Annotated in this window: 50 protein-coding genes and 1 riboswitch (2 of these 51 running past the window's edge); of the genes, 24 read left to right on the plus strand and 26 right to left on the minus strand. The window is 47.9% G+C overall.

Going from position 1 to position 52,329, the window contains the following annotated elements; all coding sequences use genetic code 11:
• The 9 genes from uca to OCU60_RS00295 all read right to left on the minus strand — a co-directional run.
• Positions 1-289, minus strand: the start of a protein-coding gene (gene uca / locus OCU60_RS00255; protein WP_074374031.1) for an urea carboxylase. The gene continues 3,365 nt to the left of window position 1, outside the view; the window shows 289 of its 3,654 coding nt (coding positions 1-289); it begins with the start codon at positions 287-289; its stop codon lies off the left edge, out of view.
• Between the two features lie 88 nt (positions 290-377).
• Positions 378-1,019: an urea amidolyase associated protein UAAP2 gene (locus tag OCU60_RS00260; RefSeq protein ID WP_074374032.1), complete on the minus strand. Its 642-nt coding sequence runs from the start codon at positions 1,017-1,019 to the stop codon at positions 378-380.
• Entirely contained in the window at positions 1,019-1,816 is a 798-nt protein-coding gene (locus tag OCU60_RS00265; protein WP_235862206.1) for an urea amidolyase associated protein UAAP1, read from the minus strand. Before OCU60_RS00265 ends, OCU60_RS00260 begins: the two co-directional genes overlap by 1 nt.
• Positions 1,817-1,824: 8 nt before the next feature.
• On the minus strand, positions 1,825-2,643 hold the full coding sequence (locus OCU60_RS00270) for an ABC transporter ATP-binding protein (protein ID WP_205410515.1): 819 nt from the start codon (positions 2,641-2,643) through the stop codon (positions 1,825-1,827).
• Positions 2,644-2,647: 4 nt separating this feature from the next.
• A complete protein-coding gene (locus OCU60_RS00275) occupies positions 2,648-3,469 on the minus strand; it encodes an ABC transporter permease (protein WP_074374033.1) in 822 nt (273 codons plus the stop codon).
• Between the two features lie 50 nt (positions 3,470-3,519).
• On the minus strand, positions 3,520-4,596 hold the full coding sequence (locus OCU60_RS00280; RefSeq protein ID WP_074374034.1) for a putative urea ABC transporter substrate-binding protein: 1,077 nt from the start codon (positions 4,594-4,596) through the stop codon (positions 3,520-3,522).
• A 71-nt stretch (positions 4,597-4,667) separates the two neighbouring features.
• A riboswitch (guanidine-I (ykkC/yxkD leader) is annotated at positions 4,668-4,765 on the minus strand.
• 363 nt (positions 4,766-5,128) lie between these two features.
• Complete coding sequence (glyS, locus tag OCU60_RS00285; protein ID WP_074374035.1) at positions 5,129-7,195, minus strand: glycine--tRNA ligase subunit beta; 2,067 nt, start codon at positions 7,193-7,195, stop codon at positions 5,129-5,131.
• Between the two features lie 14 nt (positions 7,196-7,209).
• Positions 7,210-8,133, minus strand: a complete 924-nt coding sequence (gene glyQ, locus OCU60_RS00290; protein ID WP_074374036.1) for a glycine--tRNA ligase subunit alpha — start codon at positions 8,131-8,133, stop codon at positions 7,210-7,212.
• Between the two features lie 110 nt (positions 8,134-8,243).
• Positions 8,244-8,387 carry a hypothetical protein gene (locus OCU60_RS00295; protein WP_159439483.1) on the minus strand — a complete coding sequence of 48 codons (144 nt, stop codon included), beginning with the start codon at positions 8,385-8,387 and terminating at the stop codon, positions 8,244-8,246.
• A gap of 125 nt (positions 8,388-8,512) precedes the next feature.
• Here OCU60_RS00295 and OCU60_RS00300 point away from each other — a divergent pair, with 125 nt between their 5' ends.
• The 12 genes from OCU60_RS00300 (at position 8,513) to OCU60_RS00355 (ending at position 22,544) form a co-directional block, all read left to right on the plus strand.
• A complete protein-coding gene (locus OCU60_RS00300) occupies positions 8,513-9,067 on the plus strand; it encodes a TMEM165/GDT1 family protein (RefSeq protein ID WP_074374037.1) in 555 nt (184 codons plus the stop codon).
• A 108-nt stretch (positions 9,068-9,175) separates the two neighbouring features.
• Entirely contained in the window at positions 9,176-9,433 is a 258-nt protein-coding gene (locus OCU60_RS00305) for a hypothetical protein (RefSeq protein ID WP_074374038.1), read from the plus strand.
• Positions 9,434-10,051: 618 nt separating this feature from the next.
• Positions 10,052-13,066: a type VI secretion system tip protein TssI/VgrG gene (gene tssI / locus OCU60_RS00310; protein ID WP_074374039.1), complete on the plus strand. Its 3,015-nt coding sequence runs from the start codon at positions 10,052-10,054 to the stop codon at positions 13,064-13,066.
• A gap of 2 nt (positions 13,067-13,068) precedes the next feature.
• Complete coding sequence (locus tag OCU60_RS00315) at positions 13,069-13,503, plus strand: hypothetical protein (protein WP_074374040.1); 435 nt, start codon at positions 13,069-13,071, stop codon at positions 13,501-13,503.
• A 6-nt stretch (positions 13,504-13,509) separates the two neighbouring features.
• The gene (locus OCU60_RS00320) at positions 13,510-14,391 is read left to right on the plus strand and encodes a DUF4123 domain-containing protein (RefSeq protein WP_074374041.1); all 882 of its coding nucleotides are present in this window, start codon (positions 13,510-13,512) and stop codon (positions 14,389-14,391) included.
• Complete coding sequence (locus OCU60_RS00325) at positions 14,388-17,690, plus strand: T6SS effector BTH_I2691 family protein (RefSeq protein WP_074374042.1); 3,303 nt, start codon at positions 14,388-14,390, stop codon at positions 17,688-17,690. The genes OCU60_RS00320 and OCU60_RS00325 overlap by 4 nt, the downstream gene beginning before the upstream one ends.
• Positions 17,691-17,702: 12 nt before the next feature.
• Positions 17,703-18,449, plus strand: a complete 747-nt coding sequence (locus OCU60_RS00330) for a hypothetical protein (protein WP_074374043.1) — start codon at positions 17,703-17,705, stop codon at positions 18,447-18,449.
• Positions 18,450-18,750: 301 nt separating this feature from the next.
• A complete protein-coding gene (locus tag OCU60_RS00335; protein WP_074374044.1) occupies positions 18,751-18,996 on the plus strand; it encodes a hypothetical protein in 246 nt (81 codons plus the stop codon).
• A gap of 17 nt (positions 18,997-19,013) precedes the next feature.
• Positions 19,014-19,781 (plus strand): hypothetical protein, encoded by a 768-nt coding sequence (locus tag OCU60_RS00340; protein ID WP_074374045.1) that lies wholly within the window; start codon positions 19,014-19,016, stop codon positions 19,779-19,781.
• A gap of 517 nt (positions 19,782-20,298) precedes the next feature.
• A complete protein-coding gene (locus OCU60_RS00345) occupies positions 20,299-20,817 on the plus strand; it encodes an Hcp family type VI secretion system effector (protein WP_074374046.1) in 519 nt (172 codons plus the stop codon).
• 362 nt (positions 20,818-21,179) lie between these two features.
• The gene (locus tag OCU60_RS00350; protein WP_139302134.1) at positions 21,180-21,371 is read left to right on the plus strand and encodes a hypothetical protein; all 192 of its coding nucleotides are present in this window, start codon (positions 21,180-21,182) and stop codon (positions 21,369-21,371) included.
• A gap of 165 nt (positions 21,372-21,536) precedes the next feature.
• A complete protein-coding gene (locus OCU60_RS00355; RefSeq protein ID WP_074374047.1) occupies positions 21,537-22,544 on the plus strand; it encodes a tetratricopeptide repeat protein in 1,008 nt (335 codons plus the stop codon).
• Positions 22,545-22,573: 29 nt separating this feature from the next.
• Here the strand turns inward: OCU60_RS00355 and tusA are convergent, their stop codons facing one another.
• The gene (tusA, locus tag OCU60_RS00360; protein ID WP_074374048.1) at positions 22,574-22,819 is read right to left on the minus strand and encodes a sulfurtransferase TusA; all 246 of its coding nucleotides are present in this window, start codon (positions 22,817-22,819) and stop codon (positions 22,574-22,576) included.
• A 135-nt stretch (positions 22,820-22,954) separates the two neighbouring features.
• On the opposite strand from tusA, the gene OCU60_RS00365 reads away from it, so the two are divergent.
• Positions 22,955-23,134: a hypothetical protein gene (locus OCU60_RS00365; protein WP_074374049.1), complete on the plus strand. Its 180-nt coding sequence runs from the start codon at positions 22,955-22,957 to the stop codon at positions 23,132-23,134.
• A 298-nt stretch (positions 23,135-23,432) separates the two neighbouring features.
• Here OCU60_RS00365 and ilvA read toward each other — a convergent pair whose 3' ends face one another.
• The 5 genes from ilvA to ilvG are packed head-to-tail and all read right to left on the minus strand — an operon-like array spanning position 23,433 to position 29,742.
• Positions 23,433-24,968: a threonine ammonia-lyase, biosynthetic gene (gene ilvA, locus OCU60_RS00370; protein ID WP_074374051.1), complete on the minus strand. Its 1,536-nt coding sequence runs from the start codon at positions 24,966-24,968 to the stop codon at positions 23,433-23,435.
• Between the two features lie 3 nt (positions 24,969-24,971).
• A complete protein-coding gene (gene ilvD / locus OCU60_RS00375; RefSeq protein ID WP_074374052.1) occupies positions 24,972-26,813 on the minus strand; it encodes a dihydroxy-acid dehydratase in 1,842 nt (613 codons plus the stop codon).
• 30 nt (positions 26,814-26,843) lie between these two features.
• On the minus strand, positions 26,844-27,785 hold the full coding sequence (locus OCU60_RS00380) for a branched-chain amino acid transaminase (protein WP_074374053.1): 942 nt from the start codon (positions 27,783-27,785) through the stop codon (positions 26,844-26,846).
• Between the two features lie 13 nt (positions 27,786-27,798).
• Positions 27,799-28,083 (minus strand): acetolactate synthase 2 small subunit, encoded by a 285-nt coding sequence (ilvM, locus tag OCU60_RS00385; RefSeq protein WP_074374054.1) that lies wholly within the window; start codon positions 28,081-28,083, stop codon positions 27,799-27,801.
• 12 nt (positions 28,084-28,095) lie between these two features.
• Entirely contained in the window at positions 28,096-29,742 is a 1,647-nt protein-coding gene (gene ilvG / locus OCU60_RS00390) for an acetolactate synthase 2 catalytic subunit (protein WP_074374055.1), read from the minus strand.
• Between the two features lie 481 nt (positions 29,743-30,223).
• Between ilvG and OCU60_RS00395 the strand changes: the two genes are divergently transcribed.
• Complete coding sequence (locus OCU60_RS00395; RefSeq protein ID WP_074374056.1) at positions 30,224-31,747, plus strand: YifB family Mg chelatase-like AAA ATPase; 1,524 nt, start codon at positions 30,224-30,226, stop codon at positions 31,745-31,747.
• A 185-nt stretch (positions 31,748-31,932) separates the two neighbouring features.
• Positions 31,933-32,811, plus strand: a complete 879-nt coding sequence (locus OCU60_RS00400; protein ID WP_074374057.1) for an acyltransferase — start codon at positions 31,933-31,935, stop codon at positions 32,809-32,811.
• A gap of 99 nt (positions 32,812-32,910) precedes the next feature.
• On the opposite strand, the gene OCU60_RS00405 is transcribed toward OCU60_RS00400, so the two are convergent.
• From OCU60_RS00405 to OCU60_RS00420, 4 genes are all read right to left on the minus strand, one after another.
• Entirely contained in the window at positions 32,911-33,510 is a 600-nt protein-coding gene (locus OCU60_RS00405; RefSeq protein ID WP_074374058.1) for a thiol:disulfide interchange protein DsbA/DsbL, read from the minus strand.
• A 150-nt stretch (positions 33,511-33,660) separates the two neighbouring features.
• Positions 33,661-34,647: a serine/threonine protein kinase gene (locus OCU60_RS00410; protein WP_074374059.1), complete on the minus strand. Its 987-nt coding sequence runs from the start codon at positions 34,645-34,647 to the stop codon at positions 33,661-33,663.
• Positions 34,648-34,813: 166 nt separating this feature from the next.
• Positions 34,814-36,703 carry a methyl-accepting chemotaxis protein gene (locus OCU60_RS00415; protein WP_074374060.1) on the minus strand — a complete coding sequence of 630 codons (1,890 nt, stop codon included), beginning with the start codon at positions 36,701-36,703 and terminating at the stop codon, positions 34,814-34,816.
• A 382-nt stretch (positions 36,704-37,085) separates the two neighbouring features.
• Positions 37,086-37,352, minus strand: a complete 267-nt coding sequence (locus OCU60_RS00420; protein WP_074374061.1) for a YihD family protein — start codon at positions 37,350-37,352, stop codon at positions 37,086-37,088.
• Between the two features lie 628 nt (positions 37,353-37,980).
• Here OCU60_RS00420 and OCU60_RS00425 point away from each other — a divergent pair.
• Together OCU60_RS00425 and trhA are read left to right on the plus strand one after the other, a co-directional pair.
• Positions 37,981-38,772: a sporulation protein gene (locus OCU60_RS00425; RefSeq protein ID WP_074374062.1), complete on the plus strand. Its 792-nt coding sequence runs from the start codon at positions 37,981-37,983 to the stop codon at positions 38,770-38,772.
• 69 nt (positions 38,773-38,841) lie between these two features.
• Positions 38,842-39,489 (plus strand): PAQR family membrane homeostasis protein TrhA, encoded by a 648-nt coding sequence (trhA, locus tag OCU60_RS00430; protein ID WP_074374063.1) that lies wholly within the window; start codon positions 38,842-38,844, stop codon positions 39,487-39,489.
• Positions 39,490-39,574: 85 nt separating this feature from the next.
• On the opposite strand, the gene OCU60_RS00435 is transcribed toward trhA, so the two are convergent.
• From OCU60_RS00435 to def, 5 genes are all read right to left on the minus strand, one after another.
• Entirely contained in the window at positions 39,575-41,020 is a 1,446-nt protein-coding gene (locus OCU60_RS00435) for a TrkH family potassium uptake protein (RefSeq protein ID WP_074374079.1), read from the minus strand.
• Positions 41,021-41,032: 12 nt separating this feature from the next.
• Positions 41,033-42,409 carry a Trk system potassium transporter TrkA gene (gene trkA / locus OCU60_RS00440; protein ID WP_074374064.1) on the minus strand — a complete coding sequence of 459 codons (1,377 nt, stop codon included), beginning with the start codon at positions 42,407-42,409 and terminating at the stop codon, positions 41,033-41,035.
• Positions 42,410-42,474: 65 nt separating this feature from the next.
• Positions 42,475-43,761: a 16S rRNA (cytosine(967)-C(5))-methyltransferase RsmB gene (rsmB, locus tag OCU60_RS00445; RefSeq protein ID WP_074374080.1), complete on the minus strand. Its 1,287-nt coding sequence runs from the start codon at positions 43,759-43,761 to the stop codon at positions 42,475-42,477.
• A 51-nt stretch (positions 43,762-43,812) separates the two neighbouring features.
• Positions 43,813-44,778 carry a methionyl-tRNA formyltransferase gene (fmt, locus tag OCU60_RS00450; protein WP_074374081.1) on the minus strand — a complete coding sequence of 322 codons (966 nt, stop codon included), beginning with the start codon at positions 44,776-44,778 and terminating at the stop codon, positions 43,813-43,815.
• 12 nt (positions 44,779-44,790) lie between these two features.
• On the minus strand, positions 44,791-45,312 hold the full coding sequence (def, locus tag OCU60_RS00455; RefSeq protein WP_074374065.1) for a peptide deformylase: 522 nt from the start codon (positions 45,310-45,312) through the stop codon (positions 44,791-44,793).
• 176 nt (positions 45,313-45,488) lie between these two features.
• Between def and dprA the strand changes: the two genes are divergently transcribed.
• The 3 genes from dprA to OCU60_RS00470 are packed head-to-tail and all read left to right on the plus strand — an operon-like array spanning position 45,489 to position 47,708.
• On the plus strand, positions 45,489-46,649 hold the full coding sequence (gene dprA / locus OCU60_RS00460) for a DNA-processing protein DprA (protein WP_370738687.1): 1,161 nt from the start codon (positions 45,489-45,491) through the stop codon (positions 46,647-46,649).
• Positions 46,650-46,654: 5 nt separating this feature from the next.
• Positions 46,655-47,128 (plus strand): DUF494 family protein, encoded by a 474-nt coding sequence (locus tag OCU60_RS00465; RefSeq protein WP_182288582.1) that lies wholly within the window; start codon positions 46,655-46,657, stop codon positions 47,126-47,128.
• 10 nt (positions 47,129-47,138) lie between these two features.
• A complete protein-coding gene (locus tag OCU60_RS00470; protein WP_074374067.1) occupies positions 47,139-47,708 on the plus strand; it encodes a DNA topoisomerase family protein in 570 nt (189 codons plus the stop codon).
• 118 nt (positions 47,709-47,826) lie between these two features.
• Here OCU60_RS00470 and OCU60_RS00475 read toward each other — a convergent pair whose 3' ends face one another.
• Both OCU60_RS00475 and purE read right to left on the minus strand, forming a co-directional pair.
• The gene (locus OCU60_RS00475; RefSeq protein ID WP_074374068.1) at positions 47,827-48,957 is read right to left on the minus strand and encodes a 5-(carboxyamino)imidazole ribonucleotide synthase; all 1,131 of its coding nucleotides are present in this window, start codon (positions 48,955-48,957) and stop codon (positions 47,827-47,829) included.
• A 5-nt stretch (positions 48,958-48,962) separates the two neighbouring features.
• Entirely contained in the window at positions 48,963-49,448 is a 486-nt protein-coding gene (purE, locus tag OCU60_RS00480) for a 5-(carboxyamino)imidazole ribonucleotide mutase (RefSeq protein ID WP_074374069.1), read from the minus strand.
• 203 nt (positions 49,449-49,651) lie between these two features.
• On the opposite strand from purE, the gene OCU60_RS00485 reads away from it, so the two are divergent.
• The 4 genes from OCU60_RS00485 to OCU60_RS00500 form a co-directional block, all read left to right on the plus strand.
• On the plus strand, positions 49,652-50,221 hold the full coding sequence (locus OCU60_RS00485; protein ID WP_370738688.1) for an L-threonylcarbamoyladenylate synthase: 570 nt from the start codon (positions 49,652-49,654) through the stop codon (positions 50,219-50,221).
• Positions 50,222-50,243: 22 nt separating this feature from the next.
• The gene (gene hemF, locus OCU60_RS00490; protein ID WP_074374072.1) at positions 50,244-51,158 is read left to right on the plus strand and encodes an oxygen-dependent coproporphyrinogen oxidase; all 915 of its coding nucleotides are present in this window, start codon (positions 50,244-50,246) and stop codon (positions 51,156-51,158) included.
• Positions 51,159-51,224: 66 nt separating this feature from the next.
• A complete protein-coding gene (gene aroE, locus OCU60_RS00495) occupies positions 51,225-52,088 on the plus strand; it encodes a shikimate dehydrogenase (RefSeq protein ID WP_074374073.1) in 864 nt (287 codons plus the stop codon).
• A protein-coding gene (locus OCU60_RS00500; RefSeq protein WP_074374074.1) for a DUF1488 family protein crosses the window boundary here: on the plus strand, positions 52,085-52,329 show its 5' portion. 28 nt of this gene lie beyond the right edge of the window; only the first 245 of its 273 coding nucleotides appear in the window; it begins with the start codon at positions 52,085-52,087; the stop codon falls past the right edge of the window. Before aroE ends, OCU60_RS00500 begins: the two co-directional genes overlap by 4 nt.

Consider the following 52,329-nt stretch of genomic DNA (forward strand, 5'->3'; position numbering starts at 1 on the left):
GTTCACATAAGGTGACAAATGCCGGGTTTTCACTCAGAAAACCGTAACCGGGATGAATGGCATCCGCTTTGCAGGATTTCGCCAGCGCAATGATTTTTTGCTGATCGAGATAAGTCGCGGCCGCAGCGCCTTCTCCGAGAGAGTAGGCTTCGTTAGCCTGAAGGACATGCAGACTTTCAGCATCTGCTTCACTGTATACCGCGACACTGGTGATATTCATCTGCTTGAGCGTTCTGATTATCCGGCAGGCAATCGCACCGCGGTTAGCAATCAATACCTTATTCAACATAAGTGATTCCGTTATTGTCGGGTCGTCCCGGTGGTATTGTGAGCTGCATCGGGGTCGTCCCCGGCTCAGATCTTCAGACAGGCAGGGATCAGGCGTCCCAGACCAATACGTCTATCGGGGTTGGATTGTAGGCATTACAAGGATTGTTCAATTGCGGACAGTTAGAAATTAGCACAATGACATCCATCGCTGCTTTCAGTTCGACATATTTACCCGGCGCACTGATACCGTCTTCAAAAGTCAGACCGCCGGACTCGGTGATCGGCACATTCATAAAGAAATTGATATTGTGGGTAATATCGCGTTTGGTCATCGCGAATTCTTCATGTTCGCTGACCGCCAGCAACCAACTGTCACGGCAAGCATGCATACATTTTTTGTCTGTGGCATAGCGCACCGTGTTGCTCTCGGTCGCACAGGCACCACCCAATGTATCGTGGCGGCCACACGTATCGGCGACAATTTCCAGCATCAAATTGCCCTGATCGGAGAGAATCCGGCTTCCGGCTGTCAGGTAGACATTGCCTTGTTCGCGAATCGTATCGATAGCGCTGTAGCGCTCCGCGGGGTTGTTGGCATTGTAAAACAGTGTATCCGCAGCCTGATTGCCTTCCAGATCGAGGATGCGGACCGTCTGTCCCTGATGGACGACTTTCATGTAGTAATCACCGGCCGGAACGGTATCCCGGCGGCATGCATCTTCAGCGCGTCGTGGACTTTCAGTTATCATCAGAGTGCCTCCTGAGGGGATATGCAGTGGTAGCGGCGGTTATTTTCAAGACCGCGTTGATTTTCATCTTTTCCGTGTTCGGGGTCAGCCAGCGTGGCGGTTTCACCGGATGGGGTCAGTGTCAGTTGTACCGGCTTAAACGGATATTCTGAAGCCGGGTTGAGCGGATGCGGGCAAGTCGTCAGGATGACCAATGTTTCCATCTCGAAATTTAGGGCTATCGAGTCTCCGGGTCGGCTGTGATTTTCCTCATAGATGAGGTGACCGGCGGTATCGGTGCGCACCTGACTGAACAGATTCAGATTGGCAGCCAGATCCCGTTTGCCGAGACCATATTTGGCGACTTCAACCAACAGAGCATCATAGCCGTTCTGTTTCCATTGGTTGCGGTCAGTTTGATAGGTGCGCTCTCCCCATTTTTGAGTCACTTTGGCTTTATTGGCGACCCCACAGACGGTATCGATCCAACCGGTATCATCATGCACGATGCGACAAAAAATCCGCCCCATATCAGAGTAAAGACAGTGACCCGCAGTGAGTTTAAAGGTGTGCTGGCATTTGAGCGTATCTGGTGCATTATAGCGTTCGAGCAGGTTTTCCGGGTTGTAAAACAGCACACTCAGATTCGCACCACCTTCGATATCGGTCGCGGTCAGCGTATAGCCGCGTGGTATTTTCATCGACCAGTGCGATGCACCGGGAATGGTCTCGGTAAAAATAACCTCTGGTGCTGAAGGTTGAGTCGGTTCTGTATCAGACAGCATGGGTTCATTCGGTCTCTTTTCATTAGGCATCATAGCGTTCCTCAGATTGCATCAGGAATCGGTTGGACCATCGTACTGACATGTTCAGTCAGCAGATGAGGTGTCTGGGCGGATTGGATCGCGGTTTTATGTAAAGGAATATCAAAGGTGACTTGTGCGCCATAGCGTTCCGGTGACTGCGGATCGAGGCGCGGGTGGTCGAAAACCCAGACCCGGCTGCCGAGGTGGAAACCTTCGCTCAAATCGTGGGTAATCATGAATACCGTCAGATGTTGCTCCTGCCATAGTTTCCGTACCAGTTCATGCATGTCTTTACGAATGCCGGGATCCAGTGCCCCGAATGGTTCATCCAGTAACAGAATGCGTGGCTGTTTGACCAGTGACTGAGCAATGGACAGCCGTTGACGCATCCCCCCGGAAAGCTGGTGGGGATACTGATGTTCAGCATGGCTCAGCCCGACTTGTGCCAGCATACTGCGCGCCTGCTGCTGAGCCTGTTGTCGCTGGGGGCCAAACATCCGTCCCAACCAATGGCCGCTTAACTGAGTGCTGCCAAATTCCAGCCCGATCAGGACATTTTCCAGTACCGTCAGATGAGGAAAGACCGAGTATTTCTGAAAAACAATGCCTCGCTCGACGCTGGGCTCTTGCCGGAGCGGTTGACCATCGAGCCGAATTTCTCCGCGGCTGACACACTCAGTGCCCAGTAACAGATTGAGAAAGGTCGTTTTACCGCAGCCGGAGGCACCGACAATACTGATAAATTCTCCTTCATTGACGTTGAGGTTGAGCCGTTCAAGGACGATGTTATCGTCATATTCTTTCCACAGATTACGGATTTGCAGCATCGGTTCTTTCATCGGTTTAGCCTCCCTGAGTCTGGTGATGCCAAGGGCTGAGCCGTCGGGAGAGTTGTCTGAGCAGCCAGTCCATGACAAAAGCCAGCAGAGTAATCCACACGACATAAGGCAGAATGATGTCCATAGACAGATAACGCCGGACCAGAAAAATCCGATATCCCAGCCCTTCGGTGGCAACAATCGCTTCGGCAGCAATCAGAAATAGCCAGGCACTGCCGAGTGTCAGCCGGACGGCATCGATCAGATGCGGCAGGATTTGCGGGACAATCACGCGGACAATAATTTGCCAGCTATTTCCTCCCAGTGTCTGTGCCTTGATCAGTTGTTCTTCTGGGAGTGACTGGGTTTTTAACTGAATATCACGAATGATGATGGGGCAGATACCAATCACAATGAGGGTTACTTTGGAAAGCTCTCCCAGCCCGAGCATGATGAATAGGATAGGGAGGATCGCCATCGGTGGAATCAGGGAAATCGTCGTCACGAAAGGTGATAACGAAGACCTGAATAAGGGGAGAATACCATTGGCGACCCCAAAACAGAGACCGATGAACGCACTCAATCCGACACCGATTCCAAGCCGTTGCAGGCTGGCGAGCGTATCGTTGAGCATCAGATACTCGCCGGTCCGTTTGCTCGGTGTGAATGCCATCCGTTCAACCGCGGTGGCAAAACGACTGAAAGAGGGCAATAGTTTATCTGCCGGATTGACGCTCAGGCGTGCATCTGAAGCGACAAAGTAGATGATAAGGACGATTATAAAGGGTAAAGCCCCTAATATCAGACGCAGTAATGGTGATGCTTTCCGGTTAATGAGTCGAGTCATAACTACTCCAGATCCACAGTTGGTTCGGTGCGACAGTCGGTGTTACATGATTACAGCTTGTGTTCGGCAGCCATTTGCATGTAGGTCGAATTGAAGCGGAGCTTGATATTGTCAGCATTACCGAACACACCGGCAGGTGTTTCGATGCCGATAAAGGAGGCATCCGGCGCGCCGTCGCCCAGCAGACCGTGATCAAAAGAGAACTGCGCGACTTTCTGCATGGTTTCCATCAATGAATCACTGTCGGTAAATTGCACCGCATCAGCAGGAGAGAAGAACATTTGGGTCGCTTGCAATTGGGTGTTATAACCCGCCAGATTGGTGCCGGATGCTTTAGCCATCATGGTTTTGGCTGCATCGGCTTGCGGCGATTTCATCACTGACATCACTTCATACCACGCACCTGTCAGGGCTTTGGCAAACTTAGGGTTGTCTCGCAAGGTTTGGGTATTGGCGACCAGCAGGTCGATAATTTCACCGGGGATTTTCGTTGAGTCAAAGACCAGTGATGTGTGGGGCTGTGCAGTAATCTCGCTCAGCAACGGGTTCCAAGTTACGACCGATGTGACATCCTGTGTTTGATAGGCAGCGACAATATCAGCATCAGAGGTATTGACGACATGGACATCTTGTTCTGATAAACCCACGACTTCGAGTGCCCGGGCCATCAGATAGTGCGACACGCTGAGTTCGACTAAATTGATATTCTGACCTTTGATGTCGGCCAGTGTTTTATGATCACCTTTTAAGACAATGCCATCATTGCCCGCGGAAAAGTCACCGACGATTAACGCGGTCGAATCAACGCCACTGGCAGCCGGAATTGTCAGGGCGTCCATATTGGTCATGACGGTTGCATCGAACTGTCCTGCGGTGTATTGATTGATCGATTCAACATAGTCATTGACCTGAACGACATTGATTTGAATGCCATATTTATCGGCCCACTTTTTCAGAATGCCGGATGAATCAGCGTAATCCCATGGCATCCAGCCAACATAAATCGACCATGCTAACGTAAATTGTGATTTTTCTTCGGCAGATACCGAACGAGAAAGGGTAAGAGAAGAAACGAGTGTGACAGATAAAACGAGGGCCGTGAGATACGGTTTCAGGAACAATTTCATAGACCACCTCCACTGTGGGTCATCGGGTGAACAAGCGCATCAGAGACATAACCAATAATATTTATTGGTTGGCCTCCCGGGCTTTTGTCCCGCCGTGTGACCTCCGTTGAGGTTGATATCTCTCGGACCAGTCGCTGCCGTGGCAGCCGGAACCCTAGATATCTATTTGACTAATTGTATGTTCGAAATACTACTGCATTATGCTCTTCGCAACTAACGAAAGAAAAAAGCAAAGGCTATGCCAACAGATTAATTGATATGAATAACAAATGGTTATAGTTGGTGTGTTGGGTTGACTTTGGTCGGGGGGCACCGCATTGGTGCGTTTTTGCACTCTTTTTGTTAAATGAATTTTTGTTAAATAAATTTTTGTTAAATGAATTCTTGTGAAATGCATTTTTTGTTAGATTCATTTTCGGTTAGAACCATTTCTTTGTCAGAGTTATTTTCTATTCGAACCACTTTGGGGGATGGTCAACAAAAAAGCCCTGAATGAACAGGGCTTTGCGGACATTATCTTTGTCTGAACTGATTATTTCTGCAATACCGAAATATCAGCAATTTCTAAGAATAGATTGCGTAAGTCGTTGAGCAGTGTCAGACGATTGATTTTCAGCGCTTCATCATCCGCCATGACCATGACATCTTCAAAGAACGCGTCAACCGGCTCTTTCAGAGCTGCCAACTGGTTTAATGCTGACTGATAATCACCGTTAGCAAATGCGGGTTCCAGTGCTTCACTCAGCACCGCGACATTTTCTGCCAGTGCCACTTCAGCGCCTTCTTGAAGTAAAGCGAGGTCGACACTTTCTGCCAGTTGACCGTCAAACTTAGCCAAAATATTACCGACGCGCTTATTCGCCGCAGCCAGTGAATCCGCTGCATCGAGAGTGCGGAAATGAGAGACGGCTTTCACACGTTGATCGAAATCAGTCGGTTTGGTTGGATGACGAGCCAACACCGCCTGAATGACATCAACACTGAAGCCTTCATCTTGATACCAAGCGCGGAAACGACCGAGCATAAATTCGATGACATCGTGCCCGACATTGGCATTGGTCAGCTTATCTCCGAATTGTGCCGTGGCTTCGGCAACTAAATCAGCCAAATCTAACTGATAGCCGTTTTCGACGATAATCCGCAAAATCCCCAATGATGCCCGACGTAATGCGTATGGGTCGGATCCTTTCGGTGCCTGACCAATCCCAAAAATACCGACAATGGTATCCAGCTTATCGGCAATCGCGACTGCGGAAGAGATCGCATTACTTGGCAGACGATCACCGGCAAAGCGTGGCATGTACTGTTCATTCAGTGCCAGTGCCACTTCTTCGGCTTCACCGTCATGACGCGCATAGTGCATCCCCATGATGCCTTGCGTCTCGGTGAATTCGAATACCATTGATGTCATCAGGTCGCATTTTGCCAGCAGTGCTGCACGGGTTGCTTTCTCGACATCGGCACCGATGCTTTTGGCAACGTAAGCCGCCAATACGGCAATCCGGTCCGTTTTATCTTTGATGCTGCCCAGTTGTTTCTGGAAGATTGCCGTTTCAAGTTCTGGCAGACGATCAATGAGCGGACGTTTGCGGTCATTGTTAAAGAAAAACTCTGCGTCAGCCAGACGTGGACGCACAACTTTCTCATTGCCTTCGATGACGTGACGTGGTTCTTTCGACTCAATATTGGAGACGAAAATAAACTTCGGTAACAGGTTTTTATTGACGTCGTAAACCGGGAAATACTTCTGGTCACCTTTCATGGTGTAAACCAGCGCTTCTGAAGGGACTTTGAGGAATTCTTCCTCGAAAGACGCGGTCAGAACGACTGGCCATTCGACCAGTGACGCAACTTCTTCAACCAAGTCTTCTTCTAAATCAGCAATTCCACCCACGTCTGCTGCGGCTTTTTGTGCACCAGCGATGATCGTTGCTTTGCGAGCTTCATAGTCTGCAATCACTTTGCCGCGTTGTTGCAGAATGTCTGGATACTGGCTGGCTGATTCGAGGGTCAGTTCGGGTTCACCCATAAACCGGTGGCCGCGAATGACGCGGTCAGATTGAACGCCGAGGATTTCACCTTCGATCAATGCTTCATCCAGCAAAATCGTCAGGGTTTTGACCGGACGGATAAACTGGGTGTCTTGGTCGCCCCAACGCATGGGTTTGGCAATCGGTAAGTTTGATAGTGCTTTGGCAGCGAGTTCAACAATCAGTGTTTTTGCCGACTGACCTTTGACCGCTTGCTTGAACAGCAGCCATTCGCCTTTATCGGTTGTCAGCCGCTCTGCTTGTGCAACCGTAATCCCGTTACCCCGCGCCCAGCCTTCAGCCGCTTTGGTTGGATGACCGTCAGCATCAAATGCGACCGCCACTGCCGGACCGCGTTTTTCGACGACTTTATCCGGTTGCTGTTCTGCTAAGCCAGCCACTTTCAGTGCCAGACGACGCGGTGTCGCGTACCACTGCATCGCTTCGAAAGGTAAGTCAGCGGTTTTCAGTTCGGCTTGAAAGTTGTGATAAAACGCTTCAGCCAGTGTGCGAAGCTGTGTCGGTGGGAGTTCTTCCGTTCCCAGTTCAATTAAAAGTTCTTTAGCCATGCTTTTCTCTCCCCTTATGCCTGTTGGTCTTGCTTTTTGCACATTGGGAAGCCCAACGCTTCACGAGATGCGTAATAAGCTTCTGCGACTGCTTTGGTCAAATTACGGATGCGTAAAATGTAGCGTTGACGTTCTGTCACAGAAATCGCTTTGCGTGCATCGAGCAGGTTAAATGCATGTCCTGCTTTTAAAATGCGTTCATAAGCCGGTAACGGGAGTGGCGTTTCTAGTTCCAGCAGATGCTGACACTCTTTTTCACACTGATCGAAGAAGGTGAACAGGAAGTCCACATCAGCATGTTCAAAGTTATAGGTAGACTGTTCGACTTCATTTTGATGATAAATGTCGCCGTAGGTGACTTTACCCAGCGGACCGTCCGTCCAGACGAGATCATAAACGGAATCAACGCCCTGAATGTACATTGCCAGCCGTTCTATACCGTAAGTGATTTCACCGGTGACGGGTTTGCACTCCAGACCACCGACTTGTTGGAAATAAGTAAACTGGGTCACTTCCATACCGTTCAGCCATACTTCCCAGCCGAGTCCCCAGGCACCTAAGGTCGGGTTTTCCCAGTTATCTTCGACGAAGCGAATGTCGTGAACTTGCGGATCAACCCCCAGTGCTTTCAGCGATCCGAGGTAAAGCTCTTGAATATTATCCGGTGACGGTTTGATCATCACCTGAAACTGGTAATAGTGTTGCAGACGGTTCGGGTTTTCACCGTAGCGACCGTCGGTCGGACGGCGGGAAGGCTGCACATAGGCGGTCGCAATTGGCTCAGGACCAATGGCGCGCAGGCAAGTCATCGGGTGAGATGTGCCTGCACCGACTTCCATATCTAAAGGTTGAACAATTGTACATCCTTGACGGGCCCAATAATCCTGCAGCGCGAGGATCATCCCCTGAAAGGTTTTGATATCATAGTTTGTTTGCATAGTCGGGTTCGCGCGAGTTGTTTGAATCATGAAAAATAACGTTGAATTATACCGATATATTGACCTATCGAGTAGGGGCAATCTTGTTTAATTGTTGTGCATTGTTCTTTTCACGACATAAAACCGATACGATGCTTGTTTTCCGTACATAAGCCCGTTAAAATCGCTGCGTCTTTGGGGAGTAGCTTACCACGCCATTGGCCCGGAATCGGATAGTTCTGCGGCAATGTCACCGGTTCGTTCGTCAACATCATTGGTGCCCATCACCGTGGCGTTCGAGGCTCATACGAGTTTAGCAAGACCTTAGACAAAGATCGCAGTACTAGGGGTAGGGTGCGATGTTTGTCTATGGTTCATTGTCCTGCCCCGAGAGCATGTCGTGAATATTTTAGCCATATCAATCACAACGGTAACGCTGGCAGAGATCGGCGATAAAACACAACTTCTTTCATTGATGTTGGCAAGCTGCTATCGCAAGCCGTTGCCGATTATTAGTGCCATCTTCCTTGCAACACTGGTTAATCACGCCCTCGCGGCCTGGTTGGGCGTCGTCGTTGCCGAATACCTTTCTCCGGATATTTTGAAATGGGTGATATTTGCCAGCTTTTTAGCCATGGCGGGCTGGGTCTTGATCCCCGATAAAATGGATGATGATGGTGCCTGTTCGAGCCGGGGCCCGTTTGTTGCCAGTTTTATTGCGTTTTTCGTTGCGGAAATCGGGGATAAAACGCAGATTGCAACGTCGGTGTTAGGCGCTCAATTTGCCGATGGTTTGCTCTGGGTCGTTTTGGGAACGACCATTGGGATGATGATTGCCAATGTGCCGGTTGTATTGATCGGCAAACTCTCAGCAGATCGATTACCGCTGGATCTGATTCGGAAAATAACGGCAGTTTTGTTTGTTGGTTTGGCTGGCGTTGCGATTTTATATTGAGTCGGGTCATCGGCGAACAATATCGGTGACAAGCGTGATATCTGACATACATGCTTCATGATTCTCATGCTACTGTGATGTTAGGATCGTCAACAAAGGGAGTGGCGTATGTTAGTTCGTTACACTGGCATGAGCTTGAAAAGCCAATTCTACTTGTATTCATTTGGCTTTATTTTGACTGTATTGGGGATGATATTAACCGATATGTGGCTACCGATGGTTGTCGGCGCGCTCATCCTGATGGGGTTGATCGTTGAATCTTGGATTCATATTTTTCATCTTGTGCCGCTGCATCAGGAAATTCGTTCCCTGAAAAAGCAGATGGAAAAACTGCAACATCATTATCAGGATGAGAAGGAGCTGTGATGCTTCGTTGTATTCAACATGAAAGTGGTATTCAACATAAAACGCTTCGGTGATAGCTGTTCCACTTCTTTCGGGCAAGTTTTGCTCACTGGGCAAGATCTTGCTTGTATCCGTTAACGCGGGTACTTCAGGTGCTGACAACTGGCGTAAACCAATCGAAGCTTAATTGTCTGATGCCTGTCAGGCAATGCTTTGATGGTCTTGTCGCTCACTGGCTGGTGGGCGACAATGTTATACATTGCCCTTTTATATTTCATACTGTCTGATGATGTTCATACTGTCGCAAAAGTAAGGCTGCTCAGGGGGATGAATTGTGAAGGTAAATGATGCCCCCCAGAACTGAGATGTTCCTCCAGAAAAATACTTTCCCTCTTCATCCGACCGGATTAATTTTCAAATTCATCAAGATTCATATGGCGGTTTCGTTATAATAGCCTCCGGCTCTGTTTTCGTTTGCAAAAATAAACAGATAAATATCCCCAGGTAACCTCAAGATGCACTCCCGAAGGGCGAGTTCACTTTGAGGTCATTTGGGTATAAACGCATCCACACTCAGACAGAGCATTCATATTCATCAATCTTAATCATTCGTTTATTTAACAATGCTAGGTAAAAACTATGGGGACTTTGAACTTCCGTCTTGTCAGTGGTGTCGGTGAAGCGTTGGTGGTTCGTGACTATCAGGGACATGAATCTGTTTCTGATTCATTGGATGCACAGGGCAACCCGGTCTACGGCTTTCGCTACCAAATCGAGCTCGCCAGCCGCAATTCAAGCATCAGTGCCGAGCAACTGGTCGATACGACCGCCGTCTTAGAAGTCATCCGCGATGGTGAAGTCGTGCAACAAGTCCACGGCATTGTGCGCAGCTTCAGCCGCGGTGATACCGGCCACCATCACACCTATTACTCCCTGACACTGGTGCCTGCCCTTGAGCGGCTCTCTTTGCGCCACAACAGCCGGATTTTCCAACACAAAACCGTCCCTGAGATTCTGGCGATTCTTCTTGAGGAAATGAACATCACCGACTACGCCTTCTCCGTCAAACGGGAATGCGCGCCGCGCGAGTTCTGTGTTCAGTATCGGGAGACGGATTTAGCATTCTTCCACCGATTGGCGGCAGAAGAAGGGTTGATGTATACCTTCAGCCATCAGGCCGAAAAACACACGTTGGTGGTCACCGACAATACGGCCGGATTTACCCAGCTTGATGGCACGGTCCCCTATAACGTGCTGTCCGGTGGCGTCGCGGATACCCCCTATGTTTCCGCCATCAGCGAGACCAAACAATCCGCGGTGACGGAAGTCGCCATGCAGGATTACAGCTTTAAAAAACCAGCCTACAACTTTAAACAGTCGGCCCTTGGCAGTGAGATGGCCTACCAGTTGCCGGACTACGAGTACTACGACGCACCGGGACGGTATAAAGATGATGCCAGCGGCAAAGCCTTCAGCCAGATTCGGTTGGAACATCTGCGCCGGAACAGTCACACCGCATCGGGCAAAAGTAACCAAGCCAAGCTTCAGGCCGGGGTGGTATTCACCCTGGCCGACCATCTGGACAGCGCAATGAACCGCCCTTGGCTGATTGTCGGGATTGACCATCAGGGCAGTCAGCCACAAGCACTGGAAGAGTCCGGTGGCAGCGGTGCCACTACCTACAGCAACCAGTTTACCGTGATTCCGAATGAAACGCTGTGGCGCATGCAGCCACACCCTAAACCACAAGTGGACGGCCCGATGGTCGCCACCGTAGTCGGGCCGCAAGGTGAAGAAATCTACTGTGATGAACACGGCCGGGTGAAGCTTTCCTTCCCGTGGGACCGTTACAGCAATGAAGATGAGCACAGCTCTTGTTGGGTGCGCGTCGCGCAAGGCTGGGCAGGCGCACAGTATGGCATGGTCGCGATCCCCCGTATCGGCCACGAAGTGATTGTCACCTTCCTCAACGGGGACCCGGACCAGCCGCTGGTGTCCGGACGCACCTATCATGCGACCAACACGCCCCCCTATGCCCTGCCGGATAACAAAACCAAAACCGTGATTCGCACCCAGACCCATCAGGGCACCGGCTTCAATGAATTCAGTTTTGAAGACCAGTCCGGCAGCGAGAAGATTTACCTCCACGCGCAGAAAGACTACGAAGCGCTGGTTGAAAACGACAGCACCACTCAGATGAAGCATGACCGCCACCTCACGGTTGAAAATGACCGTTACAGCCATGTGCAGGTCAACGACCACCTGAGCATCGACGGTGAGCAGCGCACTGCCATCAAACAAAACCTCACCCTTGCAACCGATGCCTCGCTGCATCAGAAAGTCGGCCAGAAAACCATTGTTGATTCCGGCAGCGAAGTACATCTCAAGGCCGGTAATGCCGTGGTGCTCGATGCCGGTAATGAAATCACCGTCAAAGTCGGGGGCAGCTTTATCAAAGTCGATGCGGGCGGTGTGCATGTGGTCAGCGGCGCCATCAACCTCAACTCCGGCGGCAGTGCGGGCAGTGGCTCCGGTTACGGCGGTCAGCCGTCCACCATGCCGAATCTCCTCAAAGCACTGACACCACCGACGCAGGCGCAGGCACCGTCATTTACAGCGAGTGAAACGGCCATGTCACCGCTGTTGAAAGCAGCAGAAGCCAAAACCATCGCCAATCCGGTGTTACAGGAAGCGCAGATTAAAGCACTGACCGGCAATGAGCCGGTGTGTGAAGTATGTGAAGCCGCAGAGCAGCTTCGGGCGGCGACGGCTTTATCTGCAAAAAATACCGGAGGCAATGATGGGAAAAGTCGAACTCTGAACCAAACCACAGTGGAAAATGACGAAGATCGTGAATTTAAAGTGACAGATATTCCGGCAGTCATGAAAGATAAACTGAATTGGCCCAAATCTGCTGCGGTGATGAAGTTGTGGTTTGGTTTACCAGCAAGAGAGATGGCGCAAGATGAAAAAACCGGAGTGATAAAGCCGATTAATTTTCCTGAAAAATATATTAACAAGACACTCTTCCCCTGGGAATGGTTAGCCATGTTCCCTCGTGTGCAAGATGCGTTGAAAACAATTTCGGAAAGGTTGGATACTCCCAATGCACAAAGGATCCAACGCGATAAAATAAAAAAACTTATCAGTCGTCAGCCGGAACTGAAATTTCCTCATGAGTTAGATAACGATCCTGATCCCCTATCTTTGCATCCTGATTGGCAATTTCAACTGGCATCCATAGGATATGATTTTGGTGAGGTCGATGATTTATATGGATCACTGGGTAATTTTGCTATTTATGCAGCAATAACGAAAGCGTGTATAGAGCAGATTACAGAAAAGCGTTATCAGGTGACGGTTAAAGAAGTTGGCCTCTATATGCGAGATACGTTTGATTTTATCGGTAACCAGTACCTGGGTCATTGGGACTTTGAAGGAATGGGGTTAAATCCCGTTGGTGGTATGTTAAATAGTGTCAATATGGAATGGCACCTTCCGGGATGGAACCTTCAGTTGGGTATAGCGAAAGCATTCGGGAATCAGGATTTTAATCGCTATCGGAAACAATCTGGCAAAGGTGGAGACTTACTCCTTTTTTCAGATATTAAGTGTTTGCCTGTATCTATCAAATTGACGATGGAGATGATGTAGTCATGAGTCGGTCAAAAAAATGGGGAATTCGTTTTGTTATCTTCTGCGTGATTTTCTTAACCATGAAGATGGCGTTTGAGGTATGGCTTGTTCCTGATTATCGTGACGGGAAAGCCTACGTTAATTATTCTCCGAATAGGGAATATAAAGCGATGTATGTTTTTCCTAAAGAGCCTTCAAACCATATTCCTTTATTGATAGTGAAGATGGTCGATCAGTCTGTTTCTGCGATTATTTTACTCCCCAAAGACTGGGTATCGACCGGGCTGGATTTTATCTGGGAATGTGATGATACAAAGCTCCCTTCCTGTACATCTTACAGGGATGCTCCGAAAGTCTCTCTTCCGCCTTCACTCTGGCAACGTCTTCATGCATGGCTGACCGTAAAACTGAAACACCTTGAACAACCTCATCTGAAAGAAGTTCATAGGGATTAGTGGATCATGCCTCAGACAATAAAATTTCCGTTGGATGCTCCCTTTCCGACCATGAATACCGAACCCGGTCAGAAGCTGTATCTGTTGGTCGATGGTGGGCAAATTGAGCAGTTAGCGCAGTCTTTATATCAGGTGCCGGATTTGAAAACGCCGGAGCCCATCTATATGCGTCCACCATTTGATGGATTAAAAGCCGTATCACCTTATCTGGTCGAAGCCACGGAGCCGGTCAGACAATGGTTTATGGCACAGAACAAACCCACCGCCGGATTCTTCTTCACCTCAGCATGGCCACAGTTATCACTGAGTGACTACCTGCGTCATCTGATTCAGATAATCTCACCGTATGGCAGTGAGATTTACCTGAAAATGGCGCACAGCGAAGTCGCGTGGGTGTTACTGAGCAGTGCCAGTCAGTTGTTCTGGCATCCGCTTGAGCAGGCATGGCTGCCCACCCGAATGGGCTGGCAACATCTGACCCGCCCGGAATTTCAGTCTGCGCTCCCTGAGTTTCCCCTCAAGCTGGATGATAAACAGTGGACCGGGTTGGGCGAGATTTCAGAGCGCAATGCCCGTGAGCGGCTTTACCATCATATGGAAACTTATTTCCCTCGGAGCCTTCAGGAGCAGCCAGAGCCGACAATCTGGCTGAACAGTCTGATTGAGCAGGGGAAAACGCTAGGCTTTGAATCCGAGCAGGAGCAACTTCTTTATCTGAATATTATCGGGTATCTGGGCGAGTCAGCCATCAACGATGAGCAGCAATATCCGGATATCCGCCAGCTTATCCACCAACCATCCCAGCAAACCCCGGAGCAGCGTCTTGAACGTGCTGCCGGGCTTGCTCAGCAATATTCCCATTCATTACAGGAGCAGACCCAATCATGAGCAATCCGAATGATGTACAGGGCTCAAGAAAACCAATGAACAACCCTGTCGGTGAATGCCCGGTCAAATCTTCTGTGATGTCGATAGTCCCGGTACGCTATGCGCTGGATGATTTAGAGCCGGTTGAATATCACGCTTTTCTCAAACGCCAGCTCAACCCATTACCGAAAGAGGAACACTGGCAAGGGCCACTCAAGCTCAAAGAGGCCCAATATACCCTGCGCCAGCTTCGGGACGGCTGGTTGTATGTCTACGATGAAACGGACAAGACGTTTCATGAATATCAGGTCAGCGGCAGTGAACTGATTAAAATCGACTGGGGCAGCAATGAGGCTGAGAGCGATACCGACAAACGTGGCAGCGCTGGGAAATCCCAGCCGTTTCTTGAATATCCGTCGCAGAATAAACTGTACATGGCTTTCAGTTATCACCGCTGGTCATGGCGGGTGTGTGAACATATGCGTTCTGATAGTTCCAGCCGTCACAAATGGATGCGGCAGGTGAATCTGAAACAGTTCTGTCAGACGATGAAAGTCCCTCATTGCAGTTTTATTGATACTTTGTCTGAGCAGGTAGCAGATATCTATGACGGGGAAGCGCCATCTGACGATTTGTTCGGTGAGACCTGCACACCACTGAAAAAGCCGAAACAACAACCGGACAATGATTTCCCGTATGCACTAGTTGCAGAGAAACCGGCAACGGACAAAGGCTCGTTACTAAAAGGAATGAAATCTCCGTCTACGGCAATGTATGTGGCACTGGATGATGTGCTGGCCGATATTACCGATTTGGTGATGGGCCTGTCTTATGCGAAGGTGGAAAAAGAAGCCACGCTGGGGGATAAAGAGAATATTCACAAAATGCGGATGGCCGAGATTGTGCGCCAACTGGGCCGAGTATCGGTGCCTAAAGACAAAATGGATAAACAGATTCGCGATGATATCACTCATGTCCTTGCTTGTGAGGAGTTACTGAACCAGTACCTGTTGATGTCGTCACTGGCAGAAGAAGATAAGCGCCGTCTGGAAAGTCCGGGATATGACCCGCAAGAAGGCGATATGCCAGCTTCCGGTGCTGCGGAAGCCGCGGAGAAAATGAAAGCGACCCTGAAAGACAGTTACGGCCTGACGGTCACACCAGAGATGCACGAACAATGGTCCCGGGCGAAAACTTATCAGAAGGATGTTGACTGGGATGGCATGACCACTTACCTGACAGAACAGTACCATGCCCTGAAAGGACTGGATGAGGTGATTGCAGCCCGGTACGATGAAGTGTTACTCGGCATCAATGCACTGGAAGATAATGCGCTGAGTGTCGGTATCGATACGCAGGCTGCAACGGATGTCAGCTACCTGTTGGATTTAACCGGTCAGAGTCTGGTGGTGCTGAAAAACTCGGTGACGGATGAAAAGCGCCACCGGCAACTGGAAAAGACTTTTTCAGTAGTCTCACCGAAAAACCTGTTTGCACTGGCCGGTTATGGTTTTAGTCAGGAAACTAGGCAGACCATTGATGAACAGATTCAAACGCTGCACAAGCAACTGCTGTCAGTCGGCAGTGCCGGGGATAATCTGGCTCTGGCGGCGGCTCTGGCGAACTGGGATGCATTAATCGGTGACGGACGGATACAGGACAAATCGTGGTATTTGACGCTGGTGCAACCGGTCAAAGATAGCTTTTCAGCGCTGGCAAAAGCGGTACAGACAACCGCCACCCATAGCTGGCGCTCAATCTTGGATTTAACCCGCCCGTCCTACAGCAATCCGGAGAGCCTGATTGACCATCTGAGAATGCTTTTAATGGGAGCGATTGTCGATGAAAAGGCTGTCTTGCAGGTCAACCGCAATTACGTCAAGGAAATGGAAGCGCTCGGGAAGCAGCTCAAACCGTTGCTGAAAGGGATGAGCAATCTGACCCACCCGGAAACCGGCGCTATTGTTCAGGTCAACAAATATAAAAAGATACAGGCAGAAATTGACCGAATCATTGTTAAGAAACAGCCGCAGCTTCTGCGGGTGAAGGGGGATGCGCTGAATGAGAAGCTGCAACAGACGCTGACGGAATATGTGGAGAAACTACGCGGTGGTGGAAGCCGTGTGGGGCAGGCACTCAAATCCAGCGTTGAGGAAGTCGGCGGTCTTGGCGGCCTGCTGGTTGGCCTCGGCGTGTGGAACACTTTCGTTGTACTGATGAATTTACCTGAGAAACTCAAGGATGCAGAAACCGACGAAGAAAGGTACAAAACCCTGTTAGAACCACTCTACAGCGCTCTGTATACCTGCCAGTTTGCCTATGCGGTCTCGTTGTCACCGGTGTGGAAGAAAATTTCGGCGAATCAGAGTTTAATGAGAACTTCTGTAAATCGAGTACTTGCAAAGAAAGCTTTTAGTGTCGAATCTCAGGTATTGGTCAGCCGCTTCTCTAATTTAATGCTGACTACAGCTTCACTGGGCGCCTTGGCTTCGGGGCTGGAAGCCTGGGACAGTTATAATAAAACCTCCGGTAAAGATAACACTCTACTGGAAACAGCCGGTTACTGGCTGAAGTTTGGTGCAACACTGGGTAATACGGGTATCTTTGGTTACCAATTGATTGTACACATTGCTAGTCGTATGGGGAGTTCTGTCGCAATTGGGGCCACTTTAGCACCGTGGATGCTGACCGGGCTGTTCTGGATGGGGATGATTTATCTGGTCGGGGTGGTGCTGATTAACCTGTTCCACCGGGACGATGTTTCGCTGTTTTTATATCATTCTGTCTGGGGTAAAAACAGGGCAGGATGGAGTTTGCAAGAAGAGCTGACTCAGTTTGAGCAACTGATGTATCGCCCGGTGGTTCGGCTGGTGAAAATCGATGCACCGGATCAGCGCTACGCCTCAATTTATGCGCCGAAACACCAATGGCAGGTAGAAATCGATTTACCGCCGCTGGTGAATAAAGGAGATACACTTGGGCTACAAATGACCCGAACCCCAATGAGTAGCGGAGTCACCAATATGGCGGGCTCTCCAGTACTTATCAATGAACAGAATGGTCAGTGGCAACGGATAGAAAAGGATCAGAGAAGCTTGCTTCGCTATAGTGCTGCTGCCGGAGGCTCGGATAATGATATGATTGCTCTGCTGCTGCAAATGCCGCTGTATCTCTGGCCAGCAACCCAGAAAGAAGCCCCGGAGGCTAGCTGCCATTTGTTATACAGCACCTATGGTTACAATGAAGGTGTAATGAATTTGCAGGTTGTAGATGCAGAAACTAATACCAAATCAACCCGAAGTGTCGTAGTTACAGTATAAAAGGTAGAGAGCATGACTCAGCATGTTGGATTAGATAGAGAACAAGCCGAATGGGAGCTCCACGAACAGGAGATAAAAGAGGCGCTGGAAATTTATCAATGGCAGATCCGAGTCGGTGCTTGGGGAGCAGAAAAAAGTGGGCGATATCTACTTAACGGTACATCTATCTTTGTTGTTCTCATGGGACTGCTGGTTGGGTGGTTGACCATTCGTGGCGATGACTGGACCGGATTCTGGGTTTCAAATAGTGTTTGTTTGTTTGTTGCATTGTTTGCTCGTTTTTTATGGTTTGCAGATTATCATTATCATTATCATCTGACGGAAAAAGGGATTTATTATACCCAGCAACAGGTGATTTCGGAGAACGCTTATACGGTAGTGCGTACTACGGCTTGGATAGGTGTTGCTGTTTGTGTACTCGCCGCTGCTTTAATTGGTCCACTGGCTTTTGTGGGTGCAGGTGCTTTTGCGTTGATGTCATTTAGTATGACAAATTTTAGTGCAAAGGTATCAATATATGGGATCTATTTCGGCGGCAGTTATAACATTGTCCATCTAAAAAATCAGGAAGTTATAGAGTTAGATAGTAGTGATGTTAGCAGAAGTTATTATTCTGGGAGACTATATTGTGCACCGGATGAAAAATCTTGTCTCTTTGAGCAATTACAGAGTGTTCTGTCTGAAGCTAAAGTGATTGAAGTTAAACGTCCCAAGGAGCTTTTAACTTACGACAATGAGTCATCGTTCCATAGCAAATAGCAATTAAGGAGAGAAGATATTCTCTCCTTTGGCCTGACTTTATATTTCTTCTGTTTCTTCCTTCTGCAAATTCATTTCATCAAACGTAATCAGATTATTAAGAAACAGCAGGATCTCGCGTAGTTCATCCGGAAGCTTGGGATAGTTTCAATAGTGGCAGATTGAGATTGATTTGCCGCCGCTGGTCAATAAAGGAGATACACTCGGGCTACAAATGACCCGACCCCCAATGAGTAGTGGAGCCACGAACATGGCTGGCTCTCCGGTACTTATCAATGAACAGAATGGTTAGTGGCAACGAATGGAAAAGGATCAGCGTCATCTGTTGCGCTACAGTATTGCAGCCGGAGGCACGGATAATAATATGATTGCTCTGCTGCTGCAAATGCCGCTGTATTTATGGCCGGCAACTCAGAAAGAAGCACCGGAGGCTACCTGTCATCTGTTATACACCACCTACGGCAACACCGAAGGGATGATGAACTTGCAGGTCGTGGATGCAGAAAGCAATACCAAATCAACTCGTACCGTTACGGTAACCGCATAAATAAGGGCCGCGATAATATGACTCAGCATGAGGATAGGAAAGACAGAGAAGCAAGGATCGCAAATCAGCAAGCTGAATATGAGCTTCTCAAACAAGAAGTGAAAGAAGCGGCAGAGATTTACCAGTGGCAGATCCAAGTTGGGGCTTGGGAGGGAAAAAGTGGCCGATACATGCTGAATGGCATGGCAATTTTTATTGTTCTTATGGGCTTGTTAGTTGGCTGGGGGCTGACTGATAAGAATGGTTGGACCGGGTTTTGGATTGTGGGAATATGGGGGGGAATAATGGCCTCCTTTATCCGCTTTTTATGGTTTGCAGATTACCATTACCATTACCATCTGACGGAAAAAGGAATTTATTACACCTGTCAACAGGTGATTTCGGAGAACGCTTATACAGTGGTGCGTATTACTGCTTGGGTGGGTATCGCAGTTTGTGTACTCGCTGCCGCCCTGATTGGTCCACTGGCTTTTGTGGGAGCTGGAGCTTTTGCGTTGATGTCATTTAGTATGACAAACTTTAGTGCAGAAACGATTTCAATCGGGATTCGTTTTGATGGTTGTTACCGGATTGTTCACTTGAAAGATCAAGAGGTTATCCGGTTATATAATGACACCCGCAAGCGTTATAGTACTGGGGGCATTTTTTGTAGCCCAGATGAAAAATTTCATCTTATACAGTTATTAAAATCTCAGCTTCCTGATGTAAAAATACTCGAAGCTAAAAGATATAAAGAGGTTTTGAATCCAAGCATGATATCACCGGATGAAACGTCAGCTTCGTAGTCAATAGGATCAGGAGAGGCGTCGCCTTTCCTTCCTGTTTTTATTTCTGATCTCCTCAAATGTAATCAAACGACTAAGCAACAGAAGTTCGCTATGGCGTAATCGAGATGCTCTATCCGGTCAATATGGACCGTCGCTCACCTTTAGTCAGCATCTTAACCGAGACCTTTAACAAAGCACTCAGGCAGTAAGTTCCGGTTATCGGTTCAGGTAATCAGTTCTTCAGGTAATAAATGTGCACGCTTTAGATGATGATCATTGTTCACTCTGTTATCAAAAATGAGACACTTCCGTGATACTTATTCCACTTCTTTCGGGCAACTTCTTGCTCACTGGGCAACTTCTTGCTCGCCTCTGGGCAAGAAGTTGCTTGTATCTATATTTATGTCTTTATAAATACTTGATTTTATTGATATACATGAGTTGGCACAGCCCTTGCTCTGACTGTACAAGAGCCTAAAGGTTCTCTGTGTATTAAAAACATGAACTTATTATAGATAATTGAAGGAATTTCAGAATGCCAACTCCATGTTATATCTCTATCGAAGGCGAAACTCAGGGGCTAATCACGTCAGGCGCTTGTACTGCTGATTCTATCGGTGACTCTTTTGTTGAAGGTCACGAAGATGAAATGATGGTTCAACAGTTTGACCATGTTGTTAGTGTTCCGACTGATCCTCAGTCTGGTCAACCAGCGGGTCAACGTGTTCACAAGCCTTTCCAATTCACTGTGAACCTGAACAAAGCTGTTCCTCTGCTGTATAACGCATTGGCTTCAGGTGAAAAAATGTCTGCTGTTACTTTGAAGTGGTACCGCACTTCAATCGAAGGCAAGCAAGAAAACTTCTTCACCACAACACTTGAAAACGCAACTATCGTTGACATCAAGTGTGAAATGCCACACTGCCAAAACCCAGCAGACTCTGATTTCACTCAGAACCTGACTGTGTCAATGTCTTACCGTAAGATCACTTGGGACCACGTTAACGCGGGTACTTCAGGTGCTGACGACTGGCGTAAACCAATCGAAGCTTAATTGTCTGATGAACAGGCACCGTACGTGTCTGTCCGACAATGCTTTGATGGTCATGTTGCTCACCGATTGGTGGGCAACATTGTTTATAGCGCGACTTTTTTTACCTTTCATACGAATTTATTTGTAACAAGCTTATTTCGTCATCAGCAATCAGGCTGTGCCGAGATGAACCCCTGTTCCCCGCCAGATAACCGCTTACCTTCGATATAATACTTTGAGCGATCGATCTTTATGATTCGGCTTTCACATTTGTATTTTGGCTCACAAGATATTTTGCGACTTCTCACCTAAGCTTCTTATTGTCTTACTCGAATATGGAGAGGAATCAATGGGTCAAGCTGAAATGATCAACCGCTCCGGCGTTGGGAGGTAAACTTGCCACCACTTGGAAGTTTCCTCATTCCGTGGTTGATGCGATTGAGCACTGCGAAAATCCGGATGCTGCGGCCAAAAGCCCGCAATATGCTCGGTTGATTCACCTGTCCCGGATCATCAACGAACACTGGGATTTATTCGTCAGTGAGCAGGAAAAATTTAACTTCATGACCAAATAAGCTTATAGCGATATGCTAAATGTATCGTCTGCAGCGATACCCGATTTGGATACCCATCGAGGGGAAGGAAAAGAGCTTGCCCATCAAATTACCTAGTTGTTATCGATTGAGTTGGGCTTATGAGTGTCATGACCGTGATGTTGTGTTAAGGATGAGGAATTGATCATGAAGAGACCATCGGTTTGCATTGCAGTGACCTTGATAATTGGTTTGCTCGCTGGTTGTACCGCTCAGCAGAAGCGGCATTCAATGATGGCGCAATTGTATGATGGCCGTCCTGTGAGTCGTCTGGCTGTGGATAGTGCGCCGCAAACAGCACAGGAAGCGATTGTCCGTGGCGATGCTGCGATGCATGCGCAGCAGGATGATTTAGCGCTGTTTGAGTATATTCGTGCGTTGTCATTATTGCCAGCGGGACAGCACCGGGATAAAACCCTTTATAAAATTGGGCGAATTCATCAGTTGCATCAGCGTGATAGGTTATCCGAGAAAGCTTATCAGATGGCGTTGCAAGACAATCCGCACAATATCGACGTATTGCAGCAGTTGGGAGTGAATTACAGTAAAAAAGGGGCGTTTGATGTCGGAAAACGTTGCTTTATTCGCGCCATTAATGCGGATCAGTTGCGTTTGCATCACCATGTGATGCTATCTCCGTCGATAAACCAGATTGATACCGTCGATGCTTTAGAAATGGATGACCATTCTCCCGCCAATGCTTACATGGGGCTGGGGATTATTTATGATGTGGCGTCTCAGCATGGTATGGCTCAGGCGCTCTATAAAAAGGTGCTCAATGTCCACCCACAATCGAGCAAAGTACTGCTCAATATCGGTTATTCCTATTACATGAGTGGTGACGACCTTGAGGCGAAGCGCGCCACACTTGCTGCATTGGCGCTTGATCCCGATAACAGCAGAGCGCAGAACAATCTGGGCCTCATTTATCTTGGTCAGGGTAAAATACAGCGAGCGCTGAATGTGTTTATGCAGCAGATGGCAAGTTATCAGGCATTAAATCGTGTCGGCTACTTACTGATGATTCAGGGGCACCCTGACAAGGCAATTCCTTATTTGCAGCAAGCCATTGATGAAAAGTCATCCTTCTATCAAGCCGCGCATGAAAATCTGGAAAGAGCGTTTGCTGAAGTGAACGCCTTGGCTCATCAATAGCTATCGATGGTTTGCACCACCAACACGACTCAAAGTCCTTTCTGAATCAAAAACTGATACGGTTCTTGCTCGATTTGAGCTTCCAACAACTGATGATCCATAAACCGACAGAAGCTGGGAATATCGCGGGTTGTTGAGGGGTCATCGGCAATGACCAGTAGTTTCTCACCGTCTTTCATCGAACGAATGGTTTTTCTGACCATCATGACAGGTTCGGGACACCGTAATCCTTCTGCCTCTAATGTGTAATCGGCTAATGAGTTATCAATGGTCATGGCAGGTGGCTTTGTTAGTCATTTGAATGTCAAATAATACTGGGGAAGAAAAAATATTCAATAACCTCTTGGCAAATGAAACTTTTTGTTTTAATTTATTTAACATGTTTGCAACATGACGTCGAGGAGCAAGGAATGCTGAACAAAATCGACAGATTAACTATCTATGCTCTGATGGGATTTATCTCGTTTGGAGCGTTGGTGATAAGCACATCGGCGTCGGAACAAGCGTCACTCATGCCGGTATGGGGAGTGATTGCTGCAATGATTGGGCTTCAGCTGGAAGTCCAACAATACGATACATCCAAGCATTGATTGAAAAGTAACTCTAAATACAATGCAACATTTCCGACACTATCCCATTTTTCTTGGGCTTCCCCGCAGTAATGCGGGATTTTTTTGCCTGTCATTCAGTGATTGGCTCGTGATGGACAATTATCACGACTTGGTGACTTTCGCTGACGAGTTTAGCCAGAAGCAACCAAACCTATATAAAGCAAGACGTGAAATATTCACCCGGGATGAGCCGCTCAGAACCATAGTATTCGTTGGTTATCTTTTGAGCGACCATGCCAGTCAATTGAATTGACCGGCATGATGGTGGCAGGTGGTTCTAAGACTGAGACAAAAAGAACTGATAGGTCGGATTGTCGGTCTCGTCTTTGTACTGATAACCCAATTCAACGAGATGAGCTGAGAAACGGACTAAATCGTCGTCATTGAGCTCAAATGCACAAAGCACCCGACCGTAGTCGGCACCATGGTTGCGATAGTTGAAGAGACTGATATTCCAGTGCGTCCCGAGTGTACTGAGGAATGTCAGCAGTGCTCCGGGATATTCCGGAAATTCGAATGCGTATAACCGTTCTTTGAGTGGTTTCGACGGCCTTCCGCCAATCATGTAACGAATGTGCAGTTTGGCGATTTCATCATCGGATAAATCGATCACCGGATAGCCAGCTTTGCGCAGATCCTGAATAATGCTGTTGAGTTCTTCCGGGCCGCCGGCGAGACGAATCCCGACGAAGACATTGGCCAGTGAGTCATCATTGTAGCGATAGTTAAACTCTGTGACCGCCCGGCCACCGATAATCTGGCAGAATTCGAAAAATGCCCCTTTGCGCTCAGGGATGGTCACGGCAAGCAAACCTTCACGTTTTTCGCCCAGTTCACATCGTTCTGAAACATAGCGTAAGCCGTGAAAGTTGGTGTTGGCTCCGGAGAGCACGGTTCCTAACTGTTTGCCCGTCAGCTGGTGTTGTTCTGCATATTTTTTCAAACCCGCCAGAGCCAGAGCGCCGGAAGGTTCAGCAATCGCGCGGGTATCTTCAAAGATATCTTTCACTGCGGCACAGATTTCGTCACTGGACACAGAGATATGGCCGTCGAGATATTGCTGACACAAACGGAAGGTCTCATCGCCAATGCGTTTTACCGCGACCCCGTCTGCAAACATGCTGACTTGTTCAAGAACCACCGGTTCTCCGGCATCAAGCGCGGCTTTTAAACAACTCGATTCTTCCGGTTCAACGGCAATCACTTTGATTTCGGGCATCAGTTGTTTGATCAGCACGGCAACACCGGCTGCCAGACCACCGCCACCGACGGGCACGAAGATATAATCCAGATGACCGTTCTGTTGCAGCATCTCCATGCCAATCGTGCCTTGTCCGGCAATGACCAGTGGATGATCGAAAGGGGGCACAAACGTATAATGATGCTCCGCGGCAAGTCGTTCGGCTTCTGCTTTCGCTTCATCGAAGTTATTGCCGAATAACACCACTGCGCCACCAAATCCACGCACGGCATCAACTTTGATGTCTGGTGTGGTTTTGGGCATGACGATGGTTGATTTCACACCTAACTTCGTGCCGGATAAGGCCAATCCCTGAGCATGGTTACCTGCGGAGGCTGTAATAATGCCGGCTTGCTTTTGGGCTTCGCTCAGATTAGCAATCATGTTGTAAGCACCGCGCAGTTTAAACGAATGGACTGGCTGGCGATCTTCGCGTTTGAGCTGGACTCGGTTATTGAGTCGCGCTGCAAGCCGGGGCATGTCTTGCAATGGTGTCACCATCGCAACCTCGTAAACCGGGGCGCGCAAAATTTGGCGCAGATAATCTGCGCCGGTTTGGCTGGTGAATGTCATCGACTAGTCTCCTAGCTTGGATTTATCTCTCACCGCGCCTTTGTCAGCACTGGTGGCCATGCTGGCATAGGCTTTCAACGCAAAAGAGACTTCACGCTGGCGGTTGGCCGGTTTCCAGCCGAGCTGATCTTGCTCAGCACGGCGACTTGTCAGTTCATCCGCTGACACAACCAGTTCAATGGCTCGTCCGGGAATATCAATGTCAATGATGTCACCGTTTTTAATCAGCCCGATAGCACCGCCATTGGCAGCTTCCGGAGAGGCGTGACCGATAGAGAGACCGGATGTACCGCCGGAGAAGCGACCGTCGGTCAGCAAGGCACACGATTTACCGAGTCCCATCGATTTGAGGTACGTGGTCGGATACAGCATTTCTTGCATGCCGGGGCCGCCTTTGGGTCCTTCGTAGCGGATGACGACCACTTCACCTGCTTTGACTTGACCGCTAAGAATCCCTTCAACCGCATCTTCCTGACTTTCAAACACAATCGCCGGACCACGGAATTTCAGGTTACTTTCATCGACACCTGCGGTTTTGACGATACAGCCGTCCAATGCGATATTGCCTTTCAATACCGCAAGGCCACCATCTTGGCTGAAAGCGTGTTCTTTGGTTCGGATACATCCGTCCTGACGATCATCATCCAGCGTTTCCCAGTAGCAATCTTGTGAGAAGGCCTGAGTGGTGCGGATACCCGCAGGTCCGGCTCGGTAGAATGTTTTCACGTCAGTTGAGTCGGTCTGCATAATGTCATATTGCGCCAGCTGTTCTTGCAGGCTGATGCCGAGTACCGTTCTGGTCTCTGTATTCAGGAGATTGGCGCGGCTAAGTTCACCGAGTATCCCCATGACACCGCCGGCACGGTGGACGTCTTCCATATGGTACTTCTGAGTGGACGGTGCCACTTTACACAAATGCGGTACGCGGCGTGACATACGGTTAATATCATCCATGGTGAAGTCCACTTCACCTTCTTGTGCTGCAGCAAGCAGGTGCAGGACGGTATTGGTTGAACCGCCCATGGCAATATCCAGCGCCATGGCATTTTCAAAGGCAGATTTATTGGCAATGTTACGTGGCAGAACCGATGCATCATCCTGTTCGTAATAGCGTTTTGCCAGGCCGACGATGCGTTGACCTGCTGTGAGGAAGAGTGTTTTGCGATCCGCATGCGTTGCGAGCAGTGAACCGTTGCCCGGCTGCGACAGCCCCAAAGCTTCAGTCAGACAGTTCATCGAGTTGGCTGTAAACATACCGGAGCAAGAACCGCATGTCGGACAAGCGGAACGCTCGACCTGTTCACTTTGTTCGTCAGATACATTTGGATCGGCACCTTGAATCATCGCATCAACGAGATCGAGTTTGATTAGCTGGTCGGAAAGTTTGGTTTTACCGGCTTCCATCGGCCCACCGGAAACAAAGATCACGGGGATATTCAGGCGCAGCGAGGCCATGAGCATTCCGGGGGTGATTTTGTCACAGTTGGAGATACAGACCATCGCGTCGGCACAGTGCGCATTGACCATGTATTCGACGGAGTCAGCAATCAACTCACGAGAAGGTAGTGAGTAGAGCATCCCGCCGTGGCCCATCGCGATCCCGTCATCGACGGCAATGGTGTTAAATTCTTTGGCAATACCACCGGCCTCTTCAATTTCACGAGCGACCATCTGGCCTAAGTCTTTCAGATGAACATGGCCCGGTACAAACTGGGTGAATGAATTGACCACGGCAATGATGGGCTTCCCAAAATCATCTTCTTTGACGCCGGTAGCACGCCATAACGCGCGTGCCCCAGCCATATTGCGACCATGTGTTGTTGTTGCGGAACGATACTTCGGCATTGTGTTGTCCTTTACTTGATTCTTTTGGGGTTAGGCATTCTCTTGAGGATTGACGTAATCTAACCAACCCCATTTATCTTCAGTGGTTCCATTGAACAGTCCGAAAAAGGCATCCTGAATGACTTTGGTTGTCGGACCGCGTTTTCCTGAACCGACGGTGATGCGATCGACACTGCGTACCGGCACGATTTCAGCTGCGGTTCCGGTCATGAAAATTTCGTCTGCCAGATAGAGCCCTTCACGGGCGATATTGGCTTCGCGGACGGTATAGCCGAGATCTTTCGCCAAAATCATAATGGTATCGCGCGTAATCCCCGGAAGAATCGAGCTGGTTGTCGGTGGCGTGAGGATTTCTCCGTCTTTGACCACAAAAATATTTTCACCGGCCCCTTCGGACAGATACCCGTCAACACTCAGGGCGATTCCTTCGTCATAACCGTGACGACGGGCTTCACCACCAACCAGGAGCGAAGAAAGGTAGTTCCCCCCGGCTTTCGCAGCCGTTGGGATGGTATTTGGTGCAGCGCGGTTCCAACTGGAGATCATCGCATCAACGCCATTTTCCAATGCTTCTTCGCCAAGATAGGCACCCCATGGGAAAGCCGCGATAATTACATCCAGTTCAGTATCGTTTGGCGGGCAAACGCCTAGACCGACGTTACCGACAAAAGCTAATGGGCGGATATAAGCGGAATTCAGTTGATTTGCGCGTAAGGTTTCCCGGGTTGCTTCCATAATTTCTTCAACAGAATATGGAATCGGGAAGCGATAAATTTTGGCAGAGTTGATTAAGCGTTGTGCGTGTTCCCGATGACGGAACACGATCGGGCCTTTGGGGGTGTCATAGCAGCGAACGCCTTCGAAGACCGATGTTCCATAGTGCATTGCGTGCGTCAGGACATGTACTTGAGCATTTGCCCACGGCATCATTTCCCCGTTAAACCATATAAAATCCGCAGTATTAGTAGCCATTATTATTTCTTCCTTATGCACAAATTTTTTGTTGTAAATTGTTATTGGGTAGTTCGTTACTGCTGATTTGAATGACTTCAACAGTACGCACATCCCATAATTTTTCGATTTGGTTGGTCAATGTTGTGATCGGCCGATCGCTGTCGACGATAATTTCGACGCTGGCAACTTTGCTTTCATGATTTTGGGTTGCCGCAACCTGTTTGATGATGAATCCGCGGTGACGAATGACACGCAGAACCCGCTCTAGCAGAACCGGCTTATCATCAGCTTTGATGTCGAGTAGATATCTTTCCATTTCTGGTGTCTCCTATGTATTTTCCAGCATTTCATTGTTTGATGCACCGGGTGGTACCAGTGGCCAGACATTTTCTTCTTCATCAATTGCTACATGCAGTAGATAAGCGGTTTTGCTTGCCAGCATTTCTTGTAAAGCCGGTTCGACTTCTTCTTTCTTGGTAATGGTTTTGCCCGGAATATCGAAAGCGCGTGCCAGCATGATGAAATCCGGGTTATCGTCCAGAATCGTTTCACTGTGGCGACCATCGAAAAACAGCGATTGCCATTGACGAACCATGCCCAGACGCTGGTTGTTCAACAATACGATTTTGACCGGAATCTGGCGACGTTTTAACGTACCCAACTCCTGAATATTCATCATAAATGAACCGTCACCCGTAATCAGAATGGACTGGTCGTCGGGGCGAGCCACGGCTGCACCCATCGCAGCCGGCAAACCAAATCCCATGGTGCCGAGCCCCGCAGATGAGATAAAGTTTTGCGGCGATCTTGGCTGAATGTGCTGGGCCGCCCACATTTGATGTTGGCCGACATCTGTTGAGACAACCGAGTTATCAGGCATCATATCGGATAACTGTTTCAGCAGCAGCGGTGCATAAATCAGCTCACCGGGATGGTCATAACGCCATTTGAATCCACTCCGCAAGCTCTCACTGTGGTGAACCCAGCCACTAATGTCATGTGAGAGTTCCAGTTGCGGCAGAATCGTATTGATGTCGCCCCGCAGTGCAGCATTGGCACGTCGGAGTTTATTGAACTCTGCGGCATCGATATCAATATGAATCACTTTTGCATGTGGGGCGAAGGTATCGAGTTTGCCGGTCACCCGGTCATCAAAACGAGCACCGACCGTGATGAGGAGATCACATTCCTGAACGACTAAATTGGCTGCTTTCGTCCCATGCATGCCTAACATACCCAGATAGTGAGGGTCGTGGCGTTCAACCGAGCCCAACCCTTTAAGGGTACTGACGGAAGGCATCGGGTTGAGTCGTAAAAACTCTCGTACCGTTTCGGTCGCATGTGCGAGCTGCACACCGCCACCGACATAAAAAACCGGACGTTGGCTTTCATTCAGCATCGTTTGTGCTTTCGCGAGTTCATCCGGATTGGTTTGAGGCATGGCAGGGGGAATACATGGGGTGAGCGTTGTGACCGGGGATTGGGCCAGTTGAACGTCTTTTGCGATATCAACGATGACTGGCCCCGGGCGCCCCGCTTTGGCAACTTCAAAGGCCTCCGCCAATGTGGGGGCCAGATCATGGATATCGGTCACCAGATAACTGTGTTTGGTACAAGACAGTGACATGCCGATCACATCCATTTCCTGAAATGCATCCGTTCCGATGTGAGAGCTGGCGACCTGTCCGGTAATGGCAACCAGCGGGACGGAATCAAGGAAAGCATCTGCCAGTCCCGTCACAAGGTTCGTGGCTCCCGGGCCTGATGTCGCCATGCATACGGCCACTTCTTGGGTTGATCTTGCCATCCCGATGGCTGCCATGGCCGCCCCTTGTTCGTGACGACACAAAATATGTTCGACACCACCGTCATACAGGGCATCGTAGATGGGCATGATTGCACCGCCCGGATAACCAAATATGGTCTTGATACCTTGTTGTTTCAGGGCTGCTACGACGAGTTGCGCTCCAGTCATCGTGATCCTCCCATACATTCATTGTTCTTGTTGCTTCGTGTTGTGTTGTGTGAGCACTTCATGTGCGACTCCCGTTATACCGCTTTGCCGACTGGGTCAGCGCACGTTTTATTATTGTATAGACTAAAAAAAACCCCCGGACTTTTCAGTGCGGGGGCTTTTTTTATCTTGCTGCTATCTTTCGTCCAGTAGCCCCCGCGCGGAATCAATAATGACCACGACTAGAATAAGGCTAATGAGAGAATGTAAACGGACGATTCGATGCATCATGAATAGAAATCTTATTTTTAGTGAATGTTTCAAGATTGATGAAAATCTCGACATACTTAGTGTTTAACATACAATTCTGTTACATGACAAGGAAAACATCATTCTTTTTTCATATTCTTTTGTTTTCCGCTTGCGTTATACCTACCCCTGTCCATTCGCGTATCACTGATTGATACCGTGAATACTTATGAATCAATCACAAGGGAATTATATGGGGTTAGCAATCATTCATAGCCGAGCGAGTGTCGGTGTAGAAGCACCGTTGGTGACGGTTGAAGTACATATTAGTAATGGGATGCCCGGATTTACACTGGTGGGCTTACCGGAAACCACGGTCAAAGAATCACGGGATCGGGTTCGTAGTGCGATTATCCATTCTCGATTTGAATTTCCACCCAAACGCATCACTGTCAATCTGGCACCGGCCGATTTACCGAAAGAGGGCGGCCGATTCGACCTGCCTATCGCTTTGGGCATTCTGGCGGCATCGGATCAAATCATCTCGGATCATCTGGCAAACTATGAGTTTTTAGGGGAGTTGGCACTATCCGGTCAGTTGCGAACCGTGAAAGGCGTTTTGCCCGCAGCCTTGGCTGCCGGGATGGCTGACCGTGCTTTGGTGGTGCCGCATGAAAATGGCGATCAGGCAGCTTTAGTCGGGCAAGAACAGCATTATTCTGCCGGGAGTTTGCAAGAAGTCTGTCAGGCTTTATGCGGCGATTTGTCACTGGGATTGCATCAGTCTCCGCCACAGATTGAACAACCCGCGTCTGTGCGGGATTTGCAGGATATTATCGGCCAGCAACAGGGCAAGCGTGCGTTAGAAATTGCCGCTGCCGGGCATCATAATTTACTGTTTCTCGGGCCTCCGGGAACGGGTAAAACGATGCTGGCCTCCCGGCTATGTGACTTACTGCCGGAGATGAGTAATGAAGAAGCGATGGAAACAGCTGCGGTTGCTTCACTGACGCAACAGGATATTCATCAGTACAACTGGAAACAGCGGCCATTTCGTGCGCCGCATCATTCCAGCTCTATGGCCGCTTTGGTTGGCGGCGGCTCGATTCCGCGTCCCGGTGAAATCTCACTGGCTCATAACGGATTACTCTTTCTCGATGAGATGCCGGAGTTTGAACGTCGGGTGCTCGATTCATTACGTGAACCATTGGAGTCCGGAGAAATTGTGATTTCGCGGGCGCAAGGGAAGACGCGTTTCCCTGCGCGGTTTCAGTTAGTTGGTGCGTTAAATCCAAGCCCGACCGGTTATTATGAAGGTCAGGGCAGCCGGATTAATCCACAACATATTCTCCGCTATCTGAGTCGATTATCGGGGCCGTTATTGGATCGCTTCGACTTGTCGATTGAGATCCCTGCTTTACCAAAAGGAATGCTTGCCGAAGGCGGGGGACGGGGAGAGACAACACAGGTTGTCCGTGAGCGGGTGCTGCGGGCTCGTGAATTAATGCTCCGTTTACGGGGGAAAGCGAATTCTCTTCTGACCAGCCGCGAAATCGAGACGTTCTGCCCATTGGCAAAATCTGATGCCGACTTTCTGGAAAATGCATTGCACAGTCTTGGTCTGTCTATTCGTGCTTATCATCGCATTATTAAAGTTGCCCGGACGATTGCCGATTTGGCGGAAGAGGAACACATCCAGCGGGCTCATTTGGCAGAAGCATTGGGATATCGAGCGATGGATCGATTATTGAAGCAGTTAAATATGCAGGCCGTGTAAAGTGCTAAATTCTGGTTGAAAATGGCCTCTCTTGTTGCAACATATATCACGGGTTTCAACCATTCAAGCAGTATGAAACGGTATTTGGGCGCTATCGGCACGACGAAGAGAAGCATGTTATTCAATGACTAAATTTGTATAATCACACGCTATTTTATTCTTTGAGCGGAAATGACGTCTATCTTATGTTGGCTTACGTTTTATTGGTTGTAAACGCCTGTTTGGTGTTGGTGAATACTGGTCTTTGTTCTGTTGCGATCTGTGTGGCGGCTCTGATCAAATTGTTGTTGCCAACGCCTGCTTTAAAAGCTCATGCGACACGGCTGGCCAACGGGTTTATGTGGTTGTGGGCCACAGTCAATATGCGCATTTTGCACTTATCCAATCCGGTCAAATGGGACATTCAGGGCGTCGATGACTTAAATCGGCAGGGATGGTATCTGATGATTAGTAATCATATGAGCTGGACGGATATCGTCGTGCTGTGCAGTGTGTTTAAAGATCGGATCCCAATGCCGAAGTTTTTCTTAAAACAACAGTTACTTTACGTGCCGTTTATCGGGATGAGTTGCTGGGCGCTGGATATGCCGTTTATGCGTCGTTATTCAAGAGAATATCTGCTGCGTCATCCGGAAAAGCGCGGTCAGGATCTGGCGACGACACGTCGCTCCTGTACGAAATTTAAGAATGCACCGACCACTGTGGTCAATTATGTTGAGGGTACGCGTTTCACACCGGAGAAACAACGTGCAACCCGATCAAGCTATCGGCATCTGTTGCCACCGAAATCAGGAGGCATCGCTTATACGCTGGCAGCCATGGGTGAGCAGTTTGAGCACATTATTGATGTGACGCTGGCTTATCCGGATAATCAGGCAATGCCTTTTAAAGATATGTTGATGGGCAGAATGCAGCGTATTGTGGTTCGGGTCCGGGTTTTGCCGATTGATGAGCGGGTTTCCGGTGATTACTTCAATGACAAACCTTATAAACGGCAGTTTCAGAAATGGTTAGGGGATGTCTGGGAGCACAAAGATGAGTTATTGGATGATATCTATCAGTGATGCTGGATGAGCCATGTGATATCGACGAATCAGGGAGCCCAAAGCTCCCTGATTGTTTTGAATTGTTCTGTTGAGGTTGTTACCTTCCCCCCAAGCCGGTTATTTTTTCAGCAAATAATTGACCAACTCAAAATATTGTTCGGTTTTGATATCGTGTGGTGGCTGCACAAGGTACTTATTGTTGACGACAACGGCTGGAACGCCTGTCAGGCCACTTTCTTCAAAGGTCTTATCGAAACGGCGTACCATAGAATCGACGGCAAAGCTGTTAAATGCATTATCGAATGATTTGGCATTAATCCCTTCATCAGTAAAGATTTGCTTCAACGCTTCGTCATTCTGAGGTGGACGTCGTTTGTTATGGATGCGATCAAACATCACCGGTACCATTTTGTCTTCCACATTCAGAGAGACCATCGTTGCATAAGCTTTACTCATCGAATGTGCCATGTTGCCACCCATGAATGAAACATGAACACGCTGGAATTCAGTCCCTGCCGGAAGCTGTGCTGCCAGTTTTTCAACAATGGGCTCAAACTCATTACAGTGTGGGCAGTAGAACGAGAAAAACTCCATCACTTTCGGGTTCTCGGAATGCGGCCGATCAAGCACTTTGTAGTATTTGCCTTCTTCAAACTGAGCGGCGTGAAGAGACAGACTGACGAGTAAAGTTGTTAGTAAAGCAAAAAGCTTTTTCATGATGAACTCCATATGATTCGATTATTGTATTATACCCACCTCACTTCAAATCCTTCTTTACCGCATATATTCAACGCTGGTGAAACATGTTTATGCAAAGTCACAGCAATGAATTTTATTGAAGCGATTCTTCAAGGTTGGGTATTGGGGCTACCATTGGGGCATAAAAGAAAGTGGCATTTCTTCCAGTGCTGAAATTTGTTCTTTCAGTGCAAGCACTTGGCCCTCCCAATATTTGGGATCATTAAACCAAGGAAAAGCGACCGGAAACGCAGGATCTTGCCATCTCTTTGCCAACCATGCCATGTAATGTACCATGCGTAGACCACGCAACGGTTCAATTAGTTTCAATTCAGAAGGGTTAAAATCGCAAAATTCTTGGTAACCTTCAAGGATTGTATCGAGTTGTGCAAGTCGATCAGCACGATCACCGTGCAGCAGCATCCATAAGTCCTGAATCGCCGGGCCGTTACGCGCATCATCCAGATCGACAAATATCGGGCCATCACGCCAGAGAATATTGCCCGGATGACAGTCTCCATGGAGACGAATATTGTGAGTTTGTTTCGGCCAGAGCGGTTCTATCGTATGAATCAGCAAAGAGAGATCGGAAAAAAACGCCTTTTCGATATGAGATGGAATAAACGTTGATTTTTCCAGTAGTTGTTGGGGGTGATAGAGGTACTCGTCTAGTGTGATGGTTGGACGATGCGTAAAGGGTTGTTTGGCTCCGACTTGATGAATACGTCCCATAAACCGTCCAACCCACTCAAGTTGTTCAGCATTGTCAATTTCGAACTGGCGTCCCCCCTCACTGCGAAACAATGTAAATCGATACCCCTGATAATGATGTAGTGTCTTGTCCATCAGGCAGATCGGTGCGGAAATCGGGACGTCGGATTCAGTGAGTTCTTGAGCAAACTGGTGTTCTTCTTCAATTTGTTCGTCCGACCATCGTTCTGGACGATAAAATTTCACCACATAGCGCTGACGAGATTCATCGGTAAACTGGTAAACCCGGTTCTCGTAGCTATTCAACGGCAAGAATCCGGATTCGGCACGGATACCGATGCTCTCTAGTGCATACCACATGAGGTCTGGAGTCAGTGCATCGAAGTGAAAGGTTACTTGTGTCATGATCAGAGCTTGGCTTATCGGTCTGTGATGTGTGACGAAAGACTAACATTGATTCACGATATCCCCAAACAGGCTCACTCCCTGCAAATCTGTCGGGGGATACACAAGACGGCTGCGTAACGGCCTTGTTGAGGGGAAATTGCTCCCTCCTCAGTTGAGTGATGACTTATGTTAAGCGGAATGCATTGACAGACTGCGACAAATCGGCTGCTATCCCCGTGAGTTGGTGGGTTTTATCCGCATTGTCATCCGATGTTTCTGCGGTTGCCTTCGCCAGATCGTTAATCTCGACAATACTGGCATTGATTTCCGCAGAAACGTGGGTTTGTTGTTCTGCCGCTGTCGCGATCTGGCTATTCATATCCTGAATCACAACAACTGATTGGCGGATCGTTTCTAAGGCGTTCGTGGCGTGTAATGAACGTTCTTCGGCATGCTTCGCCCCTTCGGTATTCGATGCGATAAGCTGAACCGTTTTCTTGGTTTCTCCCTGAAGTCGTTCGATGACCGTCTGAATTTGCTCGGTGCTCTCTCGGGTCCGGCTGGCAAGTTTTCTGACTTCGTCTGCGACAACGGCAAATCCACGACCATTTTCGCCAGCCCGGGCTGCCTCAATTGCGGCATTTAAAGCCAACAGGTTGGTCTGTTCCGAGATGGTATTGATCACATCAAGAATTCCCCCGATATCAATGGTTTCTTTCTCTAATTGAGCGGTGGTTGTCACAACTTGTTCCATGCCTTGAGCCAACATCCGGATGCTTTGACTCATCTCTTGGACGATGTCTAATCCTTGTTGCGATTTTTCAGCCGCTTCCTCCGCTGCCGAAGATGCGTTCAGAGCATTTTGTGCGACTTCATCGACAGTTACGGTCATTTCATTCATCGCTGTTGACGTTTGCTCCAACTGATTCATTTGGGATTGAGAGCTTTGATTGACATACTGGGCCGAAGAAGACAATGTCTGAGAAACCTGATCGATATTCGTGGCCGAATCATTGATATTGGTGACGATATGCCGAAGATTAGCCACCATGTGGAGAACGGATCGATAGATACCCGTCGCATGTTTTTGGGTTGTTAGCTGGTGAGATAGATCGCCATGCGCAATTTGTTCGACGATATCAGATATCTGTTGAGGCTCTCCGCCTATCGGTTTATACATCAGTTGAATAACCAGCCAATAGACGATGCCTAGAGATAAACTCAGTAAAACAATGGCTAACACAATGGTTAAATATAAATTATGTTTTGATGGTTGAAGAATATTATCCCAAGTGTCCCAGGACCAAACCATCCAATGAAGTGAGTCAATGGTTATTTCTGTAACATAATATTCCTTCCCATTATGTGTATAAGAATGGATGCTATTCTCTTTATTTTTATAAGGTGTGTAGGAGGGCCTTATTGTGAATAGGTTTTTGCCAATCTCATCTTCATTTTTCGATGAAAAAATAAAGCCATCCGTTCGACTGACAAAGACTTGTTTATTTTCTGAGATCTTATCGACAAAAGCATTTACTGTATCTATTGAGAAATTTGCTGATAATACACCAATCACTTTTCCGTTTCGATATATTGGGTTGGCGAGCGCGATAACAGATTTGCCCTCTATACTTTTAAACGGTGTCGTAACAATATTTTCGTCTCCTTTCATCCCTCGAATGAACCATTCTCGTTGGTGTTGTTTGGCATTGAAATTGGGAATAAAACCGTTGGTGCTGGTGGAAAACGTTTTGCCGGAAGGCAGTGCAACATAAGCATTAAGGAGGTCTATCTTGTCAGAAAGCTCTCTCAGTGTAGAGAGTAGTTTTTTTTCGTCGGTAATCCGACCATCTTGTATGGGCAGGGAATCTCCGACAATATCAAGAATATGGAATATTCTTTTAGTTTCAAGATCGAGAACCTGAGCAATTAATGTCGATTGATTGGTTAATTTCTCCGTGTAATTTTCACTGGATGATGAGCGAAAATTATAAAAACATACAATTGAGATTATTGTAACAATGATAGTAAATAATCCGCCAATATAGGATATTAATTTAGCCTTCGCACTCACTGACGTTCCTCTTTTTTAATATATATTTAGGTGCGTAGAGCATACCATTGCTGATTGATTATTTGTTGGTCAAATTTACTGGTTGGAGATGATGTTTTTTGATAGACAACCATATAGAAAGTGTGCTTATAAATATTCATTATATGATTTAATATATCAACAAGGTTATATGGCTTTTATATATTTTATTGATGTAATTGTTGGTTTATTCGATTTATTTAAAAAAATAAATTGAAAGAGATGTTTCATTAGATTTTGAACTCTATTTTATTGAATGGTTCAGACTGGTGGTTATTGGCTTGATAAAAATTTTTAGTTCGATAAAAAGGCTGGATTGATGTCATCGCAGACCCCGAATGGGGTCATGCGTGCGTGGTTATGGTTATTCGATAATACCGCGAGCTTTCAAAATAGCGGTTTTAAAATCATCTTCCTGATCTTTTTTTAAGCCCGGAATCATCTCATCTTTGCCACTATGGCGCATTTTTAGATGATAGATCAGCGTATCGTCGCTTAAATCTGCCAAGTTGCCCTGATAACCGGCTTCGTTGGCGAGCTTGACCAAAAAGGTCAGCAGGTTTAACTCAGAATCTTTTTGCCACTCGGGTTCTAGCAGGTCGATCAGTTCTTCGATACGGTGACATTTCATCGGTTTCTCCATGAGTTTTGTATGGACTTATGCAGGTAAAGTAGCAAATTACAGGCAGGAAACCAACGTGAAAAAGACAATAAAAAAGCGCAGTGTCTGACTGCGCTTTCATGGGGTTGGCTTATGCTGCTTTTACTTCGGTTGATGTTTGTGGTGCTTCATGCACACGTTTCTCTGCCGGGGTCATTACAGGTGCAACTTTTACTTTTGGTCTAGAAGCTGCGAAGCTTGCTCGACGACGTGACGCACTACCATATGAGTGCGAAAACCTGACTGCTGCTGGGTGCATATATATACCTAACGGTCAGACATTTCCCTTGCCATTTCAATGGCCTAGATTAGCTATTGAGTCAAGACTTCATCATCACTGCTGAAGGTGGGCTCATCTGGCGCAAACCGTTCCGAATAGCTGTCTAGGAATTTCGTATGTACAATTTATGTACACATGATTAAGGATAGCATTTACATATGAATTGATCGATAACCTTTTGTTCATACAATGTCATAAAATTTAAATTATTGATGCTGAGAATTGAGTTCTGGCAAAGTTCAGTATTACTATGGATGATCCATTTAGCTCATGATCGGATGAGATAAAGTTAATCGCAGAAGGCTGGGGGAGGTAGATATGTCTTTTTTGAAGAAAACCCTCGCAAGTTTTGGTATCGGGTCAGCAAAAGTTGACTCTATTTTACAACAAGAGGTGCTCCAACCCGGACAACAGGCCAATGTCACGATCTATGTCTATGGGGGAGCAACAGCACAGGACATTGATAATATCGAAGCACGATTATGTTGTCGCTATATCGATGAAGAGCCGGTTGGCGATGATCGTCAGGGAAGCCCCCGGACACAAAGAGTGCATCGGCACTGTGTTTTGGATCAATGGCGCTTGCCGTATGCATTCACCATTCACCCCGGAGAGACTCGGGACTTTTTGGTGACATTCAATATTCCCTGGAATACACCCATTACGATTGGTGATGCAAAAGTTTGGCTGGAAACCGGACTGGACATTGCACTCGCCGCCGATCCGACAGATAAAGACGAAGTGACCGTACGGCCAGAGCCGTTACTCGATGCCGTATTTAGTGCTTTCGAGTCTCAGGGGTTCCGAATTCGTCAAGTTGAATGTGAAGCTGCCAGTGGATTCGAGCTGCCGTTCGTTCAGGAGTTTGAGTTCGTGCCAACAACCGGGCCCTATCATGGTCGCTGGCGTGAAATTGAAGTCATCGCCTATCGTTCAGAGTCTGGCTTAGAATTATGGTTTGAAATTGATCGACAACAGAGCGGAGTCGGTGGCATGTTGTCTCATCTGCTTAGAAGTGGTGCATTGAAGCGCCATCTGATGATTCCGATCGCAACTCCGGTTGAACAGGTGGCCGGATGCGTATTCGATTTTCTTGAGGAAAGTACGTAGATTTCAGCGTACACATGTAAGTTGAATTGTGTCATACTCAGCGACGAAATGAATTCTCAGGAGTTTCGCATGACCTCGTTGAAGCAGGGATATACGTTCAAAGAAGAGATATGGAATTCGGTCACACACGGTGTCGGCTTGATTCTGGGCATCATCGGTTTAGTGATGCTGCTGGTGAAAGCCACATCAGGAACCGATGATGTTTTGACAGTCACGAGTGTTGCGATCTACGGTGCCAGCATCATTATGTTGTTTCTTGCTTCGACGCTCTATCACTCGATTCCGCTTCAGCGCGCCAAACGCGGGTTGAAAACGTTTGATCATTGTGCGATTTATCTGTTGATTGCCGGCAGTTATACCCCGTTTCTCTTGGTGAGTCTGAGAACGCCCTTAGCGATAGGACTGATGACCGTGATCTGGTTGATTGCGCTGGTTGGTATTGTCTTAAAAATCGCCTTTATTCACCGCTTTAAACGCTTGTCTTTAGTGATCTATGTTGTCATGGGATGGCTGTCTTTAATCGTGGTATATCAGTTGGCTATTCACCTGAATATTGGGGGGCTGACTTTGCTGGCTGTGGGAGGAATTATCTATACGTTAGGGGTGATTTTCTATGTGGCGGAAAAGATCCCGTATAATCATGCGATCTGGCATGGCTTCGTCCTCAGTGGCTGTGCCTGCCACTTCTTCTCTATTTATTATTATGTGTTGTCCTGAGTATTGAGACATTCGGTGTCGAAAGCATTTGGAATGCGACACTGACCGTTGTTATGTCTGCCGACGGAGCTCGCTTTTGTCTGTTTTAACGTCGCCAGAATGCGGGAAAGAACAGGACCAGAATGGTCAGAATTTCCAGCCTTCCCATTAACATGCCAAAACTCAGAATCCACTTAGCTGTGTCTGGTAGCGGCGCAAAATTACCTGTCGGTCCGATGATATTCCCCATCCCCGGACCAACGTTTGAGACGGCTGTGATAGCTCCGGAAATGCTGGTTGTCGAATCCAATCCCATGGCACTGAGCGCAGCGGCAATGATGATGATTGTAATCCCAAAAGTCAGTGCGAAAGCGACTACGGAACGAACAATGTCATCGGTGACCGGGCGATTATTATAGCGCTGAACAAAGACTCCGGAAGGATGGATGAGCTTCATCATCTGTCGATTGAGTAGTGTGATGGCAATTTGAAAACGGAAGATTTTGATCCCACCGGCAGTTGAACCGGAACAGGCGCCGGCCATCATTAAAAACGCAAATAATGTGCTGGGCAGCGCTCCCCAGGCAGTAAAGTCATCCAGCCCGTATCCAGTCGTTGTCACCACAGAAACAATATTAAACATGGCAACCCGAATGGCATCCATCACGGGATAACCGTTGTGGATAATGAGCCACACCGCCACAATGCTGCTTGCTGCGAGAAACAAATAGAAGAAGCCGCGTACCTGAGCATCTTTATACAGTTCGATCGGTGTTTTTTTACGGATGGCTGAGACAAAAAGTAAGAAGGGTAATCCGCCAAGGAACATAAAAACGGTGGCAATCCAATGTGCGCCTTTTGAGAAGTGATTCATCGAACCGTCAGAGGTCGAGTATCCTCCGGTCGATAACGTTGTGAATGAATGGTTGATTGCCTCAAATACTGTCATACCAGTCATGACATAGCCAATACAACATAAAAGCGTCAGAATGACATAGACAATCACGATGTTTTTGGCAACGGTTTTGGCTCGGGGACTACTTTTATCAGACCAGTCAGATGACTCCGTCTGGAACAGTTTCATCCCTCCGACATTGAGCATCGGTAGTACGGCTACTGCCATCACGATAAATCCGACCCCCCCCAACCATTGTAAGATTGAGCGCCAGAGTAAGATGCTGGGTGCCATGTTATCCAGACCACTCAGGACGGTGGAGCCGGTTGTGGTAATACCGGACATCGTTTCAAAATAGGCGTCCGTAAAACTAATGTGATTGATAAACACGAAAGGGAGTGCTGCAAAAGCACTGGCAACCGTCCAGACTAAACTGGTGATCAGAAACATATCCCGGACATTGAGCTTAAAATTCGCAGTACGGCCGAGGGTCAGAAAAATAAAGGCTACGACATGTGTAATCAGCACGGCCTGTCCGAAGTCCAGAAATCCGGCTGTGCCACTGACAAAGGACACCAATGTCGGAACATACATAAACAAAGCGAGTTTGGAAAGCACCAAGCCTAGGACAAATAGAATCGATTTCAGATTCAGCATGGTCATCAACCACTACAGGAAAAATGGACTGGGCTGGAATAGTGCTTCCACATCGGAAACGTATTTTTTATTGACCAAGAACATCACCACATGGTCATCCTGTTCAATGAGTGTCCGGTCATGGGCAATCAGTACCTCTTCACCTCGCACAATAGCACCGATTGTCGTACCGGGAGGCAGTCTGATATCCCCAACCGCTTTGCCGACCACTTTTGAGGTGGTTTCATCACCGTGAGCAATCGCTTCAATCGCTTCCGCAGCACCGCGGCGCAAGGAAGAAACGTTGACAATATCGGCCCGGCGAACGTGTGTGAGCAACGCAGAAATGGTTGCCTGTTGTGGCGATATTGCGACATCAATCACGCCGCCTTGCACGAGGTCTACATAAGCGCCTCTTTGAATCAGAACCATTACTTTTTTGGCGCCCAAGCGTTTTGCCAGCATGGCGGACATAATGTTGGTTTCATCTTCATTGGTCAGGGCAATGAAGACATCCACTTGATCGATGTTTTCTTCGGTCAACAGCTCTTGATCAGCGGCATCACCACAAAACACAATGGTATTTTCCAACTGTTCCGACAGATATTCAGCACGCTGGTAGCTTCTTTCTATGAGTTTGACACTGTAGCTATGCTCCAGACGTCTGGCGAGACTTGCCCCGATGTTGCCACCCCCGACGATCATGATTCTGCGATAGGGTCTTTCCAGACGCTGTAGCTCACTCATGATGGAACGGATATGATTACTGGCGGCCACAAAGAAAACTTCATCATCGGCTTCAATGACGGTTGTTCCCTGAGGACGAATAGGTCTGCCTTGACGGAAAATGGCTGCAACGCGGGTTTCGATATGTGGCATATGTTCGCGCAGTGCTGAAAGTGCATTGCCAACCAGTGGGCCACCATAATACGCTTTGACCGCGACCAGACTGACTTTTTGATTGGCGAAGCTGACCACTTGTAGCGCACCGGGATAGTGGACTAAGCGCTCGATATAACTGGTTACGAGTTCTTCCGGTGCGATCAAATGGTCGACGGGGACAGCTCCGGAATGAAAGAGTGTCTCTTTTTCAGCAAGGTATTCAGGAGAACGAATTCGGGCGATACGGTTCGGGGTGTTAAACAAGGTAAATGCGACCTGACAGGCGGCCATATTGGTTTCATCGGTGTTTGTTACCGCCACCAGCATATCGGCATCCTGAGCGCCTGCTTCTTTGAGAACTCCCGGATGGCTGGCATGTCCGTTGACAACACGAAGGTCGTATTTGTCCTGAAGTTCTCTCAGGCGGTCACTACTTTTATCGACAATCGTAATATCGTTGTTTTCACCAACTAGGTTTTCCGCCAGCGTGCCACCTACCTGACCGGCTCCAAGAATGATGATTTTCATAACATAATCTCTTGTTTACCACTGAAAAGACAGTGCACTTAAAATCCGTGATGACTCAAGTCACACTAGATGGTTTTCTGTAAGACAGCGTAATAGAAACCATCCATATCATTTTCTCCCGGCAGAATTTGTCGCCCCGGATTATCAATTTCTGAATTTATCAGTTGTGCATCTAATGTTCGAGATAAAAACGTTTTTATCTGCTGACTATTTTCTTGGGGTAATACTGAACAAGTCGCGTAGACCATCGTGCCGCCTGGTTTTAACTGGGCCCACATCGCATCCAGAATTTCACTTTGCAGTGAGACCAAGGCGGTAATATCATCAGCACGACGGAGCCATTTTATATCTGGATGTCTCCGGATAACGCCTGTTGCCGAACAGGGGGCATCAAGTAAAATACGATCAAATTTCTCCCCGAGCCACCAATCCTCAGGGTATCGGGCATCTCCGCAGATGATTTTGGCATCTAGATTGAGTCGCTCAAGGTTCTCATTCACCCGTTTTAATCTTGATGAATCACAATCGACGGCAACCACTTGTGCATCGGGAATCTGTTCCAGAATATGCGCGGTTTTGCCACCGGGTGCGGCACAACAGTCAAGAATCAGTTCTTTGGCCTGCGGTGCTAAATAATGGACCGATAATTGTGCCGCTGCATCCTGAACGGACACCCAGCCTTGTTCAAACCCCGGTAATAATTTGACATCACAAGGCGTCGCCAATTTTATGGCGTCTTTGGCTTCCGGGTGTAGATTTACATCAATATTTTGTTCTTCCAGTAACTTCAAGTAACTCTCAACGGTGTGGTGCTGATGGTTGATCCGAAGCCACATCGGTGCTTTGTGATTGTTGGCAGTGACGATGGTCTGCCACTGCTCAGGATAACTTTCCTGAAGTGATTTCAATAACCACTTCGGATGACAGTATTGAACGGCGTCATGTTTGCTGTCTTGTAGACGTTGATCGATCGATGCGCTGTTGCGCTGATAATTTCTCAGAATGGCATTAATCAAACCGCGTAGGCGTGAGCCTTTTAAATCCTGAGTCGCACTGACGGTTTCTCCGACGGCTGCATGGTCAGGGATGCGCATAAATTGAATTTGATACAAGCCCACCAGAATTAAATGATGAAAAACTCGTTTTTTTCCGGTCAGTGGCTGATTGATGAGTTCAAGCGCAGCAGCTTCTAAGCGTGGAAGGTAGCGAAGCACACCGAAACAGATCTCCTGAAGGAGCGCATGATCTCTGGGTTTTATTTTTTTCTGGGCCTCTGGTAATGCAGAGGACAGTGATGCACCTTGATCAACAACTTGAAAAACAACTGAAGCGGCAGCAGCACGAACATTCATCATGAATCTGAACCTTAAGTAAAGTAGATAACCGATCGATTATCGATCATATTAATTGAGCTGAGTTCCTATCCCAAACCATTCGGCACGGGCATTGAGAATATCCTGCACCGGCATTGCTTTCTTGCCGGGAACTTGCAGTTGCTCTAAAACCAGGACATCTTTCCCTGTCGCAATATAAATGCCAGTTTTATCCGCTTGGATGATGGTTCCGGCTGGCTGGTCGGTCGATGAGTGTTCAACACGGCTCTGCCAGACCTTAATCGATGGGGATGACTCTGCTTTGGGATCAGTCACGGAAAAATGGCTGACAGGCCAGGGATTGAATGCCCGGATACAGCGTTCAATGAAATCAGCGGGTTGTGACCAGTCTATACGGGCTTCTTCTTTACTCAACTTCTGCGCGTAACTCGCGAGTTGGTCATCCTGGCGAACGGGGGTTATTTGGTTATGACTTACCGCATTGAGCGTTTCAATCAGTGCTTGTGGCCCTAAACGGGCAAGTTTTTCGTACATTGAAGCACTGGTATCGGTTGATTCGATGGGGAGTGTTGTAATCGACAACATGTCACCGGTATCTAATCCCGCATCCATCTGCATGATTGTGACACCGGTCTCTTCATCGCCCGCCCAGATAGAACGCTGAATGGGGGCTGCACCACGCCATTTGGGCAAAATCGAACCATGCACATTGATACACCCTAATTGAGGGGTATCCAGAATGGCTTGAGGCAGTAAGAGCCCATAGGCGACGACGACCATTAAATCAGCATTGAGTTCTGCCAGTTGTTGTTTGCTTTCTGTCGATTTGAAGTTTTCCGGTTGATAAACCGGAATTTGATGCGCTGTCGCCAAGGTCTTGACTGGGCTGGCGGTCAGTTTCTTGCCGCGTCCCGCGGGACGGTCGGGCTGAGTGTAGACTGCAATGACTTCATGCTCTGAAGACAATAATGCCGCCAGATGACGGGCGGCAAAATCCGGAGTTCCGGCAAAAATAATTCTGAGTGACTGACTCACCGTGAACCTCACTTATGCTTCATTTTTATTTTTTTCGTTCGCGCGTTTGATTTTTTCCAGTCTCTCTTTAATCCGTTTCCGTTTTAGCGGAGAGAGATAATCGACGAATAATTTCCCTTGCAGGTGATCCAACTCGTGTTGTACACAGATAGCCAGAAGGTCATCTGCTTCAAAGGTAAATTCTTTTCCGTCTTTATCTAGTGCACGAACCGTCACTTCAGCCGCTCTTGGAATCAGTGCTCTTGATCCCGGAACCGATAGACATCCTTCCTCGATACCATCTTCCCCCCGTTTTTCGATAATTTCAGGGTTAATCAATACACGAGGCTGATCGCGGGTTTCAGAGACATCGATCACCACAATACGCTGATGAAAATCGACCTGTGTTGCTGCCAGACCAATTCCATCTTCTTCATACATGGTTTCGATCATGTCATCGATGAACTTCTGGATTTCAGGTGTGACTTCTTGAACGGGTTTTGCGACCGTTCTTAAACGTTCATCAGGAAAAGTTAATACTTGTAATACAGACATATACACTCAAATTGTTGAAATGTGCCGAAACAATAAAAAGTCCAATGTTCCAATTCTAGACATTTTAAGACTTAATTGACAGCATTGTGAGTGATAAATCGAAGTGATTATTAATTATCCGTCGATTGGACCATGGTTCCACCCACTTACGACTTAGTATCAGGATATCTCCGGAGATGAACCAACCAACCTCGCATGTCACCGAACACGATCGACTATTGATGTGGATAAAACTCTGCTTGACGCCGCGTTTGGGAATTCAATCGTTGTTAAAGCTATTCGGCAAAGCATCGCTTGAGTCGTTGCGTTATTATTCTGAAAAAGAGTGGCTTGCTTTGGGACTGTCGCCCGCGCAGGTTTCTTATCTGCTCTCCGGGGCCGCGAATAAAGTGGCTGAAGATTGCCTCGAATGGCAAGCGCGTGGCAATCATCGTCATATCGTGACTTATTTTTCACCGGATTATCCTGCACTGTTGAAAGAGATTCCGTCTCCGCCACCCCTGTTATTTGTTCAGGGGGAGATGATGCTGCTATCTGTTCCGCAGATAGCCATTGTCGGTAGCCGCCATGCCAGTATGCAAGGATTGCAAGATGCATGGCATTTTGCGAATGAACTTGCTCAGCATCAAGTGGCAGTGACCAGTGGGTTGGCGCTAGGGATTGATGGTCAGGCGCATCTGGGAGCAATCGAGGGGGGCGGCAAAACCGTTGCGGTTCTGGGGGCTGGTCTGGAACGTATCTATCCGGCCCGGCATCGTGGGCTGGCTGAGCGGATACTTGAACAACAGACCGGTGTTCTGGTGTCAGAATTTTGTCCCTCAACACCACCGAAATCAATGAACTTTCCTCGCCGTAACCGTATTATCAGTGGGTTATCTCTGGGAGTGCTGGTGATTGAAGCCGCAGAAAAGAGCGGGTCATTGATTACTGCAAGATATGCTGCTGAGCAAAATCGGGATGTTTTTGTGATCCCAGGCGCGATTCATCAGCACGGTTACCGGGGAAGTAATGCATTAATTCGTGATGGCGCTTGCTTAGTTCAAAATATCGAACAAATACTCTCTGAAGTTGGTACGTTATCTGCTTGGGTAAAGAAAGAAGAGAAGCAAGAAGAGAAAATTCAGCAAAATGAGCTTTTTCCGCCATTAATTGACGACGAAGAATTGCCATTTGCTGAAGTGTTAGCTAACGTAGGGGTAAAAGCGACGCCAGTTGATATTCTTGCAACGCGAACCCATATACCAGTTCATGAAGTGATGAGACAGCTACTAGAGCTGGAATTATCCGGGCACGTGATTGCAGTTGCTGGTGGCTATATTCGTAAGGGGAGGGGCTAGCTATGATGATGGATATTCTTATGTATCTGTTCGAAACTTACATCCATAGCGATGCTGAGTTACAAGTTGATCAAGATGAGTTAGAGGATGAACTCCTGCGTGCAGGTTTTCATCAAAAAGAGATCTACAAAGCCCTCAACTGGTTGGAAGAATTGGCATCTCTACAACAAAGTGATGTGCATTCTCCGTTATCGATCAGTGCAGCAACAGCAATGCGGGTCTATACCGAGAAAGAGACTGCCCGAATTGATGTTGAATGCCGCGGATTCCTGTTGTTCCTTGAACAAATCAAAGTACTGACTCCTGAAACTCGAGAAATGGTTATTGATCGAGTGATGGGACTAGAAACCAATGAATTTGAACTGGATGATTTGAAATGGATTATTCTGATGGTGCTATTCAATGTTCCGGGTAATGAGAGTGCCTATACGCTGATGGAAGAATGGCTGTATACCAAAGAGCAAGGCATTTTGCACTGATAGAGATTCAATGAGTCGTCATATAGATCAGCAATTATTTTCTGCACATGAACATGCTTTGGATGAAGTTGAGTCATGTCCCCAATGTGGTAGTGAGTTACAGTTGCGTCATGGTAAACACGGACCATTTTGGGGCTGCTCGGCCTATCCGGCATGTGATTATCTTCGTCCGCTTCACCAGCATGATGGTCATATTGTCAAAGCCTTAGGTGTGCCCTGCCCTGAGTGTGGTCATGAATTGGTATTAAGGCAGGGGCGTTATGGCATGTTTATCGGTTGTAGTGATTTCCCGCAATGTCATCATATTGAATCTTCCGCTCCTCCTAAGACTGAGCAACCTCGTGAGGTATGTTGTCCGGAATGTAATAGCGGTCAACTGGTTGAACGCAAATCCCGTTTTGGTAAGACTTTCTGGGCTTGCGATCAGTATCCGAAGTGTAAATTTGCTATTAATGCTCCGCCAGTGATTGGGCAATGTAGCGTATGTGGTTTCCCGCTGCTGATTGAGAAAAAATCAGCTTCCGGTGTGACATTGATTTGTGCTGCTCGACGATGTGGCCATGTTCAAGAGACTGAATAACTGAATACCACAACGATGAAATAAGTCACCAAGGGCAGTCGTGATGCCCTTGGCTGATGGGTTACTCAAGGTTTGGTTTGAAAAGCGCATCAAACCATTTTCTGAATGACGTCACTGATTATTTATGTTGGCTGGCGAATTGATGGACCGCGGGAAATGCGTCTGCCGGGAGTATATCAGCAAGCGCACAGATGATTCGCTCTAGCTCTGCATAGTAATCCGCACTGACATTGATATGTCCCATCTTTCTGCCTGAACGTTTTTCTTTACCATACCAGTGGATATGACATCCTTCCGTTGCCAGAATCTCTGAGGGGAGTGCATCTTCGCCCAGAATATTCACCATGCATGTTGGCCGGATCAGTTTTGTGCTGCCCAGAGGTAAACCACATACTGCACGTAAATGATTCTCAAACTGGCATGTATCTGCGCCCTGTTGAGTCCAGTGTCCGGAGTTGTGTACCCGAGGTGCGATCTCGTTGACAAGTAACTGTCCCTGAACATCAAAAAATTCCAGTGCGAGGACGCCCACGTAATTGAGCGTATTCGCCACTGCTTCAAACATGGTTTTGGCCTGCTGCTGTAACATTTTTGCATCAATGGATGTTGATAAACTCAGTACACCATCGGTGTGGATGTTCTCTGACAGCGGGTAAACAACCCATTGCCCATCTTTGCCACGAGCACCAACCAGCGATACTTCGCGATCAAAGGGGACAAATTCTTCAGCAACAATCGCTTGGTTTTCACTGGCTTCAATGCATTGTTGCATTTCCGGCCAGATTTTGTCGGCATCTGTTGTTGCTTTCAGTCGCCATTGCCCCTTTCCGTCATACCCGCCTAAAGCGCTCTTCAGAACCATTGGAATACCGACATGACGAATCGCACTGTCAAAATCGTCTCTGGTTTTGATGACAAAATATTTGGCATTTTTGACGCTGGCTTTATCAAGCAATGCTTTTTCGAGACGACGGTCACCACCGGTTTTGATGGCTTGCGCTCCGGGGAGTAGTTTGCCACTTTGTTCGCACTGGTGGAGAATATCATGTGGGATGTGTTCGAATTCGGCAGTAATGACGTCCGCTTGCTGAATGGCATTCTCCAGACCATGCCCCTGTACTTCCTGAGTCAGAGGATGAATCATCTGACCGCTGACCACATCGAAGGCGCTAATGTGAATGTTCAACGGTGCTCCGGCAAGTGACATCATCCGTGCGAGTTGGCCTGCGCCTAAGACGAGTACGTGCATACTGGTTATTCCTCGGTTGGATCTGGATGGGCGAGAACAGTCTCTGTTTGCGATTGACGAAACGCTTCAACCTTTTGCATGACCTGTTCATCGTGAACACCAATGATTTGCGCTGCCAGAATACCTGCGTTAGCTGCACCCGCTTCACCAATCGCTAAGGTACCAACCGCGATGCCTTTAGGCATCTGCACGATAGAAAGTAGTGAATCCATCCCTTTTAACGCTCTGGATTGAACCGGAACACCCAGCACGGGCAGACTGGTAAAAGCCGCGGCCATTCCTGGCAAATGAGCTGCGCCGCCTGCACCCGCGATGATCACTTTGAGACCACGTGCTTTGGCTTGACTTGCATAGTCGGCCAGTAACTGAGGTGTGCGGTGTGCTGAAACAACTTTGGTTTCATATGCCACACCGAATTGCTCTAACATTTCTGCGGCGAGCTTCATCGTTGGCCAATCGGACTTCGAGCCCATTATAATTCCGACTTTCATCTCAGACTCCTTCAGGTTTATTGCAATGCTCAAGTATGTTTATGCTGTCAACGTACGACAATTTTGCGCGCATTATACGGGGAAATTTGCTGAAGGAAAACGTTTGCGTCTGGTGGGTTCCCCCGATAACGTATTTTCGGACAAAATTGATTTCGTTTTCTGGCATGATCGTTTGTACACTAGTGGCATCATCATCCGAGCATATGAGAAGTATTGTGAATAATTTTGAGCAGGTGCTTGATGCGTTGCATCAAGGTGATGTGATTGCCTATCCGACCGAAGGTGTGTTTGGCGTCGGGTGCGATCCTGACCGGCCTGATGCGATTCAAAAGTTACTGGAAATCAAAAATCGTCCGGTTGAAAAGGGGTTGATTCTTATTGCATCCAGTTATGCACAATTACAACCCTACATTGATGAATGCCAGCTTTCAGCCCAGCAATTGGCTCATGTTCAAGCCAGTTGGCCGGGCCCTGTCACTTGGGTGATGCCGGCCAGTGATCGTGTTTCTGTTTGGCTCAGTGGTTTGTTTGATACGATTGCCGTGCGGGTAACGGATCATCCACAGGTTCAGCAGTTGTGCGAGGCTTATGGCAAACCCATTACCTCAACCAGTGCAAATTTAACCGGTCAGCCGTCTTGTATGACGACAGAAGCGGTGCAGCAGCAACTTGGCCACTGTCTCCATGCGATTTTGGCAGGGCAAACCGGTGGGCGCGATAAACCCAGTGAGATTCGAGATGCGCGCACGCTAGAAATATTAAGACAAGGGTAGAGTAAAGATAAAGGACATCGCGATGAGTGGTATTGATAAACAGGCCGTTAAAACTTTTTTACTGCAACTACAGGATTCAATTTGTCAGCAGCTTGAAGCCGCTGATGGATTGTCCCGATTTGAGCAAGATGAATGGCACCGCGAACCGGGTGACCGCTTGGGTGGTGGCGGGCGTAGTCGTGTCATGTGCAACGGTCATGTGTTTGAACAGGGCGGCGTTAATTTTTCCCATGTCACCGGTCATGAAATGCCTGCGTCTGCCACCGCACATCGACCGGAGTTAAAAGGACGTCGATTCGAAGCAATGGGGGTGTCTTTAGTGATGCATCCCAATAATCCTTACGTCCCGACCTCACATATGAATGTTCGCTTCTTCATTGCAGAAAAAGACGGTGAATCACCGGTCTGGTGGTTTGGTGGTGGGTTTGACTTAACGCCATTCTATCCGTTTGATGAAGATTGCCATCATTGGCACCAAGTGGCGAAAGAAATTTGTCAGCCATTTGGTCCAGAGGTTTACCAACAACATAAGGCTTGGTGTGATCGGTACTTTTTCTTACCGCATCGAGAAGAAACACGGGGTGTTGGCGGGCTTTTCTTTGATGATCTGAATCAGTGGAATTTCGACACCTGCTTTGCTTATATCCGAGCGGTCGGTGCGGGATACACTCGCGCTTATCTGCCCATTGTTGAGCAGCGTAAAGACTGTCAGTTTACTGATCATGAACGCCAGTTTCAGCTCTACCGACGGGGTCGATATGTGGAATTTAATCTGGTGTTCGACCGAGGCACATTGTTTGGCCTGCAATCGGGTGGTCGAACCGAGTCCATTCTGATGTCTATGCCGCCATTGGCTCGTTGGGAGTACGGTTACCAACCTCAACCCGATAGTGCAGAAGCCCGTCTGGCGGAATATTTGACGCCAAGAGATTGGTGACAGTGTTCGTCGGGAGTGATAGGGTCAAAAGATTCTTTTCTATTTTTTTTGAGTGAAGGCAGGGATATGGTTTATCAGGATCAGTATGCAGTATTCGGCAATCCAATCGGTCACAGTAAATCTCCTTTTATACAGACGTTGTTTGCTCGTCAGACGAATCAAGACATGCTCTATACGGCTGAGCTGGCACCGATAGATGGTTTTAAAACAGTAGTGGATGCTTTTTTCTCTCAAGGGGGAAAGGGATGTAATGTGACTGTTCCTTTTAAAGAAGAAGCATACGCGTTTGCTGATCGGCTGACTGAGCGCGCCAAAATTGCTGGTGCAGTTAATACACTGAAGAAACTCGATGATGGCGGCATTCTCGGGGACAATACTGATGGTGCGGGTCTGGTTCAGGATTTATTGCAGTATCAGGTACCCTTGAAGGGGGCGAAAATTTTGTTAATTGGTGCCGGTGGTGCAGCAAAAGGTGTGATTCATCCTCTATTAGCACAATCCCCCGACTCGATTGTGATTACCAACCGGACCTTCACCAAAGCACAAGATCTTGCTGCTTTTTTCCAAGAGCATAACCGTCAAAATCAAATCTCGCTAACATCCGTGCCGGTTTCGGCTCAACCGATGCCAGAGATTCATACGGCATTTGATGTGGTGATCAATTCGACTTCAGCAAGTCTGTCCGGAGAGCTGCCGGCTATTTCCGGTGATATCTTTGCAGAAAGAAGTGTTGCCTATGACATGATGTATGGCAAAGGGCTCACGGTTTTTAATCAGTGGGCTGTGGAGAACGGCTGCGCTCATGCCTATGATGGCTTGGGAATGCTAGTTGGACAAGCAGCGGAAAGCTTCATGCTATGGCGTGGCATTCGTCCCGGCACTCGGCAAATATTGAGAGAGCTGAGACGCAATCTGGAAGGCAGTCTATGAATCAGTCGATTCTTTTTCCTGATGTGCAGTCTTGGGATGAAACCACGCAGCAAATACGCTTCCCGGCTCAATGTCAGGGCGCGTTAATTGAATGTACTGTTGCCGTTACTGTTCTGGAACAGGTTTCCGGCCAGCAAATCAAAAATGAAGAAAAGGCTATTCGTATTTTCTCTCAATATCGTTTCGATTTTGAAGAATTGGCCGAGCAACTCATTGAAGATGAAGCATACAATGCGCTCGG

Source organism: Vibrio spartinae, assembly GCF_024347135.1.
Taxonomy (GTDB): Bacteria; Pseudomonadota; Gammaproteobacteria; order Enterobacterales; family Vibrionaceae; genus Vibrio; species Vibrio spartinae.

Excerpts from the sequence above, each read along its gene's own strand:
- aroE (WP_074374073.1), top strand. The coding sequence starts at position 51,225 with ATGGTTTATCAGGATCAGTATGCAGTATTCGGCAATCCAATCGGTCAC.
- OCU60_RS00340 (WP_074374045.1), top strand. The coding sequence starts at position 19,014 with ATGACTCAGCATGAGGATAGGAAAGACAGAGAAGCAAGGATCGCAAAT.
- tssI (WP_074374039.1), top strand. The coding sequence starts at position 10,052 with ATGGGGACTTTGAACTTCCGTCTTGTCAGTGGTGTCGGTGAAGCGTTG.
- OCU60_RS00405 (WP_074374058.1), bottom strand. The coding sequence starts at position 33,510 with ATGAAAAAGCTTTTTGCTTTACTAACAACTTTACTCGTCAGTCTGTCT.
- OCU60_RS00355 (WP_074374047.1), top strand. The coding sequence starts at position 21,537 with ATGAAGAGACCATCGGTTTGCATTGCAGTGACCTTGATAATTGGTTTG.
- ilvD (WP_074374052.1), bottom strand. The coding sequence starts at position 26,813 with ATGCCGAAGTATCGTTCCGCAACAACAACACATGGTCGCAATATGGCT.
- rsmB (WP_074374080.1), bottom strand. The coding sequence starts at position 43,761 with ATGAATGTTCGTGCTGCTGCCGCTTCAGTTGTTTTTCAAGTTGTTGAT.
- hemF (WP_074374072.1), top strand. The coding sequence starts at position 50,244 with ATGAGTGGTATTGATAAACAGGCCGTTAAAACTTTTTTACTGCAACTA.
- OCU60_RS00305 (WP_074374038.1), top strand. The coding sequence starts at position 9,176 with ATGTTAGTTCGTTACACTGGCATGAGCTTGAAAAGCCAATTCTACTTG.
- glyS (WP_074374035.1), bottom strand. The coding sequence starts at position 7,195 with ATGGCTAAAGAACTTTTAATTGAACTGGGAACGGAAGAACTCCCACCG.
- OCU60_RS00325 (WP_074374042.1), top strand. The coding sequence starts at position 14,388 with ATGAGCAATCCGAATGATGTACAGGGCTCAAGAAAACCAATGAACAAC.
- OCU60_RS00470 (WP_074374067.1), top strand. The coding sequence starts at position 47,139 with ATGAGTCGTCATATAGATCAGCAATTATTTTCTGCACATGAACATGCT.
- OCU60_RS00315 (WP_074374040.1), top strand. The coding sequence starts at position 13,069 with ATGAGTCGGTCAAAAAAATGGGGAATTCGTTTTGTTATCTTCTGCGTG.
- dprA (WP_370738687.1), top strand. The coding sequence starts at position 45,489 with ATGAACCAACCAACCTCGCATGTCACCGAACACGATCGACTATTGATG.
- OCU60_RS00270 (WP_205410515.1), bottom strand. The coding sequence starts at position 2,643 with ATGAAAGAACCGATGCTGCAAATCCGTAATCTGTGGAAAGAATATGAC.
- OCU60_RS00335 (WP_074374044.1), top strand. The coding sequence starts at position 18,751 with ATGGAAAAGGATCAGCGTCATCTGTTGCGCTACAGTATTGCAGCCGGA.
- OCU60_RS00400 (WP_074374057.1), top strand. The coding sequence starts at position 31,933 with ATGTTGGCTTACGTTTTATTGGTTGTAAACGCCTGTTTGGTGTTGGTG.
- glyQ (WP_074374036.1), bottom strand. The coding sequence starts at position 8,133 with ATGCAAACAAACTATGATATCAAAACCTTTCAGGGGATGATCCTCGCG.
- OCU60_RS00420 (WP_074374061.1), bottom strand. The coding sequence starts at position 37,352 with ATGAAATGTCACCGTATCGAAGAACTGATCGACCTGCTAGAACCCGAG.
- OCU60_RS00365 (WP_074374049.1), top strand. The coding sequence starts at position 22,955 with ATGCTGAACAAAATCGACAGATTAACTATCTATGCTCTGATGGGATTT.
- OCU60_RS00475 (WP_074374068.1), bottom strand. The coding sequence starts at position 48,957 with ATGCACGTACTCGTCTTAGGCGCAGGCCAACTCGCACGGATGATGTCA.
- OCU60_RS00380 (WP_074374053.1), bottom strand. The coding sequence starts at position 27,785 with ATGGCTACTAATACTGCGGATTTTATATGGTTTAACGGGGAAATGATG.
- OCU60_RS00260 (WP_074374032.1), bottom strand. The coding sequence starts at position 1,019 with ATGATAACTGAAAGTCCACGACGCGCTGAAGATGCATGCCGCCGGGAT.
- OCU60_RS00410 (WP_074374059.1), bottom strand. The coding sequence starts at position 34,647 with ATGACACAAGTAACCTTTCACTTCGATGCACTGACTCCAGACCTCATG.
- ilvG (WP_074374055.1), bottom strand. The coding sequence starts at position 29,742 with ATGACTGGAGCGCAACTCGTCGTAGCAGCCCTGAAACAACAAGGTATC.
- OCU60_RS00425 (WP_074374062.1), top strand. The coding sequence starts at position 37,981 with ATGTCTTTTTTGAAGAAAACCCTCGCAAGTTTTGGTATCGGGTCAGCA.
- OCU60_RS00295 (WP_159439483.1), bottom strand. The coding sequence starts at position 8,387 with ATGATGTTGACGAACGAACCGGTGACATTGCCGCAGAACTATCCGATT.
- OCU60_RS00265 (WP_235862206.1), bottom strand. The coding sequence starts at position 1,816 with ATGATGCCTAATGAAAAGAGACCGAATGAACCCATGCTGTCTGATACA.
- def (WP_074374065.1), bottom strand. The coding sequence starts at position 45,312 with ATGTCTGTATTACAAGTATTAACTTTTCCTGATGAACGTTTAAGAACG.
- OCU60_RS00320 (WP_074374041.1), top strand. The coding sequence starts at position 13,510 with ATGCCTCAGACAATAAAATTTCCGTTGGATGCTCCCTTTCCGACCATG.
- OCU60_RS00395 (WP_074374056.1), top strand. The coding sequence starts at position 30,224 with ATGGGGTTAGCAATCATTCATAGCCGAGCGAGTGTCGGTGTAGAAGCA.
- ilvA (WP_074374051.1), bottom strand. The coding sequence starts at position 24,968 with ATGACATTCACCAGCCAAACCGGCGCAGATTATCTGCGCCAAATTTTG.
- OCU60_RS00330 (WP_074374043.1), top strand. The coding sequence starts at position 17,703 with ATGACTCAGCATGTTGGATTAGATAGAGAACAAGCCGAATGGGAGCTC.
- ilvM (WP_074374054.1), bottom strand. The coding sequence starts at position 28,083 with ATGGAAAGATATCTACTCGACATCAAAGCTGATGATAAGCCGGTTCTG.
- OCU60_RS00465 (WP_182288582.1), top strand. The coding sequence starts at position 46,655 with ATGATGGATATTCTTATGTATCTGTTCGAAACTTACATCCATAGCGAT.
- OCU60_RS00280 (WP_074374034.1), bottom strand. The coding sequence starts at position 4,596 with ATGAAATTGTTCCTGAAACCGTATCTCACGGCCCTCGTTTTATCTGTC.
- trhA (WP_074374063.1), top strand. The coding sequence starts at position 38,842 with ATGACCTCGTTGAAGCAGGGATATACGTTCAAAGAAGAGATATGGAAT.
- OCU60_RS00275 (WP_074374033.1), bottom strand. The coding sequence starts at position 3,469 with ATGACTCGACTCATTAACCGGAAAGCATCACCATTACTGCGTCTGATA.
- purE (WP_074374069.1), bottom strand. The coding sequence starts at position 49,448 with ATGAAAGTCGGAATTATAATGGGCTCGAAGTCCGATTGGCCAACGATG.
- OCU60_RS00345 (WP_074374046.1), top strand. The coding sequence starts at position 20,299 with ATGCCAACTCCATGTTATATCTCTATCGAAGGCGAAACTCAGGGGCTA.
- tusA (WP_074374048.1), bottom strand. The coding sequence starts at position 22,819 with ATGACCATTGATAACTCATTAGCCGATTACACATTAGAGGCAGAAGGA.
- trkA (WP_074374064.1), bottom strand. The coding sequence starts at position 42,409 with ATGAAAATCATCATTCTTGGAGCCGGTCAGGTAGGTGGCACGCTGGCG.
- OCU60_RS00435 (WP_074374079.1), bottom strand. The coding sequence starts at position 41,020 with ATGCTGAATCTGAAATCGATTCTATTTGTCCTAGGCTTGGTGCTTTCC.
- OCU60_RS00485 (WP_370738688.1), top strand. The coding sequence starts at position 49,652 with ATGAGAAGTATTGTGAATAATTTTGAGCAGGTGCTTGATGCGTTGCAT.